This window comes from Arthrobacter sp. E70, assembly GCF_058266945.1.
Window position 1 is genome coordinate 222347 of sequence record NZ_JBYQFR010000007.1, and the last position, 56064, is coordinate 278410.

Here is a 56064-nt window from a genome sequence, read left to right on the forward strand (position 1 = left end):
GCAGCTTTAGCGCATGAATCCCCACGGTTTACCTTGCCTCGGTGGCCGTGGGGTCCCGCCGTTGTTACCGTTCACGGTCATTGATTGGGGAATCCTTCAAGACGGTGCCACCATTATTGGATGCTTGAGGCAACTAAACCCCAGAAGTCCCCGGACGGAACACCCGTCAATCCCGCCCTGGAAGCGGAAAGCAGGATCGCACGCATCGCGGTGACGGTGTTCCCGATTTTGGTGGTGGTCGCGGGCGTCGTCGGCTTCCTGCTGCCCGGCGCCTTCAAGCCTCTGGGGCCGGCGGTGCCCTATCTGCTGGGCATCATCATGTTCTGCATGGGCCTCACGCTGACCCCGCCGGACTTTGCCGCGGTGGCCAAGCGCCCGTGGGCGGTTGCGCTCGGGATTGTGGCGCACTACATCATCATGCCCGGCGCAGGCTGGGTCATCGCCGGCGCCCTGAACCTGGACCCCGAGCTCGCCGTGGGCGTCATCCTGGTGGGATGCGCGCCATCCGGAACCGCCTCCAACGTGATGGCCTTCCTGGCCAAGGGTGACGTTGCCCTGTCGGTCGCGGTGGCCTCTGTCTCCACGCTGATCGCCCCAATCGTCACCCCGCTGCTGGTCCTGTTCCTGGCAGGCTCCTACCTCTCGATCGACGCCGGCGGCATGGTCCTGGATATCGTCAAGACAGTGCTGCTTCCGGTGGTCGCCGGCCTCCTGGCCCGGCTGTTCCTCAAGAAGCTCGTAGCGAAGGTGCTGCCGGCACTGCCGTGGGCCTCCGCCGTCGTGATTTCCCTGATCGTGGCCATCGTGGTGGCCGGAAGCGCCAGCAAGATCGTGGCCGCAGGTGCCATCGTGTTCCTCGCCGTGGTGCTGCACAACGGCTTCGGCCTGGGCCTTGGCTACCTGGCCGGGAAACTGGGCCGGCTGGACGACAAAGCCCGCCGCGCCCTCGCCTTCGAAGTGGGCATGCAGAACTCGGGCCTGGCCGCCACACTGGCCACCGCCCACTTCAGCCCCCTCGCAGCGCTGCCCTCCGCCGTGTTCTCGCTGTGGCACAACATCTCCGGGGCCATCGTGGCTGCCTGGTTGGCTCGCCGTCCCTTGCAGGAGAAGCCCCTGCCTGAAGCACCCCTGCATGAAAAGCGCGCCTGACCTGCGCCGTCACCGCCGCATGACTCCTTAAAGCCCTGTTTCCGTTCCCCCATTCTGGGTAAAGGACCCGGTAGGGGCAGCGCCGCCCGCGCTGCCCCGGCCAATTCCGGACGGGAGAGGGACAGATGGCTCAGATCGACCGCATAGCTGAACCATGGGGGACGCGGACGCCGTACGGCGCCGGGAATGAATGGCCGGTCCGGGTGGACAGCCACCTGGCCGAGGGGGTGGCCCCGGAAGACGTGGACGCCTGGGTGCAGACGGCGTCGCTGCTGCACTCCAACGGCGATGCCATGGACATTGCCGTCAAGGACAACCGGATTGTCGGCGTCCGAGGGCGGGCGGTGGACCGGGTGAACCATGGCCGCCTGGGACCGAAGGACCTGTACGGCTGGCAGGCGAATGCGTCGCCGGACCGGCTCACCAAGCCGCTGATCCGCGAGGGCGGGAAGCTGGTGGAGACGGACTGGGACACCGCAATGCAGCGAGTGGTGGACCGGTCGAAGGCGCTGCTGGCGGAGCAGGGCCCCAGCGCCATCGGCTTTTACACCACCGGCCAGCTGTTCGCCGAGGAGTACTACACGCTGGGGACCATAGCCCACGGCGGCATCGGCACCAACCACGTGGATGGAAACACCCGGCTGTGCACGGCAACGGCGGCCGAGGCGCTGAAGGAATCCTTCGGCTGCGACGGCCAGCCCGGCTCCTACACCGACGTGGACCACGCGGACGTGATCGCCCTGTACGGGCACAACGTGGCGGAAACCCAAACCGTCCTGTGGACCCGGATGCTGGACCGCCTGGCAGGGCCCAACCCGCCCAAGATCATCTGCGTGGACCCGCGCATGACCCCCGTCGCCAAGGCGGCAACCCTGCACCTGGCGCCGCGGCCGGGAACCAACGTCGCCCTGATGAACGCCATCCTGCACGAGATCATTACCAACGGCTGGGTGGACCACGACTACATCGCGGCGCACACAGTGGGGTTCGCGGAGCTGGAAAAAGAAGTCAAGAACTACCCTCCGGCCCTGGCCGCGGAAATCTGCGGTGTCCCGGCGGAGCAAATCTCGCAAGCTGCCAGCATCATCGGCCACGCCGAACGGCTCCTGTCCACGGTGCTGCAGGGCTTTTACCAGTCGAACCAGGGCACCGCCGCAGCGGTGCAGGTGAACAACATCAACATCATCCGCGGCATGCTGGGCAAACCGGGCTGCGGGATCCTGCAGATGAACGGCCAGCCCACTGCCGAGAACACCCGCGAGTGCGGGGCTGACGGGGACCTGGCCGCCTTCCGGAACTGGTCCAACGACGCCCACGTCAAGGATCTCGCCCGGGTGTGGAACATCGACCCCATGTCCATCCCGCACTACTCGCCGCCCACGCACGTCATGCAGATGATGCGCTACGCGGAGGACGGTTCCATCAGGATGCTGTGGGTCAGCGGCACCAACCCCGCCGTCTCATTGCCCGAACTGGCGCGGGTCCGCAGCATCCTTAAACAGGAGCGGCTGTTCCTGGTGGTGCAGGACATCTTCCTGTCGGAGACGGCCCAGCTGGCCGACGTCGTGCTCCCCGCCGCCACGTGGGGCGAAAAAACGGGGACCTTCACCAATGTGGACCGCACGGTCCACCTGTCCGAAAAAGCAGTGGACCCGCCCGGCGAGGCCCGGCCCGACCTGGATATCTTCATCGACTATGCGCACCGGATGGGCCTGGAGGACAAGGATGGCCAGCCGCTGATCAAGTGGCACGACCCCGAGTCCGCCTTCGAAGCCTGGAAGGAATGCTCCCGCGGACGTCCGTGCGACTACACCGGGATCACCTACGGCAAGCTGCGCGGCGGCTCCGGCATCCAGTGGCCGTGCAACGAGGAGAACCCGGACGGCACCGAACGCATCTACGCTGACGGCAAGTTCTGGGCCCACCCCGAATACTGCGAGACCTACGGCCGGGACCTCATCACCGGCGCACCCGTGGACCCCTCCGAGTACAAGGCCCTCAACCCGGAGGGCAAGGCCATCATCAAGGCCGCCGAATACATGCCGCCGCACGAGCTGCCCAGCCAGGAGTTCCCGCTCCAGCTCATCACCGGCCGCACGCTCTACCAGTTCCACACCCGCACCAAGACAGGCCGGGCGCCGGAACTGCAGGCGGCCGCCCCTGACGTCTGGGTTGAGCTGTCAGCGGACGACGCCGGCGCGTACGGGATTACCGAGGGGGACCTTGCGGAGGTGGAGACACCCCGCGGTTCCGTCCGTGCCAAAGTCCGGATCAGCGGGATCCGGAACGGGGTCCTGTTCCTGCCGTTCCATTACGGCTACTGGGATACCGACGGCGGGCACGAGCCTGACGGGGCGGGCCGGGCGGCGAACGAACTGACCATCACCGACTGGGACGCCGCATCGAAGCAGCCTATCTTCAAGACGGCAGCCGCCCGCATCACCCGCGTCTCCGGCCGCGACGGGCCATCGCCGGCGCCCACCACCACAGCCTCGGCGCCGGCAGGGGAGTTCCCGGACGAGGCCAGGACCAAGGGAATCGGATCCGCCCTGGCCCATGAGGCCACAGAGACGGCAGGAGGGGAACAATGAAATTCGGGCTGGTACTGGAGGAGATGCACCGCTCCGAAAACGACCTGGCGCACCACTTGCTGACTATCTCGGAGCGGCACAAGGTGGACCACGAGGTCTATCACTTGGCCCGGGACCTGGCGCGCTGGTCCCAGCAGCACGTCCGGGACATCGCGGACACTGCCAAGAATTACGGTCAGGACCTGGATCCGGAGCCCCGCGGCGAAATGGGGCTGATGGAGACCATCCGGGAAAAGGGCAGCGAGATGGTGGGCCGGCGGCCGGAAACCGGGATGCTGCTGCTGCGGGACCTGCGGGAGCTGTACCTGAAGGCCTGCGGCGTTTCGGCCGACTGGGAATTGCTGGCGCAGGCAGCGCAGGGGATGAAGGACAAGAAGCTGCTGGCACTGGCGGAGAAATGCCATCCGCAAACCATCCGGCAGATGAAGTGGGCCAACGGCAAGCTCAAGGAATCCGCCACCCAGGTGCTTGTCAGCTGAGAGTTCCGGGCAGCCAAGTTCCCCGTCAGCTATGTTCGCGGGCCGCCTGCAGGTGCGTTAACAGGGCCACCATCTGCTGGGCGGTCCAGGGCAGGGCCTTGCTCAGTTCGGCGCTGTTCTCGTTCCACATGCTGCGGGCGGCCGTCTTGGTGCCGTCGCTGCTGTGGAAGCGGGAGCCCAGCTCATCCCAGCGCCGCACCAGGTCCCTGGCCTCCGGGCTGCCGGCGGGGACACCGCCGTCGACCTGGCGCAGGCCCGCCTCAACCAGGCCGGCCCACTCGGTCCGTGACTCCTCCACGGCCTCCTGCCCCAATTCGGCCCGCCGCTCGTCGAGTTCGCGGCGCTGGTCCTCGGTGAAATAGTTTCCGAACATCGTCATCCCTTCCAGGACGGTCATGAAATAGGCGGGCTCGGCACGCCCGTGGCTGCTGATGCGTTCCAGCAGCTCCCGGACGGTCCGTTGCAGCTGCTCCAGCTGCAGCGCCTGATCGTCCAGCGCGGCCAGCTGCCGGAGCAGGAGCTCTTGCAAGGACCCGGGACCGTCCAGCGCTGTCGCAATCTGTGCGAGCGGCACCCCAAGGCTTCGCAGAGTCCGGATGCTGTACAGGCGCCGCAGGTCCTGCTCGGTGTAGCGGCGGTGGCCCGCAGCGGTCCGGACGCCCGCCCGGAGCAGCCCGATGCTGTCGTAGTGGTGCAGCGCCCGGACCGTCACGCCGGTTGCCGCCGCCAGCTCACCGACGCTCCATAGCGCTTCATCACGTTGTTCCATACCGACCACGGTAGATCCTGACGCCGCGTCAGGTTCAACCCCTGTGGAGGGGCATTTTCAGGGCAGCAGGGGCCCATGAACGGGGGTGCCGCAACCGGAACCCCCTGTTATCCCTCACATTCCTTGCAGTACTTCTTGCCGTCTTTTTCCCGGGCAAGCTGGCTGCGGTGGTGGACCAGGAAGCAGGACATGCACGTGAATTCGTCCGCCTGCACCGGCACCACCTGGATGAGGAGCTCCTCGTTGGAGAGGTCCGCTCCGGGCAGCTCGAAGCTGTCCGCGAGGTCCGTCTCGTCCACGTCGGGGGTGGCCTCCCGGCGGCTGGACTTGTCGGACTTCAGCTCCTCCAAGGCGACGTTCGGCTCTTCCTCGGGAGTCACCCGCGGAGCGTCGTAGTCAACTGACATGTGGTGGTTCTCCTGTCGACTTTCTTCTGGTTGTCCGGGACTGGATTCTAGACTGCCGTCCGGTTCCATTCCTGAACAGATCGACAACGCAGGGCCGGCCCAACAAATTCCCGTACCGACTACGGCTGCCTCGTGCTCCCGTCGAAGCCGTGGCTCAGCTGAAATCCGCGGCCGCCAAACGGGCGCACGCCTCCCACAGGCGCCGCCGCGCCTCCGGGTCCGAACCCATGCCTGGCGTGGGAAGTTGTTTCCGCTGTGCCCACAGCTTGCCGGTTACCGACCCCGTTTCCGGGGCTGTGGCGAGCCACAGCGGGGTGTCCGCGGCGCGCTCTGCCGTCTTCCCCAGCGTGTTCGTGATCCACCGGAACGGTCCGCCCACATCTTGAAGCAGCCCAGTGTTCCTCACCAGCCCCGGGTGGACGGCATTGACCACCACGCCTGTTCCCCGCAGGCGTTCGGCGAACTCCTGGGTCAGCAGGACCCGGCCCAGCATGGTGGGCGGCGTGGAACGGAGGAAGCTGTATTTCCCCGAGGCTGTCTGCAGGTCATCGAAGGGGATCTGGACGTTCCCGTACCTGGACGCGATATTGACAACCCGCGAAGGGAGGGCGGCGGTGGCACCGTTCCTGAGGTTCTCCAGCAGGAAGCCGGTGACCAGGAAGTAGGACATCACGTTGGTGGCGAAGGTGAGCTCCAGCCCTTCGGCGGTTTCATGGCGTTCCTTCCGGAACACGCCGGCGGCGTTGACCAGCACGTCCAGCCTGCCGTGACGGAAACGGAATGCGTCCATGGCGGCACGGATGGAGGACTGGAGCGACAGGTCGCAGGCGAGTGGCTCCAGGTCCGCGCCCGGGACCTGCGTCCGGATGTCCGCCATTGCCGCCTGGGCACGCGCCTCGCTCCGGCCGACGACGACGACAGTGGCACCTTCGCGGGCAAGGCCGGCGGCCACCGCCTGCCCGATGCCCCCGGTGGCGCCGGTCACCAACGCAATGCGCCCGTCCAGCCCTGCCATCTCATCGCCTCCAGAGGATCCACTCTTCCGGGACAATCCCAGCACTATTCGCGAGATCTGGCCAGAGCGTTCGGGGCAGCAAGCGGGCCTCCCCGAATGCCTATGCCGCTGCCGCGGCCCGCCCGCCCAGAACCTGCCGGGCTGGTGCCGAAACTTCTTGGGTAGGTAGACTGACCTACCTACCCAGGAGTCCCATGCCCACCACTGATGCAGTTCCCTCCCGCAGACCTGCCCGCAAGCTGCTGTTGGCGGCCGCGGCACGCTTGTTCTATGCGCAAGGGGTTGCCGCAACAGGCATTGACACCATCACCGCCGAGGCGGGGGTGGCGAAGAAGAGCCTCTACAACAACTTCTCGTCCAAGGCGGAGCTGGTGGCGGCGTACCTCGAAGCCCGGCACGAGGAGTGGCTGGCCCTGTACCGGAAAAGGGTGGACACCGCAGCATCTCCCGAGGAACGGGTGCTGGCAGTCTTCGACGCCTACCGGGACCACGCCAACTTCGCGTACGAGCACGGGTTCCGGGGGTGTGGCCTCCTCAACGCGGCAGCCGAACTGCCGGTAGGGAACGCCGGGCGGTTGGCCGTGCGGCATCACAAGGAAGAGGTCGAGGAACTGTTGGCGCAGCACCTCCGCGAACTGCTGCCGGACAATCCAGCACGCGCCGCAGGGCTGGCGCGCCACCTGTCCTTCCTGCTTGAAGGGGCCATGGCGCGCGCCGGCCTGGAGGGCGGGGACGCGTGCTTGCAGGACGCCCGGCTGATCGCCGGGCAGATGCTGGCAGCCCTGTAATGGCAAGCGCTGAAGCTGGAATCCCCGCCACCGGCGGCAGCTCAAACGCACCACTGTGGGGCGCCCTGTTCGTCGCCGCCGCGTCCGTCCTGTGGGGGACCACGGGGACCGCCGCCACGTTCGCCCCGTCCGTAAGCCCGCTGGCCATCGGCGCCGTCGCCATGGGCGTGGGCGGACTGCTGCAGGCGGCGCTGGCAGCGCGGCAGATCAGGCTGCAGCGGAAAGGCATCAGGCAGCGTTGGCGGCTGGTGCTGCTGGCAGCCGCGGCCGTGGCCGTCTATCCGCTGGCCTTCTACAGCTCGATGCACCTCTCCGGCGTGGCAGTGGGAACGGTCGTTTCCATCGGGTCCGCTCCCGTGGCGGCGGCGATCATCGAACGCTTCGCCGACCACAAGCCGCTGACGCGCCGGTGGACCATCGGCGCTGTCCTGGGCATCGGAGGCGCGGCGCTGTTGTCCTTTGCCGGACACAGCCCTGCAGGACTCAACCCGGCAGGCCACAACCCGGCGGGAGATGGCACCGGAACCGGCGGCACATCCGCCGTCGAATGGGCCACCCAATGGGCCTCCACTGCCGGCATCGCCCTGGGCCTGGTGGCCGGCGGAACCTATGCCCTGTACTCGTGGGGAGCGCACCGGCTGATTGCCGGCGGCGTCACGTCCCGGGCCGCGATGGGGAGCGTTTTCGGGCTCGGCGGGCTGCTGCTGATGCCCGTCCTGGCGCTCACCGGCGCCCCGCTGCTCGCGTCGTGGACCAACGCCTCGGTAGGCGCGTACATGGCGCTGGTGCCCATGTTCGCCGGGTATCTGCTGTTCGGCTGGGGCCTGGCGCGGATACGGGCGAGCACGGCCACCAGCATCTCCCTGCTCGAAACGGTGGTGGCGGCCGTCCTGGCGGTGCTGGTGGTGGGGGAGCGGCTTCCGGCACTGGGGTGGCTTGGCGCCGCCGTCGTACTCGGAAGCCTGTTCATCCTCAGCGTGCGCAGCCGACCCCGGCAGGGGGTCAGGTCAGCCGGTGGCCTGTTGCCGTCCGCTCCGGCCCGGGGCGGGGCGGTTCAGCAGGAGGCACGCGCCCAGCGCCAGCAGCAGGAAACCCACCACGACGGCGACCACCTCCTGGCTGCCGATGCCCGCCACGACGATCGCGAGCGCGAGCAGGCAAACAAGTGATCCTGCGATGAGTCCCGCCGGAATGCGGCGGGCAGGGTAACCGGAGAGCAGCTCCATTGCCAGATGGGGATCGTCCGCGATCAGTCCCAGCTCCAACTCCTTGAGCAGCCTCCGCTCTTCTTCGGACATTGGCATGGCATGCCCCTGGATTCCATGAGACGCGGCTATCGCTATTGACCGTAGGAGCGTTCCCGCGCAGAGTCAAGGGTCCGCGGTGCGCCTGGCTAACTGCCCGTCCGGGACGTCATACCGCAGCTCGTCGGCAATGACCCGGACACCCTTCGTGGGGACGTGCGCGGTCCGCTTGGCCGGCGGCATCAGGTGCTCCACCGGGGTGTCCGCCAGCAGCAGGCAATGGTCGGCGATGAGCCGGCGGTGGCACCGCCACCAAACGGTTTCGCTGCACATGATGGCGGTCTGCTGGTCCTGCGCGTCCGCCAGCAGTCCGGCCACGGCGGCCCTGAACTCGGGCGAGCGCATGTACCCCGCGTACGCGCGGAACGATTCATTCGGCAGCGCCGTGTCAGGGGAGTTGGACGGAAGCTTGCGGAAGCCGCCCAGCCGGCGTTCCCAGCGGTAGCTGATGCCGGCGGCCGGGAGCCACTCGGCCATGCTGTCCTTGCCGAAGTGTGGATACTTGCGGCTGCCGGGACCGATCCGGACGTCCACCAGGGATGCGACACCCGCCGCGGTGAGCAGCGCCATGAACTCCTCCTGGGAGGCGGTGCCGTGACCTACCGTGAACAGGGACTTCATCGAAGCCATATTAGGCGCGCCGGGCAGGGGATCTCGCTTATATTGAGGCATGGCCACCCCCGGTAGCGACGACGAGTTCGTCCAACTGCACGACCTGATTATCGGCAGCACGAACGTGGGCGGGTTCCTGACGGAGCTGTCCATCGTGGCGGCATCCACGCTCAGCGACGCCGCGGGCGTGTTTATCGAGTGCGGGGTGACCCTTCGCCGGCGCAAACGCACCGCCACCATCGCGGGCAGCAGCGAACGCGCCGCGATGCTGGACAAGCTGGAACAGGCCCTTGGTGACGGGCCCTGCATTGCCTCCTTGGAAAGCATGACGCCGGTGGTCCTGGGGGACGTGGCCACTGACACCCGCTGGCCGGAGTACCAGAAAGTGCTGGCCGACAACGGGTGCCGCAGCGTGCTGGGCGTTCCGCTGGCCCTGGACGAGAACCAGTCCGCAGCACTGAACTTCTTTTCCTCGGAGCCGAACGTCTATGCCCCGGCGGTGATCACCCGGGCCGAAGGGTTCGCGCATCTGGCCGGCCGTGCGCTGCGGCTGGCACTGAGGATCGCGGACGCCCAGAACCTGGCGGACGATCTTCGGGCCGCCATGCAGAGCCGCACCACGATAGACCTTGCCTGCGGCGTGATCATGGCGCAGAACCGGTGCACCCAGGAGGAAGCGATGGCCCTGCTGACCAAGGCGTCGAGCCACCGGAACCAGAAACTGCGGGACCTGGCCGGTGACGTTCTCGGCCGGGTCAGCAACGGAACGGTGAACACGCACTTTGATCCCTGAACCGTCCGTACCGGCTGAAGCACCTACGACACGCGGCCGCACCCGCCGGGCCCGGCCCGTGGTTTCGCCCCGGCGCCACCCTGCAATAATCTGATCCAACGGCTGTTCACTGGGGTGTAAGCGTCCGGTGCACAAGGCAGCACTGTAAGTTTCGGGACCATCACAGACGAACGAGGCGGACACCCATGACGGCAACAGATCAGCAGCACGCATCACGACCGGAAGTGCCCGCAGACCCTCCTGCCGCCCATGAGCCCGTGGATCCGCATCTGTTGCAGCAGCTGGCCGACGCGCACGGGGTGGGCACCTCCTTCCAGGGCTGGGACGGACTGCCCCACTCGGTGGCGGAGGAGACGCTGGTCAAGGTGCTGGCCGCCCTGGGCGTCGAGGCACGCACCAACGGCCAGATCGAGGCAGCCCTGGCGGAGGCGGAACTGGCGCCGTGGCGGCGGATGCTGCCGCCCGCCGTCGTCATCCAGCAGGGTGAGCCGGCGCAGGTGCCGGTCCATGTGCGGGACGGGGCCACCGCCAGCCTGACGGTCACCCTCGAAGGGGGAGCGGGATCACGGGAGGCAGTCCAGCAGGACGTCTGGGTGCAGCCCCGGGAGGTCGACGGCATCTCCACCGGAAGAGCCACTTTTTCCCTTCCGCAGGACCTCCCGTTGGGCTGGCACACCCTGCACGCGGAGTCTGAGGGTGCCGCAGCCACCGCCGCCCTGGTGGTGACACCGGCGCGGTTGGAAACAGCCAAACCGCTGGAGGACCGCCGGGGCTGGGGGCTCGCCACGCAGCTGTACTCGGTCCGTTCCAAGCGGTCGTGGGGCATCGGGGATTTCGCCGACCTTGCGGACCTGGCAGCCATCAGCGGGGCGCGCGGCGCCGACTACGTGCTGGTTAACCCGCTGCACGCCGCGGAGCCGGTTCCCCCGGTCCAGCCGTCCCCCTACTCGCCCTCCACGCGCCGGTTCTTCAACCCTTTGTACATCCGGATCGAGGCAGTACCCGAGCTCGCCTATCTCCGGCCGCGCAAGCGGGCCGCGCTGGAGAAGCTGCATGCCGAGGTCGCGGTGCTGAACAAGGAGGGTGAACGGCTGGACCGGGACGCCGTCTATGCGGCGAAGCTCCAGGCGCTGGAGATGCTCTACCACACCCGCCGTTCCCCGGCCCGCCAAGCCGCCTTCGACGAGTTCTGCCGGATTTCCGGCCAGGGGCTGGATGACTTTGCGCTGTGGTCCGCCATCCGTGAAGACCTTGCCCCTGGCGATCCGCTGTGGACCGACCCTGCCTGCGCGATTGGCACCCGGGAGGCGGAGGCGCTCCGGGAGAAGCTGGCGGACCGGATCGGGTTCCACCGGTGGCTGCAGTGGATCTGCGACGAGCAGCTCGAATACGCCCAGCACGCCGCACTGCGCTCCGGGATGCGCCTTGGCGTGGTGCACGACCTCGCAGTGGGGGTTGACCACAGCAGCGCCGACGCCTGGACGCTGCGCAGCGTGCTGGCCCCGGCCACCAGCGTGGGCGCGCCGCCGGACATGTACAACCAGCAGGGCCAGGACTGGGGACAGCCGCCATGGCACCCCACCCGCCTGGCCGAGGCCGGCTATGCACCGTTCCGCGACATGCTGGCCACGGTGCTGCGGCACGCCGGCGGCATCCGCGTGGACCACATCCTGGGCCTGTTCCGGCTCTGGTGGATCCCCGCCGGGAACGCCCCCGGCGACGGCGCCTACGTCCGCTACGACCACGAGGCCCTGATCGGCATCCTCGCCCTCGAGGCGCACCGCGCCGGCGCCGTGGTCATCGGGGAGGACCTGGGCACCTTCGAGCCGTGGGTGCGGGACTACCTTGCCGCGCGCGGCATCCTGGGGACGTCCATCCTGTGGTTTGAGTACGACGACGATTCGCCGCTCGCGCCGGAGAAGTACCGCACGCAGGCGCTCGCCAGCGTCAACACCCACGACCTGCCGCCCACCGCCGGCTACCTCGCCGGGGACCACGTCGCACTGCGGAGCCGGTTGGGCCTGCTGGAACGGTCCGAAGCGGAAGAGCGCGCCGAGCACAATGCTTCCCTGGAGAAGATGTTCGCCCTCCTGCGCGAGCGCGGTTACCTGCCCGGAGGGTCTGGGCCTGCCGGTGGGGAGGAACACACCATCGAAGCCCTGCACCTGCTGCTGGCGCAGGCGCCGTCGGTGCTGCTGGGCGTGGCGCTGGTGGACGCGGTGGGGGAGCGGCGGGTCCAGAACCAGCCCGGAACCACCGAGGCCCTTTATCCGAACTGGCAGGTCCCCCTGGGAGGCCCGGACGGCAAGCCCGTTTACCTCGACGACCTACCCGCCAACGGGCGGTTCAACGCGCTGCTCGCGGCGGTGGAGGGTGCCATGCACGGCCAATAACGGGGCCTGGCACAGCAACGCGGCACACCAGCAACGCGGCCCGCCGCCTTGGCGGGCCGCGTTGCTGGCGTTCTTGTCCCTAGCTGGCAGTGATGACGTGTGTGAAGTGGTCGTACCGGAAGGTGACCGGGCCGCCGTCGTGCTCAAACACGATATTGGCGCCGGGGGAAGCTCCTCCTGCCCCGTAGCTGACGTCCCATGCGCGGTTGAGGGCCGCCTTGAACTCGTAGCTTCCCGCTGCCAGGTCAGGCACGGTCAGCTTCCACACGAGGTCCGCCGGGTCCAGCGTGAGCTGTGCCTGGTCACAGGCGGGTTCCCAGTCCGAGGCGCAGCCCAGTTCGCTGTCCATGCTGCCGGCTGCGGCCACCGCCTTTGGCTGCTGCGACGCGTACACCGTGCTGAGGAGATGGGTGCTGTTGTCGTAGCGGAAAGTCACCTTGCCACCCGGGTGGTCCAGGACGATGTTCTGGCCGTTGAGCTGGCCGTCGGCACCGTAGTTCTCCTCCCAGCCGCCGTTGAGCGCGGCCTTGTATTCGTACTGCCCCGCCGGAAGGTCCACGGTCAGCCGCCAGATCCGGTCCGCCGGGTCGAGCACCATCTGCGCCTTGCCGCAGGACGGATCCCACTGCGCGCCGCAACCCATCGCCTGGTTGAGGCTTCCGGCCACCGCCACCGAGTCAGGCTGCGGGGCCTCTCCCACGGTGACCGTCCGGATCCCGCTGGTGACGTTGAAACCAGGGCCGGTCATGGCTGCCCGGTACCGGACGGCGGTGCCGTCTGCCAGGGCGGACACGTCGTCGGTGGCCGAGTACACGGGCGAAGAGTCATCCGTGCCCACGCCGGTCCACGCTCCGCCGTCCACGCTGCGCTCGAACGACACCACATGGCTGGACTTCTCCGGATCCGCGGTGGCGCTGAGTTCCACCTTGCCCTTCACGCTGCTGCCTTCCACGGGTTTCTGGAGGATCAGGACAGGCGCGGGAACGCTTGCCGTACGGCTCTGGCTGGTGGCGGTATGCCCGCCGTTGTCCAGCACGGTGGCCCGGTATTCCATCGGGGTGCCTGCATCCAGCGCGGCCACATCGTGGAACACCTGGTAGGGCGCGGTGTCATCCGTGCCGATCGGCTTCCAGTCCCCGCCTGCTGTCCTTGCTTCGAAGGTGACCTCGTAGAACGAAGCACCGTCGACGTCGGCCGCCACGTTGATGCGCCCGTTGTCGCCGGCTGCCGCCCCCGGCTGCTGGAGGGCGACGGCGGGAGCTTCCTTGGAGTGCGGAATCCGGCCTGACGATTCATAGACGACGGCGGAGAGCGGCGGGACGGTCACGGTCAGTCTGGCGTCCTCGGACGTCTTGACCTCGTCGGGGCCCTCGCCGTAGATGCGCGTGTAGCTGCGCTTGCCGATGTAGGTGGGGATTGCCGCGTTCTGGGCCTGGCCGCTGTTGTTCAGTGCTACGACGTACTCGCGCTGGTCCTTGGCGTCCGTGCGGGAGAACGCGTAGATGCCGGCCCCCTCCGCGGCGTAGCGGTGCTGGTGGGCACCGTTCCGCAGCGCCGGGTGCTCCTTGGTGAGGGCAGCCAGTTCGCGGATCTTTGCGTACAGCGGGTGCCCTGGGTTGAAGTTGTCCGTGGCGTGGGTGGCGTCCGTGCCCAGCAGGTCGTCGTCCAGGTAGTCCGGAACCTTGCTGGCGAAGAGGGTCTGGCGTGCGTCCTGGTCGCCGCCGGGGCCGGTAAAGCCCTGTTCGTCGCCATAGTAGACCACGGGGTTGCCGCGGGAGAAGTACATCAGCTCATGGGCCAGTTCGTCGCGTGCCACCTTCTCGGCGTCGGTTGCCCCTGGGTTGTCCTGGGCGATGAAACTGCCGATGCGGCCCATGTCGTGGTTGCCCAGGAAGGTGGGCAGTTCATAGACGTTGGAATCGGCATCGGTGTACCAGTCATCACCGGCAAAGAAGGCCTGCAGCGATTGCGCGGCCTGGCTCTTTGAAGCGAAGTTGCGGGCGGCGTCCTGGAAGGGGAAGTCCAGGACTGCCTGCATCTTGTTGCGCGTGGTGAACTGCGAGGTGAAGCTCTTGGTGGTGTCGAAGACTTCGCCGAACATGAAGAACTCGTCCTTGCCGTGCTCCTTGGCGTACGCCAGGACGTTGGGGCCGAACTCCTGCCAGAACTCGTTGTTGACGTGCTTCATGGTGTCGATGCGGAAGCCGTCCACGCCGAAGTTGCCAATCCAGGACTTGTAGATGTCCTCCATGCCTTTGACCACGGTGGGGTGTTCGGTGAAGAGGTCATCGAGGCCGAAGAAGTCCCCGTACATGGAGTCCTCGCCGGTGAAGGTGGTATCGCCACGGTTGTGGTACAGGGTGGGGTCGTTCAGCCAGGCGGGAACCTTGAGGTTCTCCTCGCCCGGTGCCGGGACGGGTTTATAGGGGAAGGACGTGTTCACGTCCAGCTGCGGGAACGTACCCGTGCCGGCGTAGTCGCGGTCATCGAACGCCTGGCCTGATGCAGTCTTGTAGGGGACGGCATCCTTCGACACGTAGCCCTTGCGCGCGCCCTCCTGGTACCCGATGACGTCCGCGGTGTGGTTGGTGATGATGTCGAAATAGACCTTCATGCCGCGGGCATGGGCCTCGTCGATGAGGGCCTTGAGCTCGTCGTTGGTGCCCAGGTGCGGGTCGATCTGCGTGAAGTCGGTAACCCAGTAACCGTGGTAGCCGGCCGACTTGTCCGCCGGCTGGACCGCCTTGTTCTTGAAGCTTGGGGTCAGCCAGATGGAGGTGGTGCCCAGGCCCTGGATGTAGTCGATCTTCTCCCGCAGGCCGGCAAGGTCGCCGCCGTTGTAGAAGCCCTTCCTGGTGGGGTCGAAGCCGGAGACCATCGGGTCGGTGCCCAAGCCGCCCTGGTCGTTGGCGGTGCTGCCGTTGTCGAAGCGGTCCGCCATGACGAAGTAGAAGTTCTCATCCGTCACGGGGCCGCGCAGTGAGTGCAGTGCTGCCGCGGCTGCCGGATCCGTCGAACCGGGACCCTTGGGGTCCGGCGCGGCGGCGGCAGGGAGGACGACAGTGGAGACGGCCACGGCGGCTGCCACGAGGCCGGCCGCCGAACGGACTGCGGCACGGCTTGGGATGAGGCGCGAGGGCACAGGACGTGTTCCTGCCGGCCTGGCCGGCAGCTGGGCGCGTGGGGGCGCGCCGGGAGGGGTGCGGAATAACAAGGGTGAGACCTTCCTGGGAAGCAGCGCTGCTGTACAGGCTTGCCGTTGATGTCGGGATGCGGCAGGAGGGTTCGAAGGGCAGCATGCTGTCTTGTGAACCAAGTCACAACTGTAAGCGCTTGCACTGGATTACTCCAGTGTTTAGGGAAGGTGTCTCGCTGTGGCAGGGCTGCCCTAAATGGCCGGTATCAGCGCGGTTGGCGAAGGCGTCCGGAGGTTGTGCAGCACCGGCCCGGGAAGACCTGTGGCCGGGTCGAGCGCGAACGTGGCGTCCCCGCCCAGGCAGATCTCCGCGGCGGAGTCTCCGTCCTGGCTGCCGCCGGCGGTGGCAGGTCCGCGGAAGATCAGTTCGTAGGTGCCCGCCTCGGGCCGGACCACGAAGACCTCCACCGAATATTCGGAGACCACAAAGACGTTGCCGCTGGGATGCTCCACCAGGTGCCGCGGTCCACAGCCGGATGGCAGCACTACTTCATGGTCCGCCACCAGACCGGTGCCCGGCACATAGTTCCAGATCCGGAGAACATCATGGCCGAGGTCGGTGGTCATGACGCGGCCATCCTGCAGCATCAAGCTGGCATGGGCCCGGCTTTGCCGGGGCCCGCCCGGGGCCAGGCCGGCATGCGGGTCAACCGATGGCGCGGCGGGGAACCGCCCAGTCATGCCACCTACGGCATCCAGTTCGTACAGGAGGACCTGGCCATCACCCCAGCAACTGGCCACCAGGAAGCGCGCGCCGGGATCGACGGCAACGTGGCAGGTGGCGTCACCGGCCTGCTGCGGTTCGCCGAAGGGTTCCAGGCCAAAGTCTCCGGTCCGGCGGTAGGCCTGTACTGTCCGGCCCTGTTCGGCTGCCGCGTAAACAATGGGCAGGGTGGGATGGGCGGCAAGGAACGACGGCGACTGGGCCTTGGTTGCCGTGCCCAGCCATTCGAGCCTGCCGTCCTGATGTGCCCGGACTGCACCGATACCGTCGGCACGGCCGCCGCCATCCGGGGTGTAAGTGCCGATCCACAAAAGGTGGTCGCTGATACGGGATGTCATGCTCACATCCTGCCAATAAAGACTGCGCATTCCTGCTCATCAGCCATTCCTGTTTGCGCCGGCGGAAGTTAGCATGGGCTTTCCAGCAACGGCAGAAGGAGGTGGGCCCGATTACCGCATCGTCAATCCCTGGTACTTCCTCCCGCTGCCGTCCGGAGAGCGTGGTTTAAGCAGCCTGAGGGTGCCCGGCGGCCCATCGAAAGGCGCTGTTATGCAATCCACTGAATCGTCACCTGCCCCGGCTCGCCCCACGGCGCGCTTTCTGTCCACACGTCCGGCCGCGCCCACGCCCTCCGCGCCGTCCATGCCGTTCCCGCCGCCCATGCCCTCCGCTACGCCCGCAGCTGCGGTTCCGCCCGAGCCATTGCTCTATTCCCGGATCGTCTCGCAGCTGCGTTCTGCCGGCTGTGTGTTCGCCGAGGAAGAAGCCAGTCTCCTGCAGGCTGAAGCTGCCGATCCTGCGGAACTGGCCGACAACGTCCGGCGCCGGGTTGGAGGGGTTCCACTCGAATACATCCTGGGCTGGGCGGAATTTGCAGGCCGGAGGATCGTGGTTGAGGCCGGAGTGTTCGTGCCAAGGCGGCGTACCGAACTGCTGGTCCATGAAGCTGTGGCCGTGTTGTCAGCCTGCGTGGTCCCGCCGGCCCCGGCTGTTGTGGACCTTTGCTGTGGATCAGGGGCCGTGGGAGCTGCCATCCTGCAGCGATTGCCGGGAGTGGAACTCCACGCCGCCGACGTCGACCCTGCGGCCGTTGCGTGCGCGCGACGGAATATTGAGCCATTGGGAGGACATGTGCACGAGGGCGACCTGTTCCGTGCCCTCCCGCCGGGGCTGCGTGGACGGGTCCAATTGCTCGCCGTCAACGCGCCCTATGTGCCGACAGAGGCCATCCGAACCATGCCACCCGAGGCGCGCCTGTACGAGCCTGCTCTCTCGCTGGACGGCGGGCCGGACGGTCTGGACTTCCATCGGCGGCTTGCTGCCGAGGCTACCGAATGGCTCGCACCTGGAGGCCGTTTGCTCATCGAAACGAGCGAGCGCCAGGCTGCCGGGACCGCCGCAATCCTGGTGGCAGAAGGGTTTGGTGTAAGGACGGTCCGGTCAGAGGAACTTGACGGAACCGCGGTTGTCGGAACGGTCGCTGGGCCTGCCGCAACTTACCTGTAGAGGCGCGACGTGCGCTCCAGCTTCGGCCCCGGGGTTCCTCTGGTCAACTGCACGGGGTCAATTGCACGGAATGGTGTGGACGGCAGGCCAGACGGGGTCAACACCTCCGACAAGGCTCAGCACACCCGTGTCGCCGTCCCACCGCAGCGTGTAGGAGCCGTCGGCTACTGGTTCATAGCCGTCATCGGTGATCCAGGAACGTGCCCGGGTTCCGATTCCGCCGAAGCCGACTCCGTACACAGTGCCGCCGCCGGCGAAGAGGAACGAATGCTCCCGCACCACCGCGCGGCAGCCGTTCCCGCCAGGAGGATCCAAGAGCCGGTAGCTGGCGCTCAGGTCGGCAAACGCAGCGCCCATGCAGACGAGGACCACGCCACAGCTGAGGATGCTGCGCAGCAGACGAACACGCGCCGCAATCGGAGGCGCAGTGGTGCGGCGGGCTGCTCGCCACGACACCATGCGGAGCACCACCGAAACGGCGAGCATGATGCCACTGACAGCCCAGAACGTCAGCACGGTCCCGCCGATAACTAAAAGCAGTCCGCAAAGATGCGCAACGGCAGCCATGGCCGCAAGCGCCAGGCATGCGACCTCCAGTCGGCGCCGTACGGCCGCGTATAAGGCGTCCTTAACTATTCCCCCGGTCCCCATGGGCTGTGAGTCTAGGCCGTGCCGATTGCCCTCCGCCGCCACTGGGCCGGCACGTCGCTCGCGCCAGAGCCGGGCCCATTCCCCGCCGAAGGGCGGTGAGGGCCCGCGGCACTTTCCGAACGAAACGGCTGCCCTGAAATGTTTTACCTGGACACAACATCCCTTGATCTCACCGTCGGCGGAAGGGCACTCCGGGTAATGACGTGGAAGCCTGCCCTAAACGGCTTCGCGATTACCTTCTAGCGGTTCGAAAAAACCACTCAATAATGAAAACCGGCCGGACTCCACACCGTTTATCGGACAGTCCCAGCTTGTAAGCCTGGCCGTACTCACTCCCGCTTGGTGGGCGGTGGCGGAGGTTTGAAGTAGTGGTTTTGCCGGGGTTTTCGGGCGGGATCGATGTGGGGCGGAGGAATGAAAGTTGGTGTGCCTTGGGTGGTGCTGATGCTCCACTGTTCCTTGTGGATGAGGTGATGATGGTGGCTACAGAGCAGGACGCCGTTGTTGGTACTGGTGGTTCCGCCTTGTGACCAGTAGGTGATGTGGTGGGCCTCGCACCAGGGTGCAGGGATAGTGCAGTTGGGGAAAGCGCAGCCTTGGTCGCGCGCCGTGATGGCGAGGCGCTGGGCCGGGCTGAAGAGGCGGGCTTTTCGACCGAGGTCGAGGATTTCGCCATGGGTGCCCAGGAGGGCGGGGATGATGTCTGCGTCGCAGGCGACTTTCCGCAGGGTAGCGGCCGCGACCGGTCCGGTGAACACAAAGGATCCCGTCCCTGTCCCTGTCCGGGGCCCGGTCCCTGCGGCTGTCCCGGCAAGTGCCGGCATGTCGACCCCTTGGCCTGTGTGTGACCGTGGACGGGACATGGTCCGCGATGTCCCGCCCGCATCGCCACCGGCGCTGGTGGCTGCCGTGCTGCGAGCATCGGGGAAGAGGTCTTGGTAGTCGATGGTGGCGATGATTTGGGGCCGGTTGCCACCGGTCGTTGGCAGGGTATTGGTGGCCAAAGCGGCTTTCACTGCGGTGACGATGCCGTCGAGTTGCTTCTGGGGGCGGGTGCGCCTGTCCAGGTCCATCCCGTCGGACTCGGGTGCTGGTCCGGGACTTGTTCCTGGATCTGCTTCCGGGTGGTTGCCAGTGTTGGCATCGCCCCCGCCTGGGTTGCCGGGTACGGACGTGCGGGGGTTGGTGGCCGTGTTCATGACGGTCAGCAGGTGTTCGTATTGATCGGTGGTGGCAAAGATCTCGACGTGGTGCAGGCCGTGGCGGGGTTTGCGGATGAAGGCGCCCTGGGTCTGGCGGAGAGCTTCTTCGGTGGGTTCAGTGCCGTCGGCATCGATGGTGTCCGCCCAGCGCTGCGCCAGGCGGGCGAGGAAATCGGGGTCGCTGGTGGCGGCCTCGGCAGTGAGATGCTGTTCGACCCGGTCCAGGACCTCCGGAGAGGCGTGGTGCTGGAGCCGGTCCAGGGTGGCGGTGATGATCGTCGCGGACTGAGAAGACACAGCCGGGGCTTCCACCCTCAAGCTTGCCGGGCCGCCGTCATGTGGACGCAGCTCCGAGGCGGGGGCAAGTGCGGCGGCGAGGTGTTCGCGGACGGGCGGTGTTGGTTCACCGGTGAGGGCAGCGCCGGGCAGGGTGTGGTGCGCGAGGGTGAGGCGGCGGCGGGCGTCCCGAATGGGGATCCGAAGGCAGGTCCGGAGGAACTCCGCGGTGTTCCTGCAACCGTCGTCGGCCGGCGAGGTCAGGGCTGGGCGGCTCGAACCGCTGGGCCAGCTGGTGTCCGTTTCGGTGACGTCATGCGTACCGTTCAAGGTTTCCACGCCGTTGGTGTTCCAACCGCTCATTCCGTGACGCCTGCGTCCGGCTGTGGCGGCCTCGGCGATAGCCTGCCCGCGGGTCCGGTCCACGGTGCCGGCCGAGATAATCTGCAAGCAGTCCACGCTCCGTGCGAGCTCTTCCACATGGGCAGCGTATTGGGCCGCCTCAACGTAGCTTGCCCCTGCCAGAAAGCTGGGAGCGGCGAGGGCCGCCGCCGCGAGCTGCGCACGCAGGCCATCGAGCTGAGCAGCGGCCGCGCTGTCTTTTGCCGCGCTGTCTCTTGCCGCAGTGTCTCTCGCCGCACTGTCCTTCGCCGCGCCGCCGGGGACGGCCTGAAGGCGGGGGAGCCGCGGCGGCCGGGCGCCGGCGTCGTACGCCTCCTTGAGCTGTTCCCCAATAGCCTCCATAGCCCAACTCTGCCAGCCGCCACTGACATTGAGGACCCACGAAAGCCCGTATGTGGAAAACCCGCACCCGGGCGGTGCTGCGTCCCTCAAGTGCTGCAGCTGCCCCTTAAATACTGCTGGCCTAAATACTGCTGGCCGCCGCGTCCCCCAAGGATCGCGGCGGCCAGCAAGGTATCAAGTTGTAACACACGGCCTGCACCAGCCTGTTGTCACAGACAGGGCAGGCGTCATATTCAGCACTGTGACGGTAATCAGGCCTTGCTGGTCCCGTCTGCGGTACCCAGGTTGGTGGTTTCCGGGTGGGTGCTGTGCGCGGGGATGTGGTCCTCGCCCAGCTCGCCCGTGCCGGCTGTTCCACCCGTCCCGGCTGTTCCGCCCGTCCCGGCGCCAGCGCCGGTGGGACCGGAGGTTTTCCCGGGGCCGGTCGAGCCGTCGCGGTGCATTGCGGAGCCGATCACGGTGCCTGCCCTGCGCGCCGCCTCACCCAGCTGGTCTGCAACCTCGGGCGCCTTCTCCTTGATGGCACCTGTGGCCACAGCTACTTTGTCCTGAACCGGCTTGCTGTCCCAAACGCTGGCGGCACGGGCCTTCAGCTTGTCATATGCCGCACGGCCGGACCGCGAACCGAGGACGTAGCCAGCGGCGATGCCAACACCCAAAAGAAGCTTGTTTTTCATCATGAACTCCTGCTCCGCGAGAAGGTTGTCAGTTGTGGCCGGGGCACCTGGTGCCTAGCCGGAGAAATGGAAACCGGCCTGGGGAATGGTGTCCCCAGGCCGGTTTCCTGGCAATGCCCGAGCAGTTATCCGCGAACGCTGCGCTTGGTGACCATGCCGTAGATGGCGAGCACGATCAGCGAGCCGACGATCGCCAGCAGCCAGGTCTGGATCGAGAAGAACTCCTGCAGTCCGCTGCCGAAGATCATTCCACCCAGCCAGCCGCCGAGGATGGCGCCAACGACGCCCAGGATCAGGGTGATGAACCAGCCGCCACCCTGCCTGCCCGGGAGGATCGCCTTAGCGATCGCACCGGCAATAAGTCCGAGAATCAGAAATGCAATAAATCCCATTTTTTCGCTCTCTTCCTAGGTAAAGGAGGCCCCCATGTTCCGGAGGCACTTCATCCTTCTGGCTCAATAGTAATCATGCTTACTATCTGTTTGCCAACCCCGTTTGAGGAAAAAAGCCCAGTTCAAGGATGCCTTAGTGTCCCGTACGGTCCGAATCATTGCCCGCCCCGGGACCCTCGTCGAGGACCGCAAGTTCCGCTAGATCCTGCCGATCCAGGGCGAAATCGAACACCTCCAGATTCTCCCTCATGCGCTCGGGAGAAGCACTCTTGGGAATCGTTACCAATCCGTTTTGTATATGCCACCGCAGGACCAGTTGCGCCGGTGTTTTGCCGTGTTTTTCCGCCAGCTGGGAAAGAATTGGAGCGCTGAGCAGCCCGGCTCCGGAGCCACCCAGGGGGCTGTAGGATTCCGTGACAATTCCATGCTTTGCGTGGAATTCCCGCTCCGTCTCCCGGGTGACCGCCGGGCTTAGCTGGACCTGGTTGACCGCAGGCACCACGTCCGTTTCCGCCATCAGTCGCTCCAGGTGGGCGGGCTTGAAGTTGGACACCCCGATCGACCGGACTTTCCCCTCCGCCTGGAGCCGCTCGAACGTCTGCCAGGTGGAGATGTACTGATCCCGGCCCGGAAGCGGCCAGTGGATCAGCAGCAGGTCCACGTAGTCCAGCCCCAGGCGCTCCAGGGACCCCTCCAAGCCGGCAACGGCGCGGTCGTGGCCCTGGAATTCGCCGTCCAGCTTGGTGGTGACGAAGAGCTCGCTGCGGTCCAGGCCGCTGGCCCGGATGCCGTTCCCCACGCCCCGCTCGTTGCCGTACTTCACGGCGGTATCGATGTGCCGGTACCCGGCTTCGAGGGCTTGTACGACGGCGGTCGCCACCTGGTCGTCGTCCAGCGGCCAGGTGCCAAGGCCCAGCTGCGGGATGCTGTGGCCGTCATTGAGTTCGATGAGCGGTGCAAGTGTCATGCGAACAGTCTTCCGGGCCGGTGCACCGGGGTCCACCCCTAGCTGCCGCTGGAATCCTCAGCCAGTTTCCGCTTCAGGATCTTTCCGCTCGGCCCCAGCGGGAGTTCGGAGAGGAGCCTGACCACCCTCGGGTACTTGTATGCGGCGAGCTGTGAGCTGGCAAAGTAGATCAATTCGGCTTCGGAAACGGTGGCCCCGGCGTCCAGCACAATGGCCGCCTCGATCTCCTGGCCATGGACATCATGCGGAATTCCGTAGACGGCGGCGCTGACCACCTGTGGGTGGGTGAGCAGGACTTCCTCCACCTCCCGGGGATACACGTTGAATCCGTTCCGGATAATCATGTCCTTCTTTCGGTCGACGATGGTGAGGTAGCCGTCGTCGTCCTTTGTCCCGAGGTCACCGCTGCGGAACCATCCGTCCACCACTGCCTCAGCCGTAGCCTCCGGCCGGTTGAGGTAACCCTTCATCAGCAGGTGCCCGCGGATGACGAGCTCGCCAAGCTCGCCGTTGGGCAGCAGTTCGATGCGCTCCACCACCTCGGGCCGGGCAATGTCAATGTCGACGCCCCAGATCGGTACTCCGATGGTTCCCGGCCGCGGCGGCGTGCCCACATGGTTGAAGGCGGCAACCGGGGAGGTCTCCGTCAACCCGTAGCCCTCGTGGATCTCCACGCCGAAAACGTCGCGGAACTTGTCCATCACTGCCAGCGGAAGGGAAGCTCCGCCGGAGATGCCGTAACGCAGGGCGGCGGGCCGGTCGGGCACCGTCTTCGCTGCCTCCAGCAGCGCCACGTACATCGTGGGCACTCCGAGGAAGATGTTCACGTTGTGCCGGGCCAGCAGCTTCAGGGCGTCCTGGCCGTTGAAGCGCGGCATCAGCACGATGGTGGCGCCGGCCCGCAATCCGGTATTGAGGACCACCGTCTGGCCAAAGGTGTGGAAGAGCGGCAGGCCGCCGAACAGGACGTCGCCGGGCCGGAAGTCCATCACGCTGGTCAGCAGCACCGACGTCTGTTCCACCAGGGCGAAGTGGGTGCCCAGTGCACCCTTCGGCTGGCCGGTGGTGCCGGAGGTGTAGAGGATTGTTGCGGTGGCCGAAGGGCGGCATGGCTCGTAGGTGCGGATCGGCTCGGCGCCGGCAGCCTCGGCTTCAAGCCGGGGAAACCCGCCGTCGTCCGAAGCCATGACCGTCAGTACGTCGACACTGGCCTCTTCCGCACCGGCCGCTCCCTCCGCCAGCAGCGGCGCCGCGCACACCAGCAGCCGGGCGCCGCTGTCCCGGAGGACGTACTCGATTTCACGGGCCTTGAGCAGGGCGTGAACCGGAACCACGATGGCACCCAGGGACAGGATGGCGTAGTAGACCCGGGCGAAGTCCGGAACGTTGGGAATCAGGACGGCGACGGCGTCACCCGGGCCGATGTCACGCGCGCGCAGCGCTCCCGCGTAGGCGCGGGCCTGGTGCCACAGGTCCCTGTAGCTGACCTCGTCCCCGCCGGCCACGAGGGCGATGCTGTCCGGCGTCCTGCGGGCGGATTCAGCCAGGACGGCGGCGACGGAAATCGTTGCGAATCCCTCGGCGGAGTTGTTGTGGGTCATGGCCTGCTTCTTTGGTGGGAGGTGCATTCTTGGGGGCTCAGGCGAAGGCAGACGTGCCGGTGATTCCGCGGCCGATGATGAGGGCCTGCATCGTCTCGGTGCCTTCATAAGTGTGGATCGCTTCGATGTCGGCGAGGTGCCGTGCCACGCGGTTTGCCAGCAGGATGCCGTTACCGCCCAGCAGGTCGCGGGCATTGGAGGCGATGCCCCTGGCGATGCGGGTGCAGGTGTACTTCGCCAGCGACGCCTGCTCGGGGGTGAGTGCCCCGGCCTCGTCCAGCCGCGTCATCTGGACCACCATCAACTGCATGGTGGCCAGCTCGCTGAGCATCCGGGCCAACCGCTCCTGCACGATCTGGGAGGCAGCCAGCGGCCTGCCAAACTGGCGGCGCTGCCTGGCGTACTGGACGGCGGTTTCGTAGCAGGCGGTGGCATGCCCGACGGCGGACCAGGCCACGCCCAGGCGCGTCGCCAGCAGCACGCGCGCTGTGTCCTTGAAGGTGCGCGCCCCGGGAAGGACGTTCGCATCCGGAACAAAGACGTTCTCGAGCCGGATATGCGCCTGCCAGATGGCGCGCAGGGCCAGCTTCCCCTCGATCTTCGCGGCGGTGTAGCCGGGGGAATCCTGGGGGACCAGGTAGCCGTGCACCTGGCCGTCTTCGCCGCGCGCCCACACCACGGTGACGCCGCCCACGGATCCGTTGCCGATCCATTTCTTCTCACCGTTGAGCAGGAAGCCGCCGTCCGTCCGGGTTGCTGTGGATTCCAGCGCCACCGAGTCCGAGCCGTGGGTGGGCTCGGTCAGGGCGAAGGCTGCGTATTCCTTTCCGCTGGCGACCGCGGGCAGCCAGCGTTCTTTCTGGGCCGCGGAGCCACATTCGGCGATCGACCGGAGGGCCAGGCCGCCCTGGACGGCGATCATGGTGGCCACGGAGCCGTCCCCGCGGCTGATTTCCATGTTTACTAGCCCGGCGGCCATGCTGCTCATCGGGGCGAACCCGTCCACCGTTACGCCGTCACGCAGCAGGTCCTGCTGGCCGAGCCGCTCCAGCAGGTGAAGCGGATACTCGCCGCGTTCCCAATAGCCGTCGATGACAGGGAGGACGTCGTCCTGGACGAAAGCGCGTGCCCGGTCCCAGTAAGCGCGGTCCTCACCGCGAATGCCGGCAAAGACGGAGGCTGGATCGGTGCCCAGCGCCTCGGTCACCACATAGTGCGGTTCCATGGTTCCGGCGGGAAACCCGTCCGGAAAGCTGGTCTCGGCCACACCCAGGCCGGGAGACGTCGTCGTCATATCTGCATCCTCTGGATCTGCGGTGAACCGTGGGCACTAACCGCGATTGAAGGTGTGGCTGGGACCACACCGGTCAAGGATGCACTGAAACGCAGTTCCACGTCAAGGCACTGAGTGCCACGCGCGGTTCAAGGAACACTCAGGGGAGTGCGTCCCGGACCGCCTGGGCAATGGCCTCCTTGTCCGCTGCGTCCGCCAGCACGGTCACGACGACGGTGGGCGGCTGGGGTGCGCGCCCCTGGCCAAGCAGGACCGGGCGGAACATCCGGGACAAGGCGTGGAGCTCGGTGGCCAGGGAGGCAGCCCTTTGCCGGTCGCCGGGAGCGGCATCAGTGGTTCCGGCCGCGGCGTCGTCCGACGCTTCAGGGCCGGAGCGGAGCCACTCCCGGAGGAAGGCGTTGTGCACGGCGACCACTGACGCCGCGAAGGCGACTGCCGTGTGTTCGTGCGCGCCGCCGTCGGGCAGCACGTCCATCACGTGGCGCAGGAATGCCCGCTCGTACCGGTGGGAGGTCACCAGTTCGCGGTCCCGGAGGGCCGGTACCGCCTGCAGGAGCCGGTACCTCGCCCGGGAGGTCTCCGGATTCCGCAGGTGGTGGTTGAAGACCAGCAGTGCCGCGTCGCAAACCGCTGCCAGGGGGTCCTGCGCGGCATCCGCCAGCAGGGTGTTCACTTGGCCGAGGATCCGCTCATGGTCTGCGAAGACCACGTCCTCTTTCGACCCGAACTTCCGGAAGAAGGTGCTGCGGCTCATTCCCGCGGCCTCTGCCAGCCCTTCCACGGATGTGGCATCGAAACCCTGGCGCGCCAGCAGCCCGATTGCGGCGGCGACCGGTTCGTCTGCATGGCGGCTCTCGGCGTTGGCGGTCATGCAGACGAAATTTAGCACACAGGCAGGGCTCCTCCCCGGCGGCCCCTTCCTCAGGCGCCCCTGCGGGCCCAGCCGGTCAGCTTGTCCGAAAGCTGCATGTAGTCCTCGTTCACCTGCTGAAGTTCCGGGTGGCTGTCGAACCACTGGATAATTTCGCGGGCGCCGTCAGCGAACGGGATGGAGGCGGTGTAGCCCGGGACCAGCGATTTGATCTTGGTGTTGTCAAAGACCACCGAATGGGACCGGTCGCCCAGGAGGTTGGAGCCCAGTTCCTGGTCGTGTGCGGCGATGGTTTCGGACGCCACATGCACCAGCTCCGGTTCCGGCACGCCCGCCGCCCGCGCGAAGAGCCGGTAGATCTGGTTCCACGGCAGGTACTCGTCGGAGGTGATGGTGAAGCTCTCGCCCACAGCCTGCGGCCGGCCGAGCAACCCCACGAAAGCCTTGGCAAAGTCGCGGCTGTGCGTCAGGGTCCACAACGAGGTGCCATCCCCGTGGACCATGACCGGGAGCCCGGCGCGCATCCGGTGGACATCCGTCCAGCCGCCGACCATGGCGATCTTGGTGCGGTCGTAGGTGTGTGACGGCCGCACCACCGTCAATGGAAAGTCCTGCTCCCGGTAGGCGCGGAAGAGCAGTTCCTCGCACGCGATCTTGTCCCGGGAATACTGCCAGAAGGGGTTCTTCAGCGGGGTGGATTCCAGGATCGGCAGCCGGGTGGGCGGTTTCTGGTACGCGGACGCCGAGCTGATGAAGACGTACTGCCCGGCCCTGTCCCTGAACAGGTCCATGCTGGTTTGCGCTTGGTCCGGGGTGTACGAGATGAAGTCCGCGACGGCGTCGAACGTCCTCCCGCCCAGCACGTCGCGGACCGCCGCCGCATCGCGGATGTCCGCGTGCAGGACTTCCGCGCCATCGGGGACGGGCCTGGTGGACTGTCCCCGGTTCAGGATGGTCAGCCGGTGGCCCAGCGCGACGGCGCGTTCTGCCGCCGCCGCGCTGATGACCCCGGTCCCGCCGATAAAAAGGATGCTCCTCGGTGCCACCGTATCCCCGGCCTCGGGCGGGGTTACCACGCGTAGTCCTCCGGCGCCGTACGGTGTCCAGGGAAGATGTCGTCCAGCCGCTTGAGGGCATCGGCGTCGAGACTGACGTCCAGGGCGCGGATGGCCGCATCCAGCTGTTCCTGCGTCCTGGGACCAACGATCGGGGCGGTTACCGCGGGCTGGTGCAGGAGCCAGGCCAGGGCGATGTCCCCGGGCTCGTGTCCCAGTTCGTCCGCGAAATCCTCGTACTGGCGGATCTGGTCCTGGTGCTTCTTCAGGGTCTCCGCGGCCCGCCCTTCGGTGCGGCGCACGCCTTCGCGCTCCTTCTTCAGCACCCCGCCCAGAAGTCCGCCCTGCAGGGGAGACCACGGGATCAGGCCTAACCCGTATTGCTGTGCGGCCGGGATGACCTCAAGCTCAACCTGGCGCATGAACAGGTTGTAGATGGACTGCTCGCTGACCAGGCCGGTGTAGTTCCGGCGGCGGGCAGCTTCCTGCGCCTGGGCAATGTGCCAGCCGGCGAAGTTGCTGCTGCCCGAGTACAGGATCTTGCCCTGCTGGACCGCCACTTCGACGGCCTGCCAGATCTCGTCCCAGGGGGTGTCCCGGTCGATGTGGTGGAACTGGTAGACGTCGATGTAGTCGGTTTGCAGCCGCTTGAGGCTGGCATCCAGCGCCCGCCGGATGTTCAGCGCGGAGAGCTTGGATTCGTTGGGCCGGTCCGTCATGGTGCCGTAGAGCTTGGTGGCCAGCACGGTATGCTCCCGGCGCTCGCCGCCCTTGGCGAACCAGCGCCCAATGATTTCCTCGGTCCAGCCGCGGTGCCCGGCGCCGCCGTACACGTTGGCGGTGTCGAAGAAGTTGATGCCGGATTCGTGGGCCGAGTCCATGATGCTGTGCGCGTCCGCCTCCTCCGTCTGGGGACCAAAGTTCATGGTGCCCAGGCAGAGGCGTGAGACTTTCAGGCCGGAGCGGCCCAGGTGGGTGTACTGCATGGCAAGGGGTTCCTTTCGGGGAGCCTGCGGCTGGGGTTGGCCTGCGCGGCCGGCGGAGCCTGTCGGGATTTACATCTGGGTGAAGGAGGCGACGGCGGGATCGGAACCGATGCGGGCGCCGGATTCCAGCGCGGTGATGGCGGCCAGTTCGTCCTCGGACAGCGTCAGGGACGATGCCGCGAAGTTTTCCCGGATCCGGTCAGGGTTCGCCGACTTGGGGATGACGATGTTTCCCTGGGCCAGGTGCCAGGCCAGCACTACCTGGGCCGTGGAGGCGTTGTGGGCGGCGGCGATTGCGGTGACGGCATTTCCGTTGAGGTCCCCGCCCTGGCCCAGCGGGCTGTAGGCTTCCACGGCGATGCCGAGGCCACGGCACTTTGCCGCCAGGTCCGCCTGCTGGTAGCTGGGGTGCAGTTCGATCTGGTTGACGGCGGGGACGGTCTCGGCGGACTCCAGCAGGGTGTCCAGGTGGTCTGAGAGGAAGTTGGAGACGCCGATGGCGCGGATCTCCTTGTTTTCGTACAGCCGCTCCATCTCCTTCCAGGCCTGCACGAACAGGCCCTGCGACGGCACGGGCCAGTGGATGAGATAGAGGTCGATGAAGTCCAGGCCCAGCGCCTTCCGGCTGTTTTGGAAGGCCTCCTGCGCGCGGCCCTGCTCGCCGTTGCGGAGCTTGGTGGTGATAAAGATGTCCTCGCGTGCGATGCCGGTGGCGGCAAGCGCCGCCCCCACCCCGGCCTCGTTGCGGTAGGCAGCCGCGGTGTCAATGTGGCGGTAGCCCGCTTCCAGGGCGTCCTCCACTGTCCGCTGGGTGTCTTCCGGCGGTACCTGGAAAACGCCGAAGCCCAGTTGCGGGATGGTGACGCCGTTGTTGAGTGTCAGCTCTGACATGGGTGCTCCTTGAATGGTGATGTTGGAATCAGTGCCGGATGCTCGACAGGGAGAAAGCGGTTTCCACCAGCTCATTCCCGAGCCTATGCATTTTTGGTCGCCAAGTCAGCAGGCAAGGCTGATCCTGTTTTTCCTAGGACTGCCAGTCCTACCTTCGTTGTAGAGCAGTGCCCGTACGGCAGGCAGAATGGACACCATGGGTCAGAGCGCCGAGTTCGGAAAATTCCTCAAAGCGATGCGGTCACGGCTGAGTCCGGAGGTGGCAGGGACAGGTCCCACCAACGGTTCCCGGAGGGTTCCGGGCCTGCGGCGGGAAGAGGTGGCACGGCTGGCGGGTGTCAGCACCGACTACTACGTCCGGCTGGAGCAGGGCCGCAATATCCACCCTTCGCGCACGGTCCTGGACGCTGTGGCCCGGGCGTTGCGCCTGGACAGCAGCGAGCACGCACACATGCTGGACCTGCTCGAAAACTGTGCGGGCTCTCCCCGGGATTCCGGCCCGTCGGCGGCCCAGGGGGTCCGCCCCGCACTCCGCCAGCTCCTGGATGCGGTGGGGGACGTCCCGGCCATGGTGCTGGGCAGGCGCAGTGACGTGCTTGCCGGCAACCGGATGGCTTTCCTGCTGTTCACGGATTTCACGGCGCTGCCGGCCGCCGAGCGGAACCTTGCCCGCTGGACAATCCTGGATCCCGCGGCGCGCGAACTTTTCCGCGACTGGAAGACCGTGGCTGCCGAAGCTGCGGGCTCCCTCCGCCTGGACGTGGGGCGCCACCCCAACGATCCCCAGGCGAACCAGCTGGTGGGGGAGTTGGCGGTGCACAGTGAGCACTTCCGGCAGTGGTGGGCGGGCCACCGCGTGGCCACCCGCTCGGCCGGCACCGTCCGGCTGCACCACCCGGCAGTGGGCGACCTTGAACTGAACTTTGAAAACCTCGTCCTTCCCGAGGACCCCGACCAGATGCTGCGGGTGTATTCCGCACGGCCCGGGTCGCCGTCGTCGGACGCCCTGGCCCTCCTTGGAAGCCTCGGGGCGGCGCCCGGGACGGCCATGGAGCGCCGGCCCGCCCCGGTCGCCGATGGTGCTGGTGCGGAGTAACGCGTCCCTTGGAGTGCTCCTTCTGTACATTTGTCCAGAGAGGGTGTCCAATTCTGGCCAGCCGCCCATTGGTACTGTAACCGCGCGTTCCTAGGCTGGAGAAGCAAGCTTCCCGCCACCAAGGATGGTCTCAACGATGAAACGCATCGCCCTGCTGAAGGAGCGCCAGGCGTCCGCCGGCGCCGCGTCCACTGCCACCGGCTCGCACTGCCCTGCGTCGGGCCTGTGGAGCCCGGAACTTGATCCGCACACCGTGCTCTCCTTCTTCGAAGGCCACGTATTTCCCACGTTCGACGGCGTCCCCACCGTCTGGCGCCGCCGGAGCCCGGGCACGGCGAACTAAGCCACCCCTCGGCAGAACTGACCCGCAGCCGGCGTCATTGGATGCGCTGGCTGCGGGTCAGTTTTTCTTGTGGCTCAGTGTTTGTGGTGGCTCAGTGTTTGTGGTGGCTCAGGGTGCCGGGTCAGTGCTCTTCGAGCCGGAAGCCGATCTTGATGGTGACCTGCCAGTCCGCGATCTTGCCCTCTTCCAGGTGCCCGCGGATCTCCTTGACCTCGAACCAGTCAAGGTTTCGCAGGGTCTGGGATGCCTTTGCGATGCCGTTGCGGACGGCATCGTCCACGCCCTCGGTGGAGGTGCCGACAATTTCAGAAATGCTGTACGTGTGGTTGGACAACTTCGCTCCTCGTGATCGTCGATGCTCCCGGTTGCGGGCCGTCCCTGAAGCCTAGTAGGACTCCGGGAGGGTTGGCCATACCCCTTGGGCCCGGCAGCACGTCGCGGGGGAGGGATTACCTGGCCTCCAGCACCAGGTTCTTCAGGTCGTCCAGGGTCTGCTGCATGTGCGCGTCCATGGCTTCCCGTGACCTGGCCGCATCCCGCGACTGCAGCGCTTCGGCGATGCTCTGGTGATGGCCGATCGCGTGTTCCTGGATGGTGGGAACGGCCGACGTCTCGGTACGCCGCTTCTCCAGCACCCGGTGCAGCGGCTCGAACAGTACGGACACGAAGACATTGCCGGAGGCCCGGAGGATCACGTCGTGGAACGCCAGGTCCGCTTCCACGAAGGCAGCGACGTCATTGATGCTATGGGCCGCCTTCATGGCCGCGACGTGGGAGAAGAGGGAGCCGATGTCCTCTTCCGAGATCCGCCCGGCGGCAAGTTCGCAGGCCCCGGTCTCGAGCATCCGCCGGAGTTCGATGAGCTGGATGGAGGCATCGGCGTCATTCTTGCCTTCGGAGGCGGCACGAAGCACTGCCTCCAGGGAGGTCCAGCGGCTGAGCGGGTTGACGAAGGTGCCCCGGCCCCGCTCCACGCTCAGGATGTGCTGGGCCTGCAGCGTCTTCATCGCTTCACGTACCGTCATACGGCTGACTTCGTGGCGTGCGCTGAGCTCGTGCTCGCCGGGCACGGTGGCGCCGGGCGGAAACTCGCCTTCGATGATGCGGTCCAGCAACTCGTCGGCCACGATGCCGACCAGCGATTTCCTTGCCATGTTTCCCCCGCTTCCTGCTCCCGGCCCATGCCCGGCGGATATGTCAGACAAGTCTACTTGCGCGTCTTTATGCCGTATGCCACACTGACATTCAAATGCAAGATGTCAGACATCTTACAGCTACCTTTACATCAGGATCCGAGTCCCGGATCGCAACACAACGGAGTGCACTGTGACGTATGAAGCAGACCTTCTGGCCGCGTACCCGGCAGAACTGGATATCCCTGCGGGGCTGGTGGCCGCCGCGCTGGCCGCTTCCAACGCGGAAGTTCCCCGCGTCCTGGTAGTGCTCGACGACGACCCCACCGGCACGCAGTCCGTGGCGGATTTGCCCGTGCTCACCCGTTGGGAAGTGGAAGACTTCGCGTGGGCTTTTGGCCAGGGCAAGCCCGCCGTGTACGTCCTCACCAACACCCGCAGCCTTGATCCGGCGGAGGCGGCGGCCCGCAATGAGGAAGTGGTCCGCAACGCACTTGCCGCGGCCGGCACCGGCGCCGGTTCCAGCCTGCGACTGGGATTCGTCAGCCGCAGCGACTCCACCCTCCGCGGCCACTACCCCCTGGAGCCGGATGTCATCGCAGCCACGGTTGCCGAGGCCGGCGGCGCAACAACCGACGGCGTCGTCATCGTGCCGGCCTTTCCGGACGCCGGCCGTGTCACCATCGGCGGTGTCCACTACATGCGTGGCACCGGCGACGCCCAGGGCACCCTGGTCCCGGTCTCCGAAACCGAGTTCGCCAAAGATGCAACCTTTGGCTTCAACACCTCCGTCATGGCCGAGTACGTTGCCGAGAAGTCCCGGGGCCGGTTTCCCGCAGATTCCGTGATCGTCCTGGACCTGAACATCATCCGGGCCGGCGCTTCAGCCCAGGACCCTGCCATTTCCGCCAAGGCCATCGCCGACGCCATCGAACCAGCAACCGACTCCACCCCCATCGTGGCGGACATCGTCACCGAGAACGACTTCCGCGCCCTGGCTTTGGGCCTTGAGGAAGCGGAGCGCCGCGGCAAGAAACTGCTGTACCGTGTTGGGCCGCCGTTCGTCCGCGGGCGCATCGGCCAGGAAATCCGCACCGCACTGACCGCCGAAGAAGCCTACGAAGGCAACACCCCATCAGAGGCCGGCGGCCTGATCGTGGTGGGATCGCACGTTGGCCTCACCACGCGGCAGCTCAACGTCCTCACCGCGGAACACAGCTCCGCCCGGATTATCGAGATCAACGTCGAAAAGCTCCTTGGTGCCGAACCGGAGGCCAAGGCCCACCTGGACCAGACCGTGGACGCCGTCGTCGAAGCCCTTCGCGAGGGCGACGTCATCGTCCACACCAGCCGCCTCCTGATCAAAACCGGCGACCCCGCCGAAAGCCTGCGGATCGCCCGGACCGTCTCGGCCGCCGTCGTCGACGTGGTCAACCGGACCCTGAAGACCTTCCCTCCGCGGTTCGTCATCGCCAAGGGCGGCATCACCTCCTCCGACGTGGCAGCCCACGGCCTGGAGATCCGCCACGCCATTGTCCGGGGCCCCATGCTGCCCGGCATCGTCAGCCTGTGGGAGCCGGTGGACGGGCCGGCCAAGGGCATCCCGTACATCGTTTTCGCCGGCAACGTGGGCGATGACGACTCCCTCGTCCAGGTCACCCGCAAACTCAGCAGCATGTTCTGATCCCCTCCAGCCCCGCAAGAATTCAACGGAGAAACACCATGACCAGCAACTACACCGTCACCGTCCTGGGCCTTGGCGCCATGGGCCTGCCCATGGCCACCTGCCTGGCCTCGCAGCTGACCGTCCACGGCTTCGACATCGCCGAGCCCCGCCTTAAGCTCGCCGAAGAAGCCGGCATCACCACCTTCACCACGGCCCGTGAGGCTGCAAAGGGCGCCGACGCCGTGCTCCTGGCCGTCCGCAACGGGGAGCAGCTCAATGACGTCCTCTTCGGCGAGAGCGGCGTTGCTTCCGTGCTCGAGCCGGGCGCCGTCGTCATCCTCGGCAGCACCGTGGGCACTGACGCCATCCCCGCCACCGTGGCCAAGCTGGCCGAATACGGCGTGGACCTGGTGGACGCCCCGCTGTCCGGCGGCCCCAAGCGCGCCGGCGAAGGCGACCTGCTGATCGTCGTCGGCGCTTCCCCCGAAGCCCGCCGGAAGGCAGCGCCGGCCCTGGACCTGCTGGCCTCCACCCTCACCGTGGTGGGAGACAACCCCGGCGACGGCCAAGCCCTGAAGACCGTCAACCAGCTCCTCTGCGGCGTCCACATCGCTGCCGCCGCCGAGGCCCTCGCCCTGGCGGACGCTTTGGGACTGGACCAGGCCAAGACCCTCGCCGCCCTCGAAGCAGGCGCCGCCGGCTCGTTCATGCTGTCCAACCGCGGCCCGCGCATCCTGGAGGCCTACAACGAGGACGGCGCCGAGGTCCTCTCCCGCCTGGACATCTTCGTCAAGGACATGGGCATCGTCGGCAAGGCCACCCGCGCCGCCGGCCTGGCTGCCCCCGTTGCCGCGGCCGCCGAGCAGCTCTACCTGCTGGGCCAGGCCCAGGGCCTCGCCGCCGCCGATGACTCCGCAGTGATCAAGGTGGTCGCGCCCGCCAAGCGCACCAAGTAACCCAGCGCGCCAAAAAGCCTTTTCCCGCAGAAGGTACGACGACGGCGGTCCCCCCTCCGCCGTCGCCGTACCTCCCAGCGTTGCCGGCGCCGTCCCGCAACCCTTATCCCCGCCGTAATACCTGCTGCCCGCTTTCCCCCAGGCCGGCACGTCAAAGGAGACACCTCCCCGTATGAACCACCTGATTAACCCGCTGATAGTGCGGGCGGCCGATGCCCCGGCCATCAAGCCCGCGGTTGAGCTGGGCACCCCGCTGCTGCTCACCATCGCAGCCCTTGGCATCGCCATCCTGCTGGTGATGATCATCCGCTTCAAGATCCAGGCCTTCGTGGCCCTGCTCACCGTCAGCATCCTGGTGGCCATGGCTGCCACCATCCCGCTGCAGGACATCTTCACCGTGGTCTCCAGCGGGGTGGGCAGCACCATGGGCAAGGTGGCCATCCTGATCGCGCTCGGTGCCGTGCTGGGCCGGATGATCGAGGTCTCCGGCGGCGTCCAGTCCCTCGCGGACCACTTCACCCGCAAGCTCGGTGCCCGCCGCGTGGCTGTGGCGCTGACCGCCGTCGGCTTCCTCGTGGCCATCCCCGTCTTCTTCGAGGTGGGCATCATCGTGCTGGTGCCCATCGTGTATGCCTTCGCCAAGATCGCCAAGGTACACCCGGTCAAGTTCGGCCTGCCCATGGCCGGCATCATGCTCGCCATCCACGTGGCGGTCCCGCCGCACCCCGGAATCGTGGCCGGCGCCGGCGTGCTGGGCGCGGACATCGGGCTGATCGCCCTGATCTCGCTGCTGATCTGCGTGCCGCTGGGCTTCCTGTCCTACTGGGTGGCGTCCATCATGAACCGCAAGGACTACGAACTGCTGCCGGCAGTGAAGGCCCAGGTTGAGGAGTTCGGGTCCACATCCCTGGTCAAAGTGGGCCACGACGGCCCCGGTGCCGCCGCCGTGGCACCCCCGCGCCCGGGACTGATCATCTTCCTGATTGCCGCTCCGATCGTCCAGATCCTCCTGGGCACCGCCGGCACCCTCATCCTCCCCAAGTCCCACCCGCTGTATGGGCTGGCAGCCTTCATCGGCAACCCGTTCCTCGCGCTCCTTGTGGCCGTGGCGCTGTCCTTCTTCCTGCTGGCCGTCCGCCGCGGTTGGTCGTTCAAGGAAACCGGTGAAATCTTCGAAGGATCCCTCCCGCCCATCGCCTCCATCCTGATGGTGGTCGCCGCCGGTGGCGTGTTCGGCAACGTGCTGCAGGTGTCCGGCATCGGTTCCGCGCTGTCCAAGACCCTGGACACCCTCGGAGTGCCGCTGCTGCTGCTCGGCTTCATCATTTCCCTGGCCCTGCGCGCCGCACAGGGGTCGGCCACCGTTGCCATCGTGACCACCACCGGACTGCTGTCCGCAGCGGTCAGCGGCGGCGGCTACAGCCCGGCGCAGATCGCGGTGATCGTGATCGCCATCGGCTTCGGTGCCCTGGGCCTCTCCCACGTCACGGATGCCGGCTTCTGGGTGGTGGTCCGCTACTACGGCCTCACGGTCTCGGACGGACTGAAGACCTGGACCGTCCTCACCACCATCCTGGGCCTGGCCGGCTTCGCGCTGACCTTCGTCGCCTGGATCCTGGTGGGAGGCCTGGGAGCCTGATGCGTACCCGACTGGATCATCTGGTTACTGCCGCACTGCAGCACGGTTCCGCGGTGCCCGCCTTCACCTGCTACGACTTCACCACGGCAATGGCCGTGGTGGGGGCAGCCGAGGAAGCCGGCCGCGGCGCCATCCTGCTGGTAGCACCCAAGACCGCTGCTACCGGGAACGGGCTGCGGCTGATCGCGGCACTCCGCGGTTTGGCCGATGCCGCGGCGGTGCCGGTCGCGGTGCAGCTTGACCATGCAAGCGACCTGAAAGTGATGGCCGACGCCGTCGCGGCAGGGGCGGATTCCGTCCTCGCCGACGGTTCCTCCCTTCCGTACGAGGACAACATTGCGCTGGTCCGGGCCGCGCGCGCCCTGCTGGGCCCCGACGTCGTGCTCGAAGCGGAACTCGGCGGCCTGGCCGGCGACGAGGACCGCGCCTTCTCCGCCGATCAGCCGGCGGGCCAGTCCGGGGTGGACGTGGCCGGCATGACCGATTCCGCGCAGGTGGAGGACTTCGTGTCCCGCACCGGAGCTGAGTTGCTGGCCGTCGCCGTGGGCAATGTCCACGGCAAGTACAAGGGCGAGCCGCGGCTGCGCTGGGACGTGCTGCAGGACATCGCCGTGCGGACCCACATCCCGCTGGTGCTGCACGGCGCCTCGGGCATCCCCGCCGAAGAACTGGTCAAGGCCGCCGCCATGAACGTGGGCAAGGTCAACTTCAACACCGAACTGCGGACGGGCGTGCTGGCCACCCTGCAGGACCAGCTTGCCGCCCACCGGGCGGACGGCGAAAACCTGCAGGGCCTGCTGGGCCAGTGGAACAACTCCGCGAGGGACTTCGCCACCACCACGCTTGCCACGCTGGCACGGTAGCTGCAGGGCTGCGAAGCCGCCGGGGGAGGCCGGCGCTGGCCGCTGTGCTGTCCCGACGGCAGGGGCGAAAGACCGTAGACAGCGCCGGTGGCGGGGGCACAATAGTGCTGTGGGCAGCAGCAGGTCTCAGTAGGTCCCACCGTGGGCGGCGCCAGCAAGCGGGGGACAGCGAGCGGGCCGGACCCGGCAAACGGCCGTGATCCGGCCATCGACCTTGTCCGCTTCGCCTGCCTGGCACTGGTGGTGGTGGGACACTCCATGATGGTCAGCCCCGTACTGCACCCGGACGGCACGGTGACCACGGAAAACACACTCGCCGTGCAGGACTGGTTCGTTCCCGTCATTTGGGTCTTCATGGTGATGCCCCTGTTTTTCGTCACCGGAGGCATCACCGGCCTGCAGTCCTGGCGGCGGCTCAAGGGAAGCGGGGGCACTGCGGCGCAGTTCATCCGTGCCAGGCTGCTGCGCCTGCTCCTGCCCGCCACCGCGTTGCTCGCCGTGATGGTCGTGGGTTTGGGGGCGGCCGCAGTGCTGGGCGTGGACCGCCAGGCGGTCCAGCTGATGGCCGCGGGCGCCGCGATGCCCCTATGGTTCCTGGCGGCCTACCTCGCGGCGCAGCTGAACATTCCTGTCCTGGCCGCCCTCCACGCCCGGGCGCCGTGGCTGGCACTCGGCCTGCTCACCGCCCTGGTGGTGGCAGTGGACTGCCTGCGTGGCGCACTGCCTGCCCTTTCCTACGCCAACCTCGTGTTCGTCTGGTGCGCAGTGCAACAGCTGGGGTTCCTGGCCGCCGACGGCCACTTTTCCAAGCTTTCCCGCTCCGGCCTTGCAGGCATGGCTGTTGCCGCCAATCTCGTGCTCGGCCTGGTGACCGGCCTCGGCCTGTACACAGGGAACATGCTGGTGAACCTCAACCCGCCCAACCTCACCCTGTTCCTGCTCGGCATTGCCCAGTTGGCGGCCATGGAACTGGCGCGGCCGGCGCTGGGGCCGGTGGCAGCGGTCGGCTGGGTGCGCCGGCTGCTGGCACTGGTGGGCGGCCGTTCGCTGACCGTCTATCTCTGGCATCTTCCGCTGCTGGTGGGGATGTCCGGGCTGCTGCTGCTCACCCCGGTTTACAAGCCTGCTGCCGGAACGCCGGAGTGGTGGTGGTCACGGCCGGTGGTGGTCCTGGCGCTGGTCCTCCTGCTGCTGCCGGTAGCAGTGGCGTTCGGGCGCCTGGAGGAACGTCCGACGGCGCCGCACGCCTACCGCTGCCGGCCCGCCCTGGCAGGGACCGCCGTCGTCGTGGTCTTCCTTCCAGTGGCCGACGCTGCACTGAGCGGACTTTCGCTGGGACTGCTGGCCGCCGGCGCCTTGTGCTTCACCGCGGCGATCCTGCTCCTGGGCGGCTTTCCAGTCCCTCGGCGGCATGGCGCACCAAAGCCTGTGGCCGGAAGGGGACGCGGTGGCGGGGGCATTGCCAGCGGGGTGAAGTAGTGCCAGTGTCGAACCATGACCGAGAACACCATGTCCACAGAGGATGAGTTCACCGCCAACGTTTCCCTGCGGCGCAACGACGCGCACCACCGCTATGAGCTGCTGGTGGACGGCAAGCTCGCCGTCCAGGCCTTCTTCCGTGACCTTCCGGGGCATATCGACTTTACGCACACCGAAACCGGCAAGGACTTCGAGGGCCGGGGCCTGGCCGGGGTGCTCGCGCACTTCGCCCTGGACGACGTGGTGGCCACGGTAAACGCATCATCCCGCACTGCCCGTTCATGTCCAGCTACCTGCGCAAGCACGAGGGCTACGAACAGTTCGTCGACTGGCCGGAGCGCTAGCCCGCCCGGGCGCTGACCCCGGCCTGACTTCTTCCGCCTCTTCTTCCGGCGCACGCCCGTTATTCGCCGGCCGCCCCGGGTACGCCCTCTGCAGCAGGCAAAGTGCAGTAAAGGCGGTCCAGCCCAGGCGCTGGAAGGAAAGGGCAATGTGGCGGGTAGCGGGAACGGTGCGTACGACGTGGCAGTCATTGGCGGGGGACCGGCGGGACTGAGCGCCGGTGTAGCCCTGGCGAGGGCCCTGCGCTCCGTCGTGGTGATCGACGCAGGCGGGCAGCGGAACCTGGGGGCCGAAAGCGTGCACGGCTTCCTCAGCCGGGAAGGGACGAGCCCAGGGGACCTGATTGTGGCAGGCAGGGAGGAACTGGCCAGTTATGGCGGGGTAGCGGTCTGCGGAAACGTCGTCTCGGCGTGCCGCGAGGAAGGCCGGTTCGTCCTGGCCCTGGAGGACGGGTCCGTGCAAACCGCCCGGCGCCTGCTCATCGCAACAGGAACCGCGGACGAGTTGCCGGAGCTTGCCGGCATTTCCGAGCGCTGGGGCCGCGACGTGCTGTATTGCCCTTACTGCCATGGCTGGGAGATCCGGAACCAGAAAATTGGAGTGCTGGGCTCTGACGGTCATTCCGTCCTGCAGGCGCTGACGTTCCGGCAATGGAGTTCCGAGGTGACCCTCCTCCTCAACGGTGCCCTGGACCTGCACCCCGGCGAACAGGAACAGCTCGCCGCCCGTTCAGTCCGTGTAGTGGAAGGCAAAATCGGGAAGCTGGACATCCGGAACGACCGGCTCCAAGGGGCCATCCTGGACGGTGGACAGACCGTTCCCCTGGACGTGCTGGCGGTGAGTCCCGCCACGGTGAGCAAAGCCAATATGCTTCAGCGCCTGGGCCTGGAACCCGGCGGGCTCGCCGAGGGGGCGGGAACCAGGCTGGAAACCGATGAAACGGGCCGCACGACCTGCCCGGGCGTGTGGGCCGCAGGCAATGCGGCAGACGTCTCGGCGCAGGTGATGACGGCCGCAGCTGCCGGACTTCGGGCGGCGGAAGGGATCAATGCGGATCTGGTGCTGGCCGACACCCGCGAGGCGGTCGAGGCCGCCCGTGCCGCGGCCCGCCGCTAACTGGCGAGGGCCTGGCCGGTGGCCGCGAAGCCGATTCCGGGGTCATCCAGCGTAAAGCCGCACGCGCAGCGGTAGGTGACCACGCTTTCGGGCGCTGATCCGGCATGGAGTGCTACCACCGAGGTGCCATCGACGTAGACAGGCTGGCGGACGGGCAGCTCACCGTAGTCCACACGCTCCATGGGTGTGCGGCAATGCATCCGCGAGTTCATGGTGACCAGAAGCCCTGCGTCCACGGGTACGGTGGCGGTCAACAGGCGCCCAGCCGCATCGGTGCGCTCCCCAGGCGCGGCCAGCTGATGTTCGGTTGCGGTGGTAATCATGGTCATCCTTGGGCTTCTTTCACGGAGCCGCCATCGTCGGCAGCCCCGCCGCGAACTGCTTGCGGAGGTTCATTTGCCCGATAAGCAAAGCATGCTTACTAATCACTTCGCAAATCGAATGTGATGCAGCGCACCCCCTGAAGGTGGCGCCCTGACTGAAACTACCCCATCCGACCATCGTCGGGTGAACGATCATCGCACGTAAAGAAATACATCACGAAAGTTTGACTAAAAGGGTTACCTAAGTAAGGCTTGCCTTGCCTTAGGAACGTCAACAAAAGGAAAACCCTGTGCCGCTGCTGCCCCGACTCGACCCCCCACCCGTTGATGACCCGCTTTCCCCGCCTGAGTCCTTTTCGATGGACCAGCCGGGGGCGGGGGGCCAGCAGGAGCAGGACTTTGGCTCCCGGCTGGAGCTGGCGCTCGGGGCAAGCAACCACCTCTTCAATGCCAGGAACTCCGCCCGGTACGTGGCACAGGTCCTGCAGGGCGTCAACGCCGTCGCCACCAAAGTGGAGCGGACCACAGGCCCGTTCACCGGCGTCGAACCTTCCACCCTGGCGGAGCGCGTGGGCGCTGTTGACCTGGACCTGCCGCTGCCGGATACGGCGGCGGCCCTGCAGGAACTCGATGATGTCTACCTGCGTGACGCCGTCTATTTCCATGACGCCAAATACGCCGCCCACCTCAACTGCCCCGTGGTGATCCCCGCACTGGTGGGTGAGGCGGTCCTCTCCGCCGTCAACTCCTCCCTGGACACCTGGGACCAGAGTGCCGGCGCCACCATGATCGAGCGGCGCCTCATCGACTGGACCGCACGGCGGCTGCACCTTGGCGGCAACGCCGACGGAATCTTCACCTCAGGCGGCAGCCAGTCCAACCTGCAGGCGCTGCTGATCGCCCGCAACCACGCCGTTGCAGGCCTGCGCCGCGACCCGGCCCGCGGCAGCCTCCGCCTCCCGGCCCTGCTGGACACCCTGCGCATCTTCGCCTCGGCGGACAGCCACTTCAGCATCCGGAAGTCGGCATCGATGCTGGGCCTGGGCTTCGACGCCGTCATCAGCGTCCCCTGCGCGCCGGACCATCGGATGGACCCTGCCGCGCTGGCCCGGGCCATGGCGGAAGCGCGCGACGCCGGACTGGTGCCCATGGCGGTCGTGGCCACGGCCGGGACTACGGACTTCGGCGCGGTGGACCCGCTCGCAGAGCTCGCCACCCTCGCCCGCGCCCACGGTGCCTGGTTCCACATCGACGCCGCGTACGGCGGTGGCCTGATGGTCTCCGGGCGCTACCGGCATCTCCTGGACGGCACGGACCTCGCGGACTCGGTCACCGTGGACTTCCACAAGACCTTCTTCCAGCCCGTCAGCTCCAGCGCCCTGCTGGTCAGCGACCGCAGCATGCTGCGGCACGTCACCTACTATGCGGACTACCTGAACCCGGAGAGCGCGGCCCTCGCCGAGATCCCCAACCAGGTGGACAAGAGCATCCAGACCACGCGCCGCTTTGATGCCCTGAAGCTTTGGCTCACGCTGCGGATCATGGGGGCGGACGCCGTCGGCGCCCTGTTCGATGAAGCCATCGACCTCGCCCGGCGCGTCGGCTCGCTCCTTGAAGCCGACGACGACTTCGAACTTGCCGCACCGCCGCAGCTCAGCACGCTGGTGTTCCGCTACCGCCCGCGGCTCGGGGACGGCGGCCGGCTCGCCGAGGAGACTGCCGATGCGCTCAACCCCGCCATCCGCGCCGCAGTCTTCGCCTCCGGCCAGGCGGTGGTGGCAGGCACAAAGGTGGGCGGACGGCACTATCTGAAGTTCACCCTCCTCAACGCCGAGGCCACCCTCGAGGACATTGCCGGGATCATTAGCCTGCTGCGCCGCACCGGCGCCGGCCTCCTCGAAGGCGGGGCGGCCGCATGAGCACCTCCGTCAGCGCTGTGGTCCACGATTTCGCCGCGATCGGCGTCGGGCCCTTCAACCTGGGCCTGGCCGCCCTCACCGAGCCGGTGGAAGGCCTCAGCGGGGTCTTCCTGGAGCAGCGGGAAACCTTCGACTGGCATCCCGGAATGATGCTGGAGCCCGCCCACCTGCAGGTCCCGTTCATGGCGGACCTGGTGACCATGGCCGACCCCACCTCGCCCTACTCATTCCTGAACTTCCTCAAGCAGACGGGCCGGTTGTACCGCTTCTACATCAGGGAAAACTTCTACCCGCTGCGGGCCGAGTACAACCAGTACTGCCAGTGGGTGGCCGCGCAGCTGCACTCCGTCCGTTTTGGCACAACCGTGCTGGAAACGGCGTACGACGGCGGCGTGTACCGGCTGTCCGTGTCGGGTCCGGACGGGCCCGGGGTGCTTTTTGCCAGGCGGCTCGTGCTCGGCACCGGCACCTCCCCGCACGTGCCGGCCGCCGCCGAGGGGATCCTGGCGTCCACGGCCGCAACTGGGGGACTGGCCATCCACAACTCCGACTACCTGGCCCGGAAAGCCGAACTGCAGCAGCGGCGCAGCATCACCATCATCGGCAGCGGCCAGAGTGCCGCGGAGATCTACTACGAGCTCCTGCAGGAGGCGGACGCGCACGGCTACCGCCTGGACTGGGTGACGCGTTCCGGCCGGTTCTTCCCGCTCGAGTACACCAAGCTGACCCTGGAAATGACCTCACCCGAGTACGTGGACTACTTCCACAACCTCCCGCCGGAGCAGCGCGACCACCTCAACATGGCGCAGAAAAACCTGTACAAGGGCATCAACTCCGACCTGATCGACGCGATCTACGACCTGCTCTACACCAGGAGCCTCACCGGCATGGTGGATACCCGGCTGCTGACGCACTCCACGCTGACTGCCGCCGCATGGGATTCGGCTGCCGGGAGCTACGTACTGCAGTTGCAGCACGACGAGCAAGGCCGCTCCTACAGCCTGGACAGCGAAGCCGTGGTCTTCGCTACCGGATACGGCTACCGGGAACCGGGTTTCCTGGCTGGCGTCCGGGACCGGATCACCAGGGACAGTGCCGGCCGCTTCGCCGTGGACCGGAACTATGGCATCGGCGTCGAACCGGGGGAGATCTTCGTGCAGAACGCTGAGCTGCACACCCATGGCTTTGCCACGCCGGACCTCGGCATGGGTGCCTACCGCAACTCCTGCATTCTCCGGGAAATCACCGGCCGTGAGGTGTACCCCGTGGAGCGGAGCATCGCCTTCCAGCAGTTCGGCGCGCCCGCTGCGGTCCCTATGGGGGCCAGGGTATGAGGTTCACGTTCCGCGACGTCGACCCCCTGGCCGACGCCCCGCTCCTGCACAGCTGGGTGACGCAGCCCTACGCCTCGTTCTGGGGGATGCTGTCAGCCAGCGTGGAGGACATCGCGCGGGACTATGCAGCAATCCGGGCGAGTGGGCACCACCGTGCCCTGCTGGGGCTCGATGTCGGTGCGCCCGCCTTCCTGATGGAGGAGTACGCTCCCGCATCCTCGCCGCTCTCCGCGGTGTACCCGGTCCTGCCCGGCGACATGGGGATGCACCTGCTGGTGGCCCCGCCATCGGGTGCTCCGGAAACCGGCTTCACCACCGCCGTCATGGATGCTGTCCTGGCCCGGCTGTTTGCCAAGCCCGGGGTAGACAGGATCGTGGTGGAACCGGACATCCGGAATACCCGCATCCACGCCCTCAACGAACGGCTTGGCTTCCGCCCCGCCCACGTGGTGGCGCTTCCGGACAAGGACGCGCTCCTGAGCTTCTGCAGCCGCGGGGACTACCTGGCCGCCCGAACCCCGCTTACCGCCTCTTCCAACACCAATGGAGCATCCCTGTGACCACCGACCTGTACACCTCCCCTACCCGTCCGGCTCCGGCTGTCCCGGCTGCGCCTGCCGCCTCCGCGCCGTCCGCGGTGTCCCACCTCAGCCCCCGCCGCTGGGAAGCGGCCAACCGGCACCTGCTCCGCAAAGCGCTCGCCGAGTTTTCGCATGAACGGATCCTGCGCCCGGAGCGTATCTCGGGGCCGGAACCGGGCAGTTACCGCCTCGGCAGCCCCGACGGCGCCCACGAGTACCGCTTTAAAGCCCGGATCCTGGAACTGGAGCACTGGTCCATTGATGCCGCGTCCATCCGGCACTTCCGCCGCGGCACCGAAGCGCCACTGGACGCCGTCGAGTTCATCACCGTGTTCCACGAGGTCCTGGGCATCAGGATCGAGATGCTCCCTGTGTACCTGGAGGAAATCAGCAGCACCCTGGCCAGCCACGCCTACAAGCAGGCGGCCGCGCACCCGTCCGCCGCCGAACTGGCGGCAGGAGTGACCCGCGGCGGTGACGTGGCCGCCGACTTCCAGGCCATCGAGCGCAGCATGACCGAGGGCCACCCCTGCTTCGTCGCCAACAACGGCAGGCTGGGCTTCGGCATCGCCGACTACCACGCGTTCGCACCCGAAGCGGGCGCCAGGGTGCAGTTGGAGTGGATTGCCGTGCACCGCGGCCACGCCGTCTTCACCTCCAGCGCCGGGTTCGACTACGCAACACACCTGGACGCCGAACTCGGGCCGCTGCTGGGCACCTTCCACGCTGTGTTGCAGGGCCGGGACCTGGACCCTGAGGCTTACTTCCTGATGCCCGTGCATCCCTGGCAGTGGGAGAACAAGCTCGCCGTCACGTTCGCCGCCGAGATTGCCGGCCGGCGCATCGTCCACCTCGGCACCGGGCTTGACCAGTACCAGGCGCAGCAATCCATCCGGACGTTCTTCAACACCAGCGCGCCTGCCAGGAACTACGTGAAGACGGCCCTGTCAGTGCTGAACATGGGCTTCATGCGGGGACTCTCGCCGCAGTACATGAAGGCGACTCCGGCGATCAACGACTGGCTGCGGGCGCTGATCACCGCCGACGAGGCGCTGCAGCGCCGTGGCTTCACCATGATCGGCGAGGTGGCCGCCGTCGGATACCACAACCCCTGCTACGAGGCCGGCTCGGCGGACGGTTCCCCTTACCGGAAAATGCTGGCCGCCCTGTGGCGGGAAAGCCCGCTGCCGTTGCTCCGGGACGGCCAGCAACTGGCCACAATGGCCTCGCTCCTGCACGTCGACGCAGCCGGCAAGCCCATGGCGTCCGCCCTGGTTGAGCGGTCGGGACTGGCTCCTGCCGACTGGCTCCGGCGGTACTTCGAGGCCTACCTCATCCCGCTGGTGCACTGCCTGTACCGCTACGAGCTGGCGTTCATGCCGCACGGCGAAAACGTCATCCTGGTGCTCGAAGACGGCGTGCCTGTACGGGCCATCATGAAGGACATCGCCGAGGAGATCGTGGTGATGGGGGACCGGGTGGACCTGCCGGACGAGGTGTCGCGGATCAAGGCCGACATTCCGGACGGGGAGAAGGTCCTGGCGGTCTTCACGGATATCTTCGACTGCATCTTCCGGTTCCTGGCCGCGCTCCTGGAGGAAGACGGGATGCTGTCCGGGGAGGAATTCTGGCGGACCGCCGCCGCGGCCATCCGGGATTACCAGCGGCAGCACCCGGACCTCGCGGACCAGTTCGCCCGCCATGGCCTCTTCGCCCCGGACTTCGAGCTGTCCTGCCTGAACCGGCTCCAGCTGCGGAACAACCAGAACATGCTGGACCTGGCCGATCCCTCCGGCGGCCTGCAGAAAGCCGGCCGCCTGGCCAACCCGCTCGCCCGGTACCGGGGCCAGTAACGCGCACAGCTGGTTAGGCTTGCAGCATGACGCCATCCAGCTCCCGAACAACCGCACTCGTCACCGGGGCCAGCGCAGGGCTCGGCCATGAATTCGCCAGGCAGCTCGCGGCCCAGGGCCACGACCTGGTGCTGGTGGCCCGCAATGCCTCCCGGCTGGCAGAAACCGCCGAGGACCTGCGCCGGCGCTACGGAATCACGGCTGAGGTGCTTCCAGCCGACCTGACGGACGACGACGACGTGGCCGCCGTCGTCGAACGCCTCAAGGACGCCCGGCGGCCGGTGGGGATGCTGGTGAACAACGCCGGGATCGGCCTGCTGCACAACTTCGAGGACAACCACGTGGGGGAGGAGAAGAGCCACCTGAAGCTGCATACCGAGACAGCCATGGTGCTCACGCACGCGGCGCTGGACGGCATGCTGGAACGGGGGGAGGGACGGATCATCAACGTGGCCAGCGTGGCCGCGTTCCTGCCGCGGGGCACCTACTCCGCCGCGAAGGCGTGGCTGGTGAGTTTCAGCCGCTGGGCCAACATGGCCTACCGCAGGCGGGGAATCAAGGTCACCGCCGTCTGCCCCGGCTTCACGCACACCGAATTCCATGACCGGATGGGGATGGACAAATCGGTGGCCCCCGCCTGGACGTGGCTGCGGGCGGAGCGGGTGGTCCGTGAGGGCCTGGCCGACAACGCCAACGGCAAGGCGGTGTCCATCCCGTCCAAGCGGTACAAGGTGGTGGCTGCCGTGGCCAGGGTGGCGCCGGCCAGGCTAATGGCGGGACCGGCGCGGAAGCCGAAATAGCCGCGGGGAACCGAACAGGCCTGCCCAGGTACGTGAACCCGCCCGGCGGACGGCCACCACCACCAGGATGCCAGTGAGTGCGCCCACCAAAGTTTCCACCGCCCGCTCCAGGATCAGGACCTGGGGATCGGCAGGGAAGGCCAGCTGGGTGATCAGCAGGATGACGGGCGTGAAGGAGACCATGGCGAGGCCGTAGTGCCTGGTCATGAACAGCTCCGTGGTGAATTGGAAAAGGATCACCAGCAGCGCCAGCACCACGGCCTGGTGCGCGGGCCCTTGATGTGAAAGGTAAAGCCCCGCCAAGGTCCAGGGGGCGGGAAGGATGACGACGGCGGTGACCACCAGTCCCACGAACGTCCCCACGATGCGGTGGACGCCGCGGCGGACGCTGCTGGGCAGGTCAGCGCCTGCGAGCGGGACGGCGGCGGCAGCCATGGCCCAGTGGGGGTGGCCGGTGCCGCTGAGGACGCCCACCGTTCCGGCCGTTCCCACGGCCAGCACATACCTCGCGGCGTGGATCAGCAGTTCACGGCGACGGGCCGCTGAACGTGGCGGCACGGCCCGGGCCGCGCCCGGCTGCCACGCCCTGCGGCGGATCCAGCCGCTGAACCCGACCAGGATCGAGAACACCGATGATCCTGCAGCGATAAGCATTGCCGCGTACCAGGGGACCGGCAGGGGAACGGAAGCGCAGGCGCCCAGGGCCAGGATCCCGAAGAAGGGTCCGTTCGGTTTCAGGCGTACCCGGTCGGAGTAGACCGAACCCACTCCGGCCAGGATGGCCTCCACTGCCACCAGCCACCACGAATGGAGGTGGTACAGGGACAGGGCGGTGCCCACCGCCACGCCGCTGAGCAGGACCAGGGCCCCCTGCCCCTGGTGGCGGAGGCGCAGCTGGTGCGGCTCGGAGCGGCCGTACATTCCGGTGAGGGCGCCGAAGACGGCGTAGATGATGAGGTCGGTCCGGCCCGCCGCCATCAGGAGCATTGACGGGACGGCGACGCTGATGGCCACCCGGAGGGCGGCGAGGTGGTCGTTATTGGCCGGTTCCAGCCGGTGGAGTGCGCGTACCTGCTCCGCCACCCGCTTCATGTACCGACCTGTCCCGTTGTATCGACCGTGTCTTCCCCTGCGGCCTCGAAGGGCCTTTTCGAACGTATCACCGGCCGCCGAACGGAGCCATATCGCCCGGGGGAAGCAGAAACAAAATGACATCCAAGGGCGCGCAAAGGCCCGCCCTGCATGCTTCCCCCAAGGATGCATGCGGGGCGGGCCTTGTGAGCGTGGGCTACAAGCGTGCCCGGGCCGGCATGCTAGGAGCGTGCCGCGACCGCGGGCTCCGCGTGGTCGGCAGCGTCCTGGGTCTCGAACGGCAGTTCGTCCAGGTTGATCAGCGGGTTTTCGTCCTGGGTGGCCACCAGCTCTTTCGCTTCCTCCTGGGTGTCCACGCTGGGCATGGAGCCAGGGAGCGGACGGCGGGCCGACTCCTTGAGGAAGTAGATGGCCACCGCACCCACGAGGGACGTGCCCATCAGGTAGTAGGCAGGCATCATGTCATTGCCCGTGGCGCTGATCAGGGCCGCCACGATGAACGGCGTGGTTCCGCCGAAGATTGCCACGGCGAAGTTGTACGCGATGCCCATGGCCCCGTAGCGGCTGGAGGTGGGGAACTGGGCCGGCAGGGCGGAGGCCAGGTTGGCCACGTAGAAGGTCACGGGGAAGGCGATCAGTGCCAGCCCGCCCAGGGTGGACCAGATCTGGCCGACGCCGATCAGCAGGAAGGCCGGCACGGCCAGTACCACGGTGCTCAGGGCGCCGATCCAGAGGACAGGACGGCGGCCGATGCGGTCGGACAGCTTGCCGGTGAGCGGGATGCAGAGGCTCATGACCACCAGCACGGGGATGGTCAGCAGGGTGCCGTGGACCTCGTCGTAGCCCTTGGACTCGGTGAGGTAGGTGGGCATGTAAGACGTCAGGGCGTAGCCCGCCGTGTTGGCAGCGGCCACCAGGATCATGGCGACGATGATGGAGCGCCAGTAAGCCTTGATGATTCCCACCGGGCCCTTGGCTGCGGCTTCGTCAGATTCTGCGGCATTCTTCGCGAGGTCCTCCTGGGCGTCCAGGGTGGCCTGGAACTGCGGGGATTCCTCAATCCGGTTCCGGAAGTAGATGGCGATCAGGCCCAGCGGTCCGGCGACCAGGAAGGGAATGCGCCAGCCCCAGTCCTCCATGGCGGCCTGGCCCAGGGTGAGCTGCAGGACCGAGACCAGGGCGGCGCCGATGGCGAAGCCGAGGTAGCTGCCCATGTCCAGGTAGCTGGCGAAGAACCCGCGGCGCTTGTCTGCTGCGTACTCGCTGACAAACGTGGTGGCACCGGCGTACTCACCACCGGTGGAGAAGCCCTGGACCACCTTCAGCAGCACCAGCAGCGCGGCGGCCCACAGTCCGATCTGCGCGTAGCCGGGCAGAAGGCCGACGGCGAACGTGCTGGCCGCCATGATCATCAGGGTGATGGCCAGGATCTTCTGGCGCCCCATCTTGTCGCCGAGCCAGCCGAAGACGACGCCGCCCAGCGGGCGGGCGATGAAGGTCGCGGCGAAGGTGCCAAGCAGGAACAGCGTCTGCGTGGTGGGGTCGGACTCGGGGAGGAAGACCGGGCCCATGGTGGTGATCAGGTAGCCGAAAACGCCGACGTCGTACCATTCCATGGTGTTGCCGACGATGGTGCCGCCGAGGGCCTTTTTGAGCATCGGCTGGTCAACCACGTTGACGTCGGATTCCTTGAGCCGGCGGCGTGGCAGCAGCCGGGGTTTCTTGGCAACCGCGGAGGCTGCAGGGTTGGTTCCGCTGGCGTTCCTGGCGCCTGCTGAAGAGTCGGTCATGCTTCGGTCTGTGGGCATTTGGGCAACTCCTGTGGAGGTCATTTGCTTGCGACTTGTAGCTGCCCCGCTCCGGGCAGGCCTTCAATTTTACGCGAAATGACCATCCCTCAGCCGCCCGGCGGCGTAGGATACCCCCGTTTCCGCCGCCGTAAACGTCCATGCCCGGGAATTTTTTTCCCGCTTTTCCCGCGCTATCACTGGGAAGCAGGCTGGTGGGCCGCTTCGTTACCAAAAATTTTCCTTCAGCACCCTTCTGCGCTCCGCTTTTTCGGCCCTGCGGGCCGCCAAAGTGACGGGGGCCACCAGATCCGCAGGGGTTCACAGGAGGGCGCCGGGTGCCTATCGTGGAGCGATGGAAACACTTCTTTTCGGGCAGTAGTCCGCGCGCGCCCGGCGCTTGTTTCAGCGTTTCGTTTCAGCGAAGAACGAAGGGAATAAGGGAAGAACAAAATGGGTGAAGACACCAACCAGCCCCGCATCAAACCGGAGGTGGCTGACCACCTCGCGGCAGCAATGAAGGCGTCCGCTGCCCCTGGTCCCGCAGCAGCAGCCGGAATGCCAGTCGCGCAGCAGAGCGCGTGGCCGGACGGCAGCGGGAAGCGGCGGCACCCGAAGGAACAGTCCGCCGGCCACGGCCGGATGGGACACGAGGCCGCGGTGACGGCGGTGCACCGGACCGGGCGGCCGCAGATGCCGCACTCCTCGTAGCGGCAGAGAAAACCACCGTCGACACGCAGATTACCTGGCGCCCCGATACTCGGTACGCGCCAGGTAATTTGCGCCTCGGCAACAGGCAGTCACCCTTCGCGGACCACCTCCGACGGGTCCTTGTCCAGCCGCCAGCCACGCCAGCGGGGGTGCCGAAGCCGGCCCGGGCCCGTCCACTCGCCGTACGTCACCTCTCCCACCAGTTCGGGAGCCACCCAGTGCGCATCGGCGGCGTCCGGTCGGGGGACGTCGTGGAACGGTGAGGTCTTCCGGCCCAGGCGCTCCACGGTCTGCCGCAGTTCCGTGAGTTCGCGCGTGCTGAACCCGCTGCCCACCCGGCCCACGTACTGCAGTTTGTCGCCGTCCGGGATGCCCACCAGCAGCGAGCCCACCGTGTCCTGGCGGCCGCCCTTTCCCGGACGCCAGCCGCCCACCACCACTTCCTGGGTCTGCTCCGTCTTGAGCTTGAGCCAGGTACGCGTCCGCTGGCCGCTGACGTAGCGGCTGTCCGTCCGCTTGGCCATCACCCCCTCGAGCCCCAGTTCCTGCGCGCTGTCGAGGAGGTGCCGGACGGGCTCGTCCAGTACGGGGGAGAGCTCCACCGGGCAGCCGGAGGCCTCGAAGAAATCCTCCAACTGCCGGCGCCGCTTGGCCAGCGGGAGCCCCCGGAGGTCCTTCCCGTCGTTAAACAGCAGGTCGAAAAGCACCAACTGGACGGGGATGGCCACACGGGCCTTTGCGACGTCGGCGGCCCGGGTGAGCTTCATCCGGCCCTGCAGCAGCCCGAAGTCGGGCCTGCCGCCGGGCCCGGGGGCGATGATCTCCCCATCCGCCACGAACGGTTTCCGCGGCCAGCAGTCCGGATCGGTGAACTCCGGATAGGTGCGCGTGACATCGTTGCCGTTGCGGCTGAAGATCCGGACTTTCTCCCCGTCGCCTACCAGGACGGCCCGGACGCCGTCCCATTTGAGTTCGTACTGCCACTTGCTGCCCTGCAGGTCCGCGGTGTCCCCGGACGTGGCCATCATGGGCCGGAACTCCAGGGGGTCCACTGCAGCCGCAGCGGCTGGCGCGGCCGGTGTCCCCTCGTCGGCTTGGTGCCCAGGCGCTTCACCGCTGTCCCCAGGCTCCGGCACCGCCGGTGCCGGCCGACGTCGTGCAACCGGCTGCTCCTTGTCCATCAGGTGGATCAGCCATTGGCTTTCGGCGTCCTTGCCCTGCCCGCGCCCCGTGTGGATCAGGGCAATCTTCCTGGTGCCGCCCAGCGCGCCGCCGTCGGACCCGGACAACGTGACGATGACCTCCTTGCCGTTGATCCACTTGTGCAGCTCGTAGGTGCCGCTGTCCCAGATGGTCATTTCGCCCGCCCCGTACTGCCCCTTGGGAATCGTTCCGTGGAAGGTGAGGTAATCCATGGGATGGTCCTCGGTCTGGACGGCGAGGTGGTTCTTTCCGCCCGATTCCGGGACGCCCTTTGGCAGTGCCCACGAGACCAGGACCCCCTCGTGCTCCAGCCGGAGGTCCCAATGCAGCCGTGAGGCGTGGTGTTCCTGGATGACAAAGGAGTTGCCGCCGGTGGGGATCCCGGCGAAGGGCTCGGGCGTTGCCTGTGGATCGCGCATGGCGCGGTACTTGCCCAGGCGGGGATCGCCGTCGTCCTTCCCGTCACCCTGGTGCCCGCCACCGGGCGTTGCGTTGACGACGGCGGCAAACGGGTCCTTGCCGTCCCGCACCCGCCGCAGCACCTCGTGGTAGTCCAGGTGCTTGAGCCGGGGCGAGGCGATCTCGCGCCAGGTGCGGGGCGCGGCGACCAGGGGCGTGGGCCTGCCCCGGAGCGAGTATGGGACAACCGTGGTTTTTGCAGCGTTGTTCTGGCTCCAGTCAACGAGCACCTTGCCCGTGCGCAGGGTCTTTTTCATGTCGCTGACGGCGAGGTCCGGGTGGTCGGCCTCGAGGACCCGTGCCAGCTCACGCGCGAAGGCGGAGATCTGGTCCGAGGTCTGGCTTCCGTCCAGGGCGGCGTAGAGGTGGATTCCCTTGCTGCCGCTGGTGACCGGGACGGGGTCCAGGCCGACGTCCTGCAGGATGGCGCGGGCCAGGAGGGCAACCTCGCGGCATTCGGCAAGTCCCGCCCCCTCGCCCGGGTCCAGGTCCAGCACCAGCCGGTCGGGGTTCAGCTGGTTGCCGTGGGAGTCCACCCGCCATTGGGGGACGTGGACCTCCAGCGAGTTGATCTGGCCGAACCAGGTCAGCGTGGCGGCGTCGTTGACCATGGGGTAGTAGATGGTCCGGTCCTTGTGCGTGATGCCTACGCGAGGCAGCCATCCTGGCGCGGAATCTTCGAGGTCCTTCTGGAAGAACACTTCACCGGGCTTGTCCGCCGTGCCCACGCCGTTAACCCACCGCTTCCGCGTGGCCGGCCGGTTGGCCGCCGCCGGGACCAGGACGTGGGCCACTGCGGCGTAGTAGGCCAGCACGTCGGCCTTGGTGGTGCCGGTTTCCGGATAGATGATTTTGTCCAGGTTGGTGAGGGTCAGTTCCCGCCCCGCAACCCGGACACGCTCCTTACTGCCGGCCACAGGGCTTCACCTCCGGCCCGCTCTGATGTTGACTGTAGGAATGAGAGCCATCTGGAAAGGTGCCATCGCGTTCGGCCTGGTCAACGTGCCCGTGAAGGTCTACAGCGCCACAGAGGATCATGACATCAGTCTGCACCAGGTTCACAACGCAGACGGCGGAAGGATCCGCTACCAGCGCCGGTGCGAGGTCTGTGGCGAGGTGATCGACTACTCGGACATCGAGAAGGCGTTCGAGGAGGACGGCCGGACGGTGGTCCTCACCAAGGATGAGCTCAAGGCGATCCCGGCCGAGAACAGCCACGAAATCGAAGTGGTGCAGTTCGTCCCGTCCGAGCAGCTTGAACCCATGATGTTCGAAAAAAGCTACTACCTGGAACCGGACTCCAAGTCGCCCAAAGCCTATGTGCTGCTGCGGCGGGCGCTGGAGGACACGGACCGCGTGGCCATTGTCCAGTTCGCATTGCGGGAGAAGACCCGGCTGGGGGCCCTCCGGATCAAGGACGACGTCCTGGTACTGCAGTCTCTCCTGTGGCCCGACGAAGTCCGCGAAGCCAACTTCCCGTCCCTGGACGCCTCGATCAAGATTTCCGCCCAGGAACGCGACATGTCCGCTGCCCTCGTGGAGTCCATGGCGGCCGACTTCGACCCCGCCTCCTTCACCGACGACTACCAGGTGCAGCTCCGCCAGCTCATCGACGCCAAGCTGGAGCAGGGCGAATCGCTGGACACCGAGGAAACCTTCGGCGTGGAAGCCGGACAGGGCGGCAAGGGCGAGGTCATCGACCTGATGGAGGCCCTGAAACGCAGCCTCGACCGGAAGCGCGGCGGCGGGGAAGCTGCGGCGTCCGGGGAGGCCGACGGCGAAGCGGGCACCGGCGACGAGGAGGAGGTCGCTGCCAAACCCGCCCGCAAGACCGGGACCAGGGCGGCTGCCTCGAAGACTTCAGCGTCGAAGACTGCTTCGAAGGCCGACGAGGGAAAGACTGCGGCCGGCAAGTCTTCCTCGAAGTCCACGTCCACGGCGTCCAAGCCGGCAGCCTCCAAAACGGCAGGGACCAAGTCTGCGGCCTCCAAGTCTGCGGCCTCCAAGACAGCAGCGGCCAAGACCGACGCCAAGCCGGCGGCCAAGACCACCAGGGCACGCAAGCCGGCCTGATCCTGCTGTCCGCATCAAAGGGCGTCCCTGTACAGCGGCACTCCCGGGATAGCGCTGCTCCCTTTACAGCTTCGCTGCGCCCTTTACAGCGTGACGAGGCGCGTCCACAATGGGTCGCATCACAGCCTCCGCTGTGCCAACAGCGTGCTGACACTCATTGAACGGACACGTAAAGGGGCGCGGGCATGGACGACCAGACCAGCACGGTGGAGGCGGACCGGGAGCTCAAGAAGAAGCACCGGGCGATGTGGGCTTCGGGGGACTACCCCGCCCTTGCGGATGAAATGCTCCTCGAACTGGGGGCCGTCCTGGTGGAGGCCTGCGGGATCAAGCCGCGGCAGCGCGTCCTGGACGTGGCGGCAGGAACTGGAAACGCCGCCATTCCCGCGGCAATGATGGGCGCCTCAGTGGTGGCCAGCGACCTCACCCCGGAACTCTTCGAAGCAGGACGGCGGGAGGCGGCCAACCGGGGCGTCAGCCTGGAGTGGCAGGAAGGCGACGCCGAGGCCCTGCCGTTCGGCGACGGCGAATTCGACGCCGTGATGTCCTGCATCGGCGTGATGTTCGCCCCGCACCATCAAAAGGCGGCGGATGAGCTGGTCCGGGTGTGCAAGCCGGGAGGCAGCATCGGACTGCTGTGCTGGACGCCGGAGGGCTTCATCGGGCAGATGTTCGCCGTGCTGAAGCCTTTCGCCCCGCCACCTCCGCCCGGTGCACAGCCTGCGCCGCTCTGGGGGAGCGAAGAGCATGTCCGCGAACTGCTGGGCAGCAGGATCACCGACATCCAAACCCGCAAGAAGAACCTGGCGGTCCGCAGTTTCCACCAGCCAGCCGACTTTGTGCGGTATTTCAAATCCCACTACGGCCCCATCATCTCCGTCTACAAGTTCCTCAGCGAGGACCAGGAGAAGGTGGCGGCACTGGACAAGGCCCTCACCGAACTCGCCGACTCCTTCGGCGACGCGCACGGGGACGTCCCGTTCCAGATGGAATGGGAGTACCTGCTGTTCACGGCACGGAAGGCATGACGGTGCCGGAAGACCATGTGGCAACCTCCACCACCATCATCGAAGCGCCGCCCGGCCGTGTCTGGGACGTCATTACCGACCCGGCCGCGGTGAAGGAGTTCATGTTCGGAGCTGAGGTGCGGACCGACTGGAAAGTGGGAAGCCCGATCACCTGGCAGGGCGAGTGGGAAGGCAAGCCGTTCCAGGACAAGGGCGAGATCAAGGGCGTCGAACCAGGCCGAAAACTGGTCTACACACACTTCAGCCCTATGTCCGGCCAGGAGGACAAGCCGGAAAACTACCACACGCTGGAGTGGACTCTGGAGGCCCAGGGCGGCGGCACCCGGCTGACGCTGGCCCAGGACAACAACCCCACTCCGGATGCCGCCGCGCATTCCAAGGCCATGTGGGACAAGCTCGTGGCCGACGTCAAGGCGCTCGCCGAGCGAGGCTGACCGCCCCGCTGGGGGCGCGCCGGCGGTGGGGGCACCGCTTAAGCCAAGCGGCCGCCGTCGGGCGCTTCCATGGTGGGAAGGCGCCCGACGGCGGCCGGCTGGTTGTGCGTGTAAGCGCTACTCGGCGTCGTGGTCCGTTTCCAGGATCTGCACCAGGCGTTCCAGAGCGTCGTCCGCACCCGCACCTTCGGCGCGAAGGACCACCACGTCGCCGTGCTCAGCACCCAGGCTCATGAGGGACAGGATGCTGGCGGCATCCATGGCCTCGTCCGCGGGCTCGCCTTCACGGGCGATGGTGATGTCCAGGTCGAACTCGCCTGCAGCCTCTGCGAAGATGGCGGCGGGGCGTGCGTGCAGGCCCACGCGGCTGGCGACGGTTGCGGTGCGTTCTGGCATTTTTGCTCCTTTGTCGTTCGGCTGCTGATGGTTCAGCGCCGGAAGGTAGGTGGGTGGGACCGGCTCAGGCGGTTACGGGAACCGGTTCAACCGTATCAACGGTCT

General features: G+C 67.1%; 51 protein-coding genes and 3 pseudogenes (2 of these 54 only partly in view). 28 read left to right on the forward strand and 26 right to left on the reverse strand.

What is annotated here, in order from left to right; genetic code table 11:
- The 4 genes from menE to AC3IMC_RS11245 form a co-directional block, all read left to right on the forward strand.
- A protein-coding gene (gene menE / locus AC3IMC_RS11230) for an o-succinylbenzoate--CoA ligase (protein ID WP_490918635.1) crosses the window boundary here: on the forward strand, positions 1–10 show its final stretch. It extends 1535 nt beyond the left edge of the window; 10 of the gene's 1545 nt are visible here — the last part of the coding sequence; its start codon lies beyond the left edge, outside the window; its stop codon occupies positions 8–10.
- A 110-nt stretch (positions 11–120) separates the two neighbouring features.
- The gene (locus AC3IMC_RS11235) at positions 121–1149 is read left to right on the forward strand and encodes a bile acid:sodium symporter family protein (RefSeq protein ID WP_490918636.1); all 1029 of its coding nucleotides are present in this window, start codon (positions 121–123) and stop codon (positions 1147–1149) included.
- A gap of 125 nt (positions 1150–1274) precedes the next feature.
- Positions 1275–3740 carry a molybdopterin oxidoreductase family protein gene (locus tag AC3IMC_RS11240; protein WP_490918637.1) on the forward strand — a complete coding sequence of 822 codons (2466 nt, stop codon included), beginning with the start codon at positions 1275–1277 and terminating at the stop codon, positions 3738–3740.
- A complete protein-coding gene (locus AC3IMC_RS11245; protein ID WP_490918638.1) occupies positions 3737–4219 on the forward strand; it encodes a hypothetical protein in 483 nt (160 codons plus the stop codon). The genes AC3IMC_RS11240 and AC3IMC_RS11245 overlap by 4 nt, the downstream gene beginning before the upstream one ends.
- Positions 4220–4244: 25 nt before the next feature.
- On the opposite strand, the gene AC3IMC_RS11250 is transcribed toward AC3IMC_RS11245, so the two are convergent.
- The 3 genes from AC3IMC_RS11250 to AC3IMC_RS11260 all read right to left on the reverse strand — a co-directional run bounded on the left by AC3IMC_RS11250 (position 4245) and on the right by AC3IMC_RS11260 (position 6410).
- Complete coding sequence (locus AC3IMC_RS11250) at positions 4245–4988, reverse strand: MerR family transcriptional regulator (RefSeq protein ID WP_490918639.1); 744 nt, start codon at positions 4986–4988, stop codon at positions 4245–4247.
- A gap of 107 nt (positions 4989–5095) precedes the next feature.
- Positions 5096–5395, reverse strand: coding sequence for a DUF4193 domain-containing protein (locus AC3IMC_RS11255; RefSeq protein WP_490918640.1), 300 nt, complete (start codon positions 5393–5395; stop codon positions 5096–5098).
- Positions 5396–5549: 154 nt separating this feature from the next.
- The gene (locus AC3IMC_RS11260; RefSeq protein WP_490918641.1) at positions 5550–6410 is read right to left on the reverse strand and encodes an SDR family NAD(P)-dependent oxidoreductase; all 861 of its coding nucleotides are present in this window, start codon (positions 6408–6410) and stop codon (positions 5550–5552) included.
- 194 nt (positions 6411–6604) lie between these two features.
- Here AC3IMC_RS11260 and AC3IMC_RS11265 point away from each other — a divergent pair, with 194 nt between their 5' ends.
- Together AC3IMC_RS11265 and AC3IMC_RS11270 are read left to right on the forward strand one after the other, a co-directional pair.
- Complete coding sequence (locus AC3IMC_RS11265; RefSeq protein ID WP_490918642.1) at positions 6605–7198, forward strand: TetR/AcrR family transcriptional regulator; 594 nt, start codon at positions 6605–6607, stop codon at positions 7196–7198.
- On the forward strand, positions 7198–8367 hold the full coding sequence (locus tag AC3IMC_RS11270; RefSeq protein WP_490918643.1) for a DMT family transporter: 1170 nt from the start codon (positions 7198–7200) through the stop codon (positions 8365–8367). The genes AC3IMC_RS11265 and AC3IMC_RS11270 overlap by 1 nt, the downstream gene beginning before the upstream one ends.
- Here the strand turns inward: AC3IMC_RS11270 and AC3IMC_RS11275 are convergent.
- Together AC3IMC_RS11275 and AC3IMC_RS11280 are read right to left on the reverse strand one after the other, a co-directional pair.
- Positions 8323–8502: pseudogene (locus tag AC3IMC_RS11275) on the reverse strand (DUF3040 domain-containing protein); the annotation flags it as partial. The gene AC3IMC_RS11270 and the pseudogene AC3IMC_RS11275 sit on opposite strands and share 45 nt — an antisense overlap.
- A gap of 66 nt (positions 8503–8568) precedes the next feature.
- Complete coding sequence (locus AC3IMC_RS11280) at positions 8569–9123, reverse strand: DUF488 domain-containing protein (RefSeq protein WP_490918644.1); 555 nt, start codon at positions 9121–9123, stop codon at positions 8569–8571.
- A gap of 49 nt (positions 9124–9172) precedes the next feature.
- Between AC3IMC_RS11280 and AC3IMC_RS11285 the strand changes: the two genes are divergently transcribed.
- A complete protein-coding gene (locus AC3IMC_RS11285; RefSeq protein WP_490918645.1) occupies positions 9173–9907 on the forward strand; it encodes a GAF and ANTAR domain-containing protein in 735 nt (244 codons plus the stop codon).
- Positions 9908–10092: 185 nt separating this feature from the next.
- The gene (gene malQ / locus AC3IMC_RS11290; RefSeq protein ID WP_490918646.1) at positions 10093–12300 is read left to right on the forward strand and encodes a 4-alpha-glucanotransferase; all 2208 of its coding nucleotides are present in this window, start codon (positions 10093–10095) and stop codon (positions 12298–12300) included.
- Between the two features lie 79 nt (positions 12301–12379).
- Here malQ and AC3IMC_RS11295 read toward each other — a convergent pair whose 3' ends face one another.
- Positions 12380–15442, reverse strand: coding sequence for an alpha-amylase family glycosyl hydrolase (locus AC3IMC_RS11295; protein WP_490918647.1), 3063 nt, complete (start codon positions 15440–15442; stop codon positions 12380–12382).
- A 246-nt stretch (positions 15443–15688) separates the two neighbouring features.
- The gene (locus tag AC3IMC_RS11300) at positions 15689–16558 is read right to left on the reverse strand and encodes a lactonase family protein (RefSeq protein WP_490918648.1); all 870 of its coding nucleotides are present in this window, start codon (positions 16556–16558) and stop codon (positions 15689–15691) included.
- Between the two features lie 322 nt (positions 16559–16880).
- Between AC3IMC_RS11300 and AC3IMC_RS11305 the strand changes: the two genes are divergently transcribed.
- Positions 16881–17726, forward strand: a complete 846-nt coding sequence (locus tag AC3IMC_RS11305; RefSeq protein WP_490918697.1) for a putative protein N(5)-glutamine methyltransferase — start codon at positions 16881–16883, stop codon at positions 17724–17726.
- Positions 17727–17783: 57 nt separating this feature from the next.
- On the opposite strand, the gene AC3IMC_RS11310 is transcribed toward AC3IMC_RS11305, so the two are convergent.
- The gene (locus AC3IMC_RS11310; RefSeq protein WP_490918649.1) at positions 17784–18293 is read right to left on the reverse strand and encodes a hypothetical protein; all 510 of its coding nucleotides are present in this window, start codon (positions 18291–18293) and stop codon (positions 17784–17786) included.
- 170 nt (positions 18294–18463) lie between these two features.
- On the opposite strand from AC3IMC_RS11310, the pseudogene AC3IMC_RS11315 reads away from it, so the two are divergent.
- Positions 18464–18620 (forward strand): annotated as a pseudogene (locus AC3IMC_RS11315) (IS256 family transposase); the annotation flags it as partial.
- A gap of 86 nt (positions 18621–18706) precedes the next feature.
- Here AC3IMC_RS11315 and AC3IMC_RS11320 read toward each other — a convergent pair.
- The 10 genes from AC3IMC_RS11320 to AC3IMC_RS11365 all read right to left on the reverse strand — a co-directional run bounded on the left by AC3IMC_RS11320 (position 18707) and on the right by AC3IMC_RS11365 (position 29333).
- Positions 18707–20599: an HNH endonuclease signature motif containing protein gene (locus AC3IMC_RS11320; RefSeq protein WP_490918650.1), complete on the reverse strand. Its 1893-nt coding sequence runs from the start codon at positions 20597–20599 to the stop codon at positions 18707–18709.
- Positions 20600–20850: 251 nt separating this feature from the next.
- Positions 20851–21276 carry a YtxH domain-containing protein gene (locus AC3IMC_RS11325; protein WP_490918651.1) on the reverse strand — a complete coding sequence of 142 codons (426 nt, stop codon included), beginning with the start codon at positions 21274–21276 and terminating at the stop codon, positions 20851–20853.
- Positions 21277–21401: 125 nt separating this feature from the next.
- Entirely contained in the window at positions 21402–21668 is a 267-nt protein-coding gene (locus AC3IMC_RS11330) for a GlsB/YeaQ/YmgE family stress response membrane protein (RefSeq protein ID WP_221385279.1), read from the reverse strand.
- Positions 21669–21801: 133 nt separating this feature from the next.
- Positions 21802–22635, reverse strand: a complete 834-nt coding sequence (locus AC3IMC_RS11335) for an aldo/keto reductase (RefSeq protein WP_490918652.1) — start codon at positions 22633–22635, stop codon at positions 21802–21804.
- Between the two features lie 38 nt (positions 22636–22673).
- Positions 22674–24236, reverse strand: a complete 1563-nt coding sequence (locus AC3IMC_RS11340; RefSeq protein WP_490918653.1) for a long-chain-fatty-acid--CoA ligase — start codon at positions 24234–24236, stop codon at positions 22674–22676.
- A 37-nt stretch (positions 24237–24273) separates the two neighbouring features.
- The gene (locus AC3IMC_RS11345) at positions 24274–25530 is read right to left on the reverse strand and encodes an acyl-CoA dehydrogenase family protein (protein WP_490918654.1); all 1257 of its coding nucleotides are present in this window, start codon (positions 25528–25530) and stop codon (positions 24274–24276) included.
- Between the two features lie 139 nt (positions 25531–25669).
- Entirely contained in the window at positions 25670–26401 is a 732-nt protein-coding gene (locus tag AC3IMC_RS11350) for a TetR family transcriptional regulator (protein ID WP_490918655.1), read from the reverse strand.
- Between the two features lie 50 nt (positions 26402–26451).
- Positions 26452–27477, reverse strand: a complete 1026-nt coding sequence (locus AC3IMC_RS11355; RefSeq protein ID WP_490918656.1) for an SDR family oxidoreductase — start codon at positions 27475–27477, stop codon at positions 26452–26454.
- Positions 27471–28442 (reverse strand): aldo/keto reductase, encoded by a 972-nt coding sequence (locus AC3IMC_RS11360; RefSeq protein WP_490918657.1) that lies wholly within the window; start codon positions 28440–28442, stop codon positions 27471–27473. The genes AC3IMC_RS11355 and AC3IMC_RS11360 overlap by 7 nt, the downstream gene beginning before the upstream one ends.
- Positions 28443–28511: 69 nt before the next feature.
- The gene (locus tag AC3IMC_RS11365; protein ID WP_490918658.1) at positions 28512–29333 is read right to left on the reverse strand and encodes an aldo/keto reductase; all 822 of its coding nucleotides are present in this window, start codon (positions 29331–29333) and stop codon (positions 28512–28514) included.
- Between the two features lie 196 nt (positions 29334–29529).
- Between AC3IMC_RS11365 and AC3IMC_RS11370 the strand changes: the two genes are divergently transcribed.
- Together AC3IMC_RS11370 and AC3IMC_RS11375 are read left to right on the forward strand one after the other, a co-directional pair.
- Positions 29530–30429: a helix-turn-helix transcriptional regulator gene (locus AC3IMC_RS11370; RefSeq protein ID WP_490918659.1), complete on the forward strand. Its 900-nt coding sequence runs from the start codon at positions 29530–29532 to the stop codon at positions 30427–30429.
- Positions 30430–30565: 136 nt separating this feature from the next.
- Positions 30566–30772, forward strand: a complete 207-nt coding sequence (locus AC3IMC_RS11375; protein ID WP_490918660.1) for a hypothetical protein — start codon at positions 30566–30568, stop codon at positions 30770–30772.
- Positions 30773–30893: 121 nt separating this feature from the next.
- On the opposite strand, the gene AC3IMC_RS11380 is transcribed toward AC3IMC_RS11375, so the two are convergent.
- Entirely contained in the window at positions 30894–31106 is a 213-nt protein-coding gene (locus AC3IMC_RS11380; RefSeq protein ID WP_461858153.1) for a dodecin, read from the reverse strand.
- A gap of 115 nt (positions 31107–31221) precedes the next feature.
- Entirely contained in the window at positions 31222–31926 is a 705-nt protein-coding gene (locus tag AC3IMC_RS11385) for a FadR/GntR family transcriptional regulator (RefSeq protein WP_490918661.1), read from the reverse strand.
- A gap of 172 nt (positions 31927–32098) precedes the next feature.
- Between AC3IMC_RS11385 and AC3IMC_RS11390 the strand changes: the two genes are divergently transcribed.
- The 7 genes and pseudogenes from AC3IMC_RS11390 to AC3IMC_RS11420 all read left to right on the forward strand — a co-directional run bounded on the left by AC3IMC_RS11390 (position 32099) and on the right by AC3IMC_RS11420 (position 39966).
- Entirely contained in the window at positions 32099–33589 is a 1491-nt protein-coding gene (locus AC3IMC_RS11390) for a four-carbon acid sugar kinase family protein (protein WP_490918662.1), read from the forward strand.
- Between the two features lie 38 nt (positions 33590–33627).
- Positions 33628–34527 (forward strand): NAD(P)-dependent oxidoreductase, encoded by a 900-nt coding sequence (locus AC3IMC_RS11395; protein WP_490918663.1) that lies wholly within the window; start codon positions 33628–33630, stop codon positions 34525–34527.
- 172 nt (positions 34528–34699) lie between these two features.
- Entirely contained in the window at positions 34700–36166 is a 1467-nt protein-coding gene (locus AC3IMC_RS11400) for a GntP family transporter (RefSeq protein ID WP_490918664.1), read from the forward strand.
- The gene (locus AC3IMC_RS11405; RefSeq protein ID WP_490918665.1) at positions 36166–37029 is read left to right on the forward strand and encodes a class II fructose-bisphosphate aldolase; all 864 of its coding nucleotides are present in this window, start codon (positions 36166–36168) and stop codon (positions 37027–37029) included. Before AC3IMC_RS11400 ends, AC3IMC_RS11405 begins: the two co-directional genes overlap by 1 nt.
- Positions 37030–37170: 141 nt before the next feature.
- The gene (locus AC3IMC_RS11410) at positions 37171–38508 is read left to right on the forward strand and encodes an acyltransferase family protein (RefSeq protein WP_490918666.1); all 1338 of its coding nucleotides are present in this window, start codon (positions 37171–37173) and stop codon (positions 38506–38508) included.
- A 15-nt stretch (positions 38509–38523) separates the two neighbouring features.
- Positions 38524–38852: pseudogene (locus AC3IMC_RS11415) on the forward strand (GNAT family N-acetyltransferase).
- Positions 38853–39000: 148 nt separating this feature from the next.
- Entirely contained in the window at positions 39001–39966 is a 966-nt protein-coding gene (locus AC3IMC_RS11420; RefSeq protein ID WP_490918667.1) for an NAD(P)/FAD-dependent oxidoreductase, read from the forward strand.
- Here the strand turns inward: AC3IMC_RS11420 and AC3IMC_RS11425 are convergent.
- Entirely contained in the window at positions 39963–40289 is a 327-nt protein-coding gene (locus tag AC3IMC_RS11425; RefSeq protein ID WP_490918668.1) for a hypothetical protein, read from the reverse strand. The two genes, AC3IMC_RS11420 and AC3IMC_RS11425, sit on opposite strands and share 4 nt — an antisense overlap.
- A 359-nt stretch (positions 40290–40648) precedes the next feature.
- Between AC3IMC_RS11425 and AC3IMC_RS11430 the strand changes: the two genes are divergently transcribed.
- The 5 genes from AC3IMC_RS11430 (at position 40649) to AC3IMC_RS11450 (ending at position 46776) form a co-directional block, all read left to right on the forward strand.
- Positions 40649–42208: a pyridoxal phosphate-dependent decarboxylase family protein gene (locus AC3IMC_RS11430; protein ID WP_490918698.1), complete on the forward strand. Its 1560-nt coding sequence runs from the start codon at positions 40649–40651 to the stop codon at positions 42206–42208.
- Positions 42205–43542 (forward strand): lysine N(6)-hydroxylase/L-ornithine N(5)-oxygenase family protein, encoded by a 1338-nt coding sequence (locus tag AC3IMC_RS11435; RefSeq protein ID WP_490918669.1) that lies wholly within the window; start codon positions 42205–42207, stop codon positions 43540–43542. Before AC3IMC_RS11430 ends, AC3IMC_RS11435 begins: the two co-directional genes overlap by 4 nt.
- On the forward strand, positions 43539–44102 hold the full coding sequence (locus AC3IMC_RS11440; protein ID WP_490918670.1) for a GNAT family N-acetyltransferase: 564 nt from the start codon (positions 43539–43541) through the stop codon (positions 44100–44102). Before AC3IMC_RS11435 ends, AC3IMC_RS11440 begins: the two co-directional genes overlap by 4 nt.
- Positions 44103–44179: 77 nt before the next feature.
- Complete coding sequence (locus tag AC3IMC_RS11445; RefSeq protein ID WP_490918699.1) at positions 44180–45976, forward strand: IucA/IucC family protein; 1797 nt, start codon at positions 44180–44182, stop codon at positions 45974–45976.
- 26 nt (positions 45977–46002) lie between these two features.
- Positions 46003–46776: an SDR family NAD(P)-dependent oxidoreductase gene (locus tag AC3IMC_RS11450; protein WP_490918671.1), complete on the forward strand. Its 774-nt coding sequence runs from the start codon at positions 46003–46005 to the stop codon at positions 46774–46776.
- On the opposite strand, the gene AC3IMC_RS11455 is transcribed toward AC3IMC_RS11450, so the two are convergent.
- Both AC3IMC_RS11455 and AC3IMC_RS11460 read right to left on the reverse strand, forming a co-directional pair.
- A complete protein-coding gene (locus tag AC3IMC_RS11455) occupies positions 46744–47868 on the reverse strand; it encodes an FUSC family protein (protein ID WP_490918672.1) in 1125 nt (374 codons plus the stop codon). The genes AC3IMC_RS11450 and AC3IMC_RS11455 overlap by 33 nt on opposite strands.
- A gap of 221 nt (positions 47869–48089) precedes the next feature.
- Positions 48090–49676 carry an MFS transporter gene (locus AC3IMC_RS11460; RefSeq protein WP_490918673.1) on the reverse strand — a complete coding sequence of 529 codons (1587 nt, stop codon included), beginning with the start codon at positions 49674–49676 and terminating at the stop codon, positions 48090–48092.
- A gap of 432 nt (positions 49677–50108) precedes the next feature.
- Here AC3IMC_RS11460 and AC3IMC_RS11465 point away from each other — a divergent pair, with 432 nt between their 5' ends.
- Entirely contained in the window at positions 50109–50366 is a 258-nt protein-coding gene (locus AC3IMC_RS11465; RefSeq protein WP_490918674.1) for a hypothetical protein, read from the forward strand.
- 89 nt (positions 50367–50455) lie between these two features.
- On the opposite strand, the gene AC3IMC_RS11470 is transcribed toward AC3IMC_RS11465, so the two are convergent.
- Positions 50456–52945, reverse strand: coding sequence for an ATP-dependent DNA ligase (locus AC3IMC_RS11470; protein WP_490918675.1), 2490 nt, complete (start codon positions 52943–52945; stop codon positions 50456–50458).
- 40 nt (positions 52946–52985) lie between these two features.
- Between AC3IMC_RS11470 and ku the strand changes: the two genes are divergently transcribed.
- The 3 genes from ku to AC3IMC_RS11485 all read left to right on the forward strand — a co-directional run bounded on the left by ku (position 52986) and on the right by AC3IMC_RS11485 (position 55563).
- Positions 52986–54101: a non-homologous end joining protein Ku gene (gene ku / locus AC3IMC_RS11475; RefSeq protein WP_490918676.1), complete on the forward strand. Its 1116-nt coding sequence runs from the start codon at positions 52986–52988 to the stop codon at positions 54099–54101.
- Between the two features lie 185 nt (positions 54102–54286).
- Positions 54287–55129: a class I SAM-dependent methyltransferase gene (locus AC3IMC_RS11480; protein WP_490918677.1), complete on the forward strand. Its 843-nt coding sequence runs from the start codon at positions 54287–54289 to the stop codon at positions 55127–55129.
- Entirely contained in the window at positions 55126–55563 is a 438-nt protein-coding gene (locus tag AC3IMC_RS11485) for an SRPBCC domain-containing protein (RefSeq protein ID WP_490918678.1), read from the forward strand. The genes AC3IMC_RS11480 and AC3IMC_RS11485 overlap by 4 nt, the downstream gene beginning before the upstream one ends.
- Positions 55564–55680: 117 nt before the next feature.
- On the opposite strand, the gene AC3IMC_RS11490 is transcribed toward AC3IMC_RS11485, so the two are convergent.
- On the reverse strand, positions 55681–55959 hold the full coding sequence (locus tag AC3IMC_RS11490) for an HPr family phosphocarrier protein (RefSeq protein WP_454487006.1): 279 nt from the start codon (positions 55957–55959) through the stop codon (positions 55681–55683).
- A gap of 64 nt (positions 55960–56023) precedes the next feature.
- Positions 56024–56064: the final stretch of a PTS fructose transporter subunit IIABC gene (locus tag AC3IMC_RS11495; protein ID WP_490918679.1), read on the reverse strand. 2053 nt of this gene lie beyond the right edge of the window; the window shows 41 of its 2094 coding nt (coding positions 2054–2094); its start codon lies beyond the right edge, outside the window; it ends in the stop codon at positions 56024–56026.

What these genes read in the sequence shown, in the direction of transcription:
- AC3IMC_RS11235 (WP_490918636.1), top strand. Translation starts at nt 121, where the DNA reads ATGCTTGAGGCAACTAAACCCCAGAAGTCCCCGGACGGAACACCCGTC.
- AC3IMC_RS11240 (WP_490918637.1), top strand. Translation starts at nt 1,275, where the DNA reads ATGGCTCAGATCGACCGCATAGCTGAACCATGGGGGACGCGGACGCCG.
- AC3IMC_RS11245 (WP_490918638.1), top strand. Translation starts at nt 3,737, where the DNA reads ATGAAATTCGGGCTGGTACTGGAGGAGATGCACCGCTCCGAAAACGAC.
- AC3IMC_RS11250 (WP_490918639.1), bottom strand. Translation starts at nt 4,988, where the DNA reads ATGGAACAACGTGATGAAGCGCTATGGAGCGTCGGTGAGCTGGCGGCG.
- AC3IMC_RS11255 (WP_490918640.1), bottom strand. Translation starts at nt 5,395, where the DNA reads ATGTCAGTTGACTACGACGCTCCGCGGGTGACTCCCGAGGAAGAGCCG.
- AC3IMC_RS11260 (WP_490918641.1), bottom strand. Translation starts at nt 6,410, where the DNA reads ATGGCAGGGCTGGACGGGCGCATTGCGTTGGTGACCGGCGCCACCGGG.
- AC3IMC_RS11265 (WP_490918642.1), top strand. Translation starts at nt 6,605, where the DNA reads ATGCCCACCACTGATGCAGTTCCCTCCCGCAGACCTGCCCGCAAGCTG.
- AC3IMC_RS11270 (WP_490918643.1), top strand. Translation starts at nt 7,198, where the DNA reads ATGGCAAGCGCTGAAGCTGGAATCCCCGCCACCGGCGGCAGCTCAAAC.
- AC3IMC_RS11280 (WP_490918644.1), bottom strand. Translation starts at nt 9,123, where the DNA reads ATGAAGTCCCTGTTCACGGTAGGTCACGGCACCGCCTCCCAGGAGGAG.
- AC3IMC_RS11285 (WP_490918645.1), top strand. Translation starts at nt 9,173, where the DNA reads ATGGCCACCCCCGGTAGCGACGACGAGTTCGTCCAACTGCACGACCTG.
- malQ (WP_490918646.1), top strand. Translation starts at nt 10,093, where the DNA reads ATGACGGCAACAGATCAGCAGCACGCATCACGACCGGAAGTGCCCGCA.
- AC3IMC_RS11300 (WP_490918648.1), bottom strand. Translation starts at nt 16,558, where the DNA reads ATGACATCCCGTATCAGCGACCACCTTTTGTGGATCGGCACTTACACC.
- AC3IMC_RS11305 (WP_490918697.1), top strand. Translation starts at nt 16,881, where the DNA reads ATGCCCTCCGCTACGCCCGCAGCTGCGGTTCCGCCCGAGCCATTGCTC.
- AC3IMC_RS11310 (WP_490918649.1), bottom strand. Translation starts at nt 18,293, where the DNA reads ATGGCTGCCGTTGCGCATCTTTGCGGACTGCTTTTAGTTATCGGCGGG.
- AC3IMC_RS11320 (WP_490918650.1), bottom strand. Translation starts at nt 20,599, where the DNA reads ATGGAGGCTATTGGGGAACAGCTCAAGGAGGCGTACGACGCCGGCGCC.
- AC3IMC_RS11325 (WP_490918651.1), bottom strand. Translation starts at nt 21,276, where the DNA reads ATGAAAAACAAGCTTCTTTTGGGTGTTGGCATCGCCGCTGGCTACGTC.
- AC3IMC_RS11330 (WP_221385279.1), bottom strand. Translation starts at nt 21,668, where the DNA reads ATGGGATTTATTGCATTTCTGATTCTCGGACTTATTGCCGGTGCGATC.
- AC3IMC_RS11335 (WP_490918652.1), bottom strand. Translation starts at nt 22,635, where the DNA reads ATGACACTTGCACCGCTCATCGAACTCAATGACGGCCACAGCATCCCG.
- AC3IMC_RS11340 (WP_490918653.1), bottom strand. Translation starts at nt 24,236, where the DNA reads ATGACCCACAACAACTCCGCCGAGGGATTCGCAACGATTTCCGTCGCC.
- AC3IMC_RS11345 (WP_490918654.1), bottom strand. Translation starts at nt 25,530, where the DNA reads ATGACGACGACGTCTCCCGGCCTGGGTGTGGCCGAGACCAGCTTTCCG.
- AC3IMC_RS11350 (WP_490918655.1), bottom strand. Translation starts at nt 26,401, where the DNA reads ATGACCGCCAACGCCGAGAGCCGCCATGCAGACGAACCGGTCGCCGCC.
- AC3IMC_RS11360 (WP_490918657.1), bottom strand. Translation starts at nt 28,442, where the DNA reads ATGCAGTACACCCACCTGGGCCGCTCCGGCCTGAAAGTCTCACGCCTC.
- AC3IMC_RS11365 (WP_490918658.1), bottom strand. Translation starts at nt 29,333, where the DNA reads ATGTCAGAGCTGACACTCAACAACGGCGTCACCATCCCGCAACTGGGC.
- AC3IMC_RS11370 (WP_490918659.1), top strand. Translation starts at nt 29,530, where the DNA reads ATGGGTCAGAGCGCCGAGTTCGGAAAATTCCTCAAAGCGATGCGGTCA.
- AC3IMC_RS11375 (WP_490918660.1), top strand. Translation starts at nt 30,566, where the DNA reads ATGAAACGCATCGCCCTGCTGAAGGAGCGCCAGGCGTCCGCCGGCGCC.
- AC3IMC_RS11385 (WP_490918661.1), bottom strand. Translation starts at nt 31,926, where the DNA reads ATGGCAAGGAAATCGCTGGTCGGCATCGTGGCCGACGAGTTGCTGGAC.
- AC3IMC_RS11395 (WP_490918663.1), top strand. Translation starts at nt 33,628, where the DNA reads ATGACCAGCAACTACACCGTCACCGTCCTGGGCCTTGGCGCCATGGGC.
- AC3IMC_RS11400 (WP_490918664.1), top strand. Translation starts at nt 34,700, where the DNA reads ATGAACCACCTGATTAACCCGCTGATAGTGCGGGCGGCCGATGCCCCG.
- AC3IMC_RS11405 (WP_490918665.1), top strand. Translation starts at nt 36,166, where the DNA reads ATGCGTACCCGACTGGATCATCTGGTTACTGCCGCACTGCAGCACGGT.
- AC3IMC_RS11425 (WP_490918668.1), bottom strand. Translation starts at nt 40,289, where the DNA reads ATGATTACCACCGCAACCGAACATCAGCTGGCCGCGCCTGGGGAGCGC.
- AC3IMC_RS11430 (WP_490918698.1), top strand. Translation starts at nt 40,649, where the DNA reads ATGGACCAGCCGGGGGCGGGGGGCCAGCAGGAGCAGGACTTTGGCTCC.
- AC3IMC_RS11435 (WP_490918669.1), top strand. Translation starts at nt 42,205, where the DNA reads ATGAGCACCTCCGTCAGCGCTGTGGTCCACGATTTCGCCGCGATCGGC.
- AC3IMC_RS11440 (WP_490918670.1), top strand. Translation starts at nt 43,539, where the DNA reads ATGAGGTTCACGTTCCGCGACGTCGACCCCCTGGCCGACGCCCCGCTC.
- AC3IMC_RS11450 (WP_490918671.1), top strand. Translation starts at nt 46,003, where the DNA reads ATGACGCCATCCAGCTCCCGAACAACCGCACTCGTCACCGGGGCCAGC.
- AC3IMC_RS11455 (WP_490918672.1), bottom strand. Translation starts at nt 47,868, where the DNA reads ATGAAGCGGGTGGCGGAGCAGGTACGCGCACTCCACCGGCTGGAACCG.
- AC3IMC_RS11460 (WP_490918673.1), bottom strand. Translation starts at nt 49,676, where the DNA reads ATGCCCACAGACCGAAGCATGACCGACTCTTCAGCAGGCGCCAGGAAC.
- AC3IMC_RS11465 (WP_490918674.1), top strand. Translation starts at nt 50,109, where the DNA reads ATGGGTGAAGACACCAACCAGCCCCGCATCAAACCGGAGGTGGCTGAC.
- ku (WP_490918676.1), top strand. Translation starts at nt 52,986, where the DNA reads ATGAGAGCCATCTGGAAAGGTGCCATCGCGTTCGGCCTGGTCAACGTG.
- AC3IMC_RS11480 (WP_490918677.1), top strand. Translation starts at nt 54,287, where the DNA reads ATGGACGACCAGACCAGCACGGTGGAGGCGGACCGGGAGCTCAAGAAG.
- AC3IMC_RS11485 (WP_490918678.1), top strand. Translation starts at nt 55,126, where the DNA reads ATGACGGTGCCGGAAGACCATGTGGCAACCTCCACCACCATCATCGAA.
- AC3IMC_RS11490 (WP_454487006.1), bottom strand. Translation starts at nt 55,959, where the DNA reads ATGCCAGAACGCACCGCAACCGTCGCCAGCCGCGTGGGCCTGCACGCA.